The sequence below is a fragment of the Deinococcus marmoris DSM 12784 genome, assembly GCF_000701405.1.
Taxonomy (GTDB): domain Bacteria; phylum Deinococcota; class Deinococci; order Deinococcales; family Deinococcaceae; genus Deinococcus; species Deinococcus marmoris.
In genome coordinates, this window is the sequence record NZ_JNIV01000023.1 from 1 (window position 1) to 52,233 (window position 52,233).

General features: G+C 65.7%; 47 protein-coding genes, 2 tRNA genes and 2 pseudogenes. 34 read left to right on the forward strand and 17 right to left on the reverse strand.

Features of this window, described 5'->3' with window-relative positions; genetic code table 11:
• The 3 genes and pseudogenes from Q319_RS28195 to Q319_RS0107265 form a co-directional block, all read left to right on the forward strand.
• Positions 1-275: pseudogene (locus Q319_RS28195) on the forward strand (IS701 family transposase); the annotation flags it as partial.
• Positions 276-414: 139 nt separating this feature from the next.
• Positions 415-789, forward strand: a complete 375-nt coding sequence (locus Q319_RS28965; protein WP_051655188.1) for a twin-arginine translocase TatA/TatE family subunit — start codon at positions 415-417, stop codon at positions 787-789.
• 117 nt (positions 790-906) lie between these two features.
• A complete protein-coding gene (locus tag Q319_RS0107265; RefSeq protein WP_029481475.1) occupies positions 907-2,406 on the forward strand; it encodes a YifB family Mg chelatase-like AAA ATPase in 1,500 nt (499 codons plus the stop codon).
• A gap of 26 nt (positions 2,407-2,432) precedes the next feature.
• Here the strand turns inward: Q319_RS0107265 and Q319_RS0107270 are convergent, their stop codons facing one another.
• Both Q319_RS0107270 and Q319_RS0107275 read right to left on the reverse strand, forming a co-directional pair.
• Positions 2,433-2,771, reverse strand: a complete 339-nt coding sequence (locus tag Q319_RS0107270) for a hypothetical protein (RefSeq protein WP_156039216.1) — start codon at positions 2,769-2,771, stop codon at positions 2,433-2,435.
• Positions 2,772-2,861: 90 nt separating this feature from the next.
• A complete protein-coding gene (locus Q319_RS0107275; protein WP_029481477.1) occupies positions 2,862-3,152 on the reverse strand; it encodes a hypothetical protein in 291 nt (96 codons plus the stop codon).
• Between the two features lie 280 nt (positions 3,153-3,432).
• On the opposite strand from Q319_RS0107275, the gene Q319_RS0107280 reads away from it, so the two are divergent.
• The 3 genes from Q319_RS0107280 to mutL all read left to right on the forward strand — a co-directional run bounded on the left by Q319_RS0107280 (position 3,433) and on the right by mutL (position 7,685).
• On the forward strand, positions 3,433-4,827 hold the full coding sequence (locus Q319_RS0107280; RefSeq protein WP_156039217.1) for a hypothetical protein: 1,395 nt from the start codon (positions 3,433-3,435) through the stop codon (positions 4,825-4,827).
• Positions 4,817-5,935, forward strand: coding sequence for a [LysW]-lysine hydrolase (locus Q319_RS0107285; RefSeq protein ID WP_034414216.1), 1,119 nt, complete (start codon positions 4,817-4,819; stop codon positions 5,933-5,935). The genes Q319_RS0107280 and Q319_RS0107285 overlap by 11 nt, the downstream gene beginning before the upstream one ends.
• A gap of 76 nt (positions 5,936-6,011) precedes the next feature.
• Positions 6,012-7,685: a DNA mismatch repair endonuclease MutL gene (gene mutL / locus Q319_RS0107290; protein ID WP_029481480.1), complete on the forward strand. Its 1,674-nt coding sequence runs from the start codon at positions 6,012-6,014 to the stop codon at positions 7,683-7,685.
• 56 nt (positions 7,686-7,741) lie between these two features.
• Here the strand turns inward: mutL and Q319_RS0107295 are convergent, their stop codons facing one another.
• A complete protein-coding gene (locus Q319_RS0107295; RefSeq protein ID WP_029481481.1) occupies positions 7,742-8,935 on the reverse strand; it encodes a M20 family metallopeptidase in 1,194 nt (397 codons plus the stop codon).
• 85 nt (positions 8,936-9,020) lie between these two features.
• Positions 9,021-10,598, reverse strand: a complete 1,578-nt coding sequence (locus tag Q319_RS0107300; protein ID WP_029481482.1) for an ABC transporter substrate-binding protein — start codon at positions 10,596-10,598, stop codon at positions 9,021-9,023.
• 387 nt (positions 10,599-10,985) lie between these two features.
• Between Q319_RS0107300 and Q319_RS0107305 the strand changes: the two genes are divergently transcribed.
• Together Q319_RS0107305 and Q319_RS0107310 are read left to right on the forward strand one after the other, a co-directional pair.
• Positions 10,986-12,419, forward strand: coding sequence for a phosphoglucomutase/phosphomannomutase family protein (locus Q319_RS0107305; protein ID WP_029481483.1), 1,434 nt, complete (start codon positions 10,986-10,988; stop codon positions 12,417-12,419).
• Between the two features lie 146 nt (positions 12,420-12,565).
• On the forward strand, positions 12,566-13,882 hold the full coding sequence (locus tag Q319_RS0107310) for a hypothetical protein (RefSeq protein WP_029481484.1): 1,317 nt from the start codon (positions 12,566-12,568) through the stop codon (positions 13,880-13,882).
• 28 nt (positions 13,883-13,910) lie between these two features.
• Here the strand turns inward: Q319_RS0107310 and Q319_RS0107315 are convergent, their stop codons facing one another.
• The 3 genes from Q319_RS0107315 to lpdA form a co-directional block, all read right to left on the reverse strand.
• A complete protein-coding gene (locus tag Q319_RS0107315; RefSeq protein ID WP_211252337.1) occupies positions 13,911-14,831 on the reverse strand; it encodes an NADP-dependent oxidoreductase in 921 nt (306 codons plus the stop codon).
• 54 nt (positions 14,832-14,885) lie between these two features.
• Positions 14,886-15,833 carry a type I phosphomannose isomerase catalytic subunit gene (locus tag Q319_RS0107320; protein WP_029481486.1) on the reverse strand — a complete coding sequence of 316 codons (948 nt, stop codon included), beginning with the start codon at positions 15,831-15,833 and terminating at the stop codon, positions 14,886-14,888.
• 64 nt (positions 15,834-15,897) lie between these two features.
• Positions 15,898-17,304 carry a dihydrolipoyl dehydrogenase gene (gene lpdA / locus Q319_RS0107325; protein ID WP_029481487.1) on the reverse strand — a complete coding sequence of 469 codons (1,407 nt, stop codon included), beginning with the start codon at positions 17,302-17,304 and terminating at the stop codon, positions 15,898-15,900.
• Positions 17,305-17,410: 106 nt separating this feature from the next.
• Here lpdA and Q319_RS0107330 point away from each other — a divergent pair, with 106 nt between their 5' ends.
• The 5 genes from Q319_RS0107330 to accC all read left to right on the forward strand — a co-directional run bounded on the left by Q319_RS0107330 (position 17,411) and on the right by accC (position 21,833).
• Positions 17,411-18,451 carry a M42 family metallopeptidase gene (locus Q319_RS0107330; protein ID WP_029481489.1) on the forward strand — a complete coding sequence of 347 codons (1,041 nt, stop codon included), beginning with the start codon at positions 17,411-17,413 and terminating at the stop codon, positions 18,449-18,451.
• A gap of 59 nt (positions 18,452-18,510) precedes the next feature.
• Entirely contained in the window at positions 18,511-18,840 is a 330-nt protein-coding gene (locus Q319_RS29095) for a putative immunity protein (protein ID WP_425387982.1), read from the forward strand.
• A gap of 247 nt (positions 18,841-19,087) precedes the next feature.
• Entirely contained in the window at positions 19,088-19,792 is a 705-nt protein-coding gene (locus Q319_RS0107340) for an IclR family transcriptional regulator (protein WP_029481491.1), read from the forward strand.
• A 184-nt stretch (positions 19,793-19,976) separates the two neighbouring features.
• Positions 19,977-20,486: an acetyl-CoA carboxylase biotin carboxyl carrier protein gene (accB, locus tag Q319_RS0107345; protein ID WP_029481492.1), complete on the forward strand. Its 510-nt coding sequence runs from the start codon at positions 19,977-19,979 to the stop codon at positions 20,484-20,486.
• Positions 20,487-20,495: 9 nt separating this feature from the next.
• Positions 20,496-21,833 carry an acetyl-CoA carboxylase biotin carboxylase subunit gene (gene accC / locus Q319_RS0107350; protein WP_029481493.1) on the forward strand — a complete coding sequence of 446 codons (1,338 nt, stop codon included), beginning with the start codon at positions 20,496-20,498 and terminating at the stop codon, positions 21,831-21,833.
• 88 nt (positions 21,834-21,921) lie between these two features.
• Here accC and Q319_RS0107355 read toward each other — a convergent pair whose 3' ends face one another.
• The 4 genes from Q319_RS0107355 to panB all read right to left on the reverse strand — a co-directional run bounded on the left by Q319_RS0107355 (position 21,922) and on the right by panB (position 26,409).
• Complete coding sequence (locus tag Q319_RS0107355) at positions 21,922-23,304, reverse strand: S41 family peptidase (RefSeq protein ID WP_081845932.1); 1,383 nt, start codon at positions 23,302-23,304, stop codon at positions 21,922-21,924.
• 306 nt (positions 23,305-23,610) lie between these two features.
• A complete protein-coding gene (locus Q319_RS0107360; RefSeq protein ID WP_029481495.1) occupies positions 23,611-24,696 on the reverse strand; it encodes a M20/M25/M40 family metallo-hydrolase in 1,086 nt (361 codons plus the stop codon).
• Positions 24,697-24,795: 99 nt separating this feature from the next.
• Positions 24,796-25,536 carry a class I SAM-dependent methyltransferase gene (locus Q319_RS0107365; protein ID WP_029481497.1) on the reverse strand — a complete coding sequence of 247 codons (741 nt, stop codon included), beginning with the start codon at positions 25,534-25,536 and terminating at the stop codon, positions 24,796-24,798.
• Positions 25,537-25,587: 51 nt separating this feature from the next.
• Positions 25,588-26,409 carry a 3-methyl-2-oxobutanoate hydroxymethyltransferase gene (panB, locus tag Q319_RS0107370; protein ID WP_029481498.1) on the reverse strand — a complete coding sequence of 274 codons (822 nt, stop codon included), beginning with the start codon at positions 26,407-26,409 and terminating at the stop codon, positions 25,588-25,590.
• 118 nt (positions 26,410-26,527) lie between these two features.
• Between panB and Q319_RS0107375 the strand changes: the two genes are divergently transcribed.
• Both Q319_RS0107375 and Q319_RS0107380 read left to right on the forward strand, forming a co-directional pair.
• Complete coding sequence (locus Q319_RS0107375) at positions 26,528-27,463, forward strand: hypothetical protein (RefSeq protein WP_029481499.1); 936 nt, start codon at positions 26,528-26,530, stop codon at positions 27,461-27,463.
• Between the two features lie 280 nt (positions 27,464-27,743).
• Complete coding sequence (locus Q319_RS0107380; RefSeq protein ID WP_156039219.1) at positions 27,744-28,238, forward strand: hypothetical protein; 495 nt, start codon at positions 27,744-27,746, stop codon at positions 28,236-28,238.
• On the opposite strand, the gene Q319_RS0107385 is transcribed toward Q319_RS0107380, so the two are convergent.
• A complete protein-coding gene (locus Q319_RS0107385) occupies positions 28,229-29,161 on the reverse strand; it encodes an aminoglycoside phosphotransferase family protein (RefSeq protein WP_029481503.1) in 933 nt (310 codons plus the stop codon). The two genes, Q319_RS0107380 and Q319_RS0107385, sit on opposite strands and share 10 nt — an antisense overlap.
• A gap of 64 nt (positions 29,162-29,225) precedes the next feature.
• Here Q319_RS0107385 and xpt point away from each other — a divergent pair, with 64 nt between their 5' ends.
• From xpt to Q319_RS0107405, 4 genes are all read left to right on the forward strand, one after another.
• Complete coding sequence (xpt, locus tag Q319_RS0107390; protein ID WP_029481505.1) at positions 29,226-29,807, forward strand: xanthine phosphoribosyltransferase; 582 nt, start codon at positions 29,226-29,228, stop codon at positions 29,805-29,807.
• A 106-nt stretch (positions 29,808-29,913) separates the two neighbouring features.
• Positions 29,914-30,402 (forward strand): YflT domain-containing protein, encoded by a 489-nt coding sequence (locus Q319_RS0107395; protein ID WP_029481507.1) that lies wholly within the window; start codon positions 29,914-29,916, stop codon positions 30,400-30,402.
• A gap of 46 nt (positions 30,403-30,448) precedes the next feature.
• On the forward strand, positions 30,449-32,011 hold the full coding sequence (locus Q319_RS0107400) for an acyl-CoA carboxylase subunit beta (protein ID WP_029481509.1): 1,563 nt from the start codon (positions 30,449-30,451) through the stop codon (positions 32,009-32,011).
• A gap of 201 nt (positions 32,012-32,212) precedes the next feature.
• On the forward strand, positions 32,213-32,998 hold the full coding sequence (locus tag Q319_RS0107405; protein ID WP_051655189.1) for a type 1 glutamine amidotransferase domain-containing protein: 786 nt from the start codon (positions 32,213-32,215) through the stop codon (positions 32,996-32,998).
• Between the two features lie 66 nt (positions 32,999-33,064).
• Here Q319_RS0107405 and Q319_RS28970 read toward each other — a convergent pair.
• From Q319_RS28970 to Q319_RS0107425, 4 genes and pseudogenes are all read right to left on the reverse strand, one after another.
• Positions 33,065-33,364, reverse strand: a pseudogene (locus tag Q319_RS28970) (GNAT family N-acetyltransferase); the annotation flags it as partial.
• Between the two features lie 95 nt (positions 33,365-33,459).
• Positions 33,460-35,424, reverse strand: a complete 1,965-nt coding sequence (locus Q319_RS0107415; RefSeq protein WP_034414204.1) for a serine/threonine-protein kinase — start codon at positions 35,422-35,424, stop codon at positions 33,460-33,462.
• 66 nt (positions 35,425-35,490) lie between these two features.
• Positions 35,491-36,660, reverse strand: a complete 1,170-nt coding sequence (locus tag Q319_RS0107420; RefSeq protein ID WP_029481515.1) for a hypothetical protein — start codon at positions 36,658-36,660, stop codon at positions 35,491-35,493.
• Positions 36,661-36,731: 71 nt separating this feature from the next.
• Positions 36,732-36,998 carry a hypothetical protein gene (locus Q319_RS0107425; protein WP_029481516.1) on the reverse strand — a complete coding sequence of 89 codons (267 nt, stop codon included), beginning with the start codon at positions 36,996-36,998 and terminating at the stop codon, positions 36,732-36,734.
• Positions 36,999-37,062: 64 nt separating this feature from the next.
• On the opposite strand from Q319_RS0107425, the gene Q319_RS0107430 reads away from it, so the two are divergent.
• The 12 genes from Q319_RS0107430 (at position 37,063) to Q319_RS0107485 (ending at position 48,653) form a co-directional block, all read left to right on the forward strand.
• Positions 37,063-38,382 carry a replication-associated recombination protein A gene (locus Q319_RS0107430; RefSeq protein ID WP_034414207.1) on the forward strand — a complete coding sequence of 440 codons (1,320 nt, stop codon included), beginning with the start codon at positions 37,063-37,065 and terminating at the stop codon, positions 38,380-38,382.
• Between the two features lie 37 nt (positions 38,383-38,419).
• Positions 38,420-38,496, forward strand: a tRNA-His gene (locus Q319_RS0107435).
• A gap of 63 nt (positions 38,497-38,559) precedes the next feature.
• A tRNA-Leu gene (locus Q319_RS0107440) sits at positions 38,560-38,645 on the forward strand.
• Positions 38,646-38,957: 312 nt separating this feature from the next.
• Positions 38,958-40,364, forward strand: coding sequence for a trigger factor (gene tig, locus Q319_RS0107445; protein WP_029481518.1), 1,407 nt, complete (start codon positions 38,958-38,960; stop codon positions 40,362-40,364).
• Positions 40,365-40,495: 131 nt separating this feature from the next.
• Entirely contained in the window at positions 40,496-41,539 is a 1,044-nt protein-coding gene (locus Q319_RS0107450) for a beta-ketoacyl-ACP synthase III (protein WP_029481519.1), read from the forward strand.
• Positions 41,536-42,462, forward strand: coding sequence for an ACP S-malonyltransferase (gene fabD / locus Q319_RS0107455; protein ID WP_029481521.1), 927 nt, complete (start codon positions 41,536-41,538; stop codon positions 42,460-42,462). The genes Q319_RS0107450 and fabD overlap by 4 nt, the downstream gene beginning before the upstream one ends.
• A 52-nt stretch (positions 42,463-42,514) precedes the next feature.
• Positions 42,515-42,988: a hypothetical protein gene (locus tag Q319_RS0107460; protein WP_029481522.1), complete on the forward strand. Its 474-nt coding sequence runs from the start codon at positions 42,515-42,517 to the stop codon at positions 42,986-42,988.
• Complete coding sequence (gene fabG, locus Q319_RS0107465) at positions 42,985-43,746, forward strand: 3-oxoacyl-[acyl-carrier-protein] reductase (RefSeq protein ID WP_029481523.1); 762 nt, start codon at positions 42,985-42,987, stop codon at positions 43,744-43,746. Before Q319_RS0107460 ends, fabG begins: the two co-directional genes overlap by 4 nt.
• Positions 43,747-43,870: 124 nt before the next feature.
• Positions 43,871-44,101 carry an acyl carrier protein gene (gene acpP / locus Q319_RS0107470; RefSeq protein ID WP_029481524.1) on the forward strand — a complete coding sequence of 77 codons (231 nt, stop codon included), beginning with the start codon at positions 43,871-43,873 and terminating at the stop codon, positions 44,099-44,101.
• 102 nt (positions 44,102-44,203) lie between these two features.
• The gene (gene fabF / locus Q319_RS0107475; RefSeq protein WP_029481525.1) at positions 44,204-45,448 is read left to right on the forward strand and encodes a beta-ketoacyl-ACP synthase II; all 1,245 of its coding nucleotides are present in this window, start codon (positions 44,204-44,206) and stop codon (positions 45,446-45,448) included.
• A gap of 283 nt (positions 45,449-45,731) precedes the next feature.
• Complete coding sequence (ppk1, locus tag Q319_RS0107480; RefSeq protein ID WP_081845934.1) at positions 45,732-47,858, forward strand: polyphosphate kinase 1; 2,127 nt, start codon at positions 45,732-45,734, stop codon at positions 47,856-47,858.
• A 159-nt stretch (positions 47,859-48,017) separates the two neighbouring features.
• On the forward strand, positions 48,018-48,653 hold the full coding sequence (locus Q319_RS0107485; RefSeq protein ID WP_029481527.1) for a phospholipase A2: 636 nt from the start codon (positions 48,018-48,020) through the stop codon (positions 48,651-48,653).
• 91 nt (positions 48,654-48,744) lie between these two features.
• Here Q319_RS0107485 and Q319_RS0107490 read toward each other — a convergent pair whose 3' ends face one another.
• Positions 48,745-49,590, reverse strand: coding sequence for a MerR family transcriptional regulator (locus tag Q319_RS0107490; protein ID WP_029481529.1), 846 nt, complete (start codon positions 49,588-49,590; stop codon positions 48,745-48,747).
• Positions 49,591-49,675: 85 nt separating this feature from the next.
• On the opposite strand from Q319_RS0107490, the gene Q319_RS0107495 reads away from it, so the two are divergent.
• The 3 genes from Q319_RS0107495 to Q319_RS26140 all read left to right on the forward strand — a co-directional run.
• A complete protein-coding gene (locus Q319_RS0107495) occupies positions 49,676-50,356 on the forward strand; it encodes a glycerophosphodiester phosphodiesterase (protein ID WP_029481532.1) in 681 nt (226 codons plus the stop codon).
• Positions 50,357-50,429: 73 nt separating this feature from the next.
• Entirely contained in the window at positions 50,430-51,728 is a 1,299-nt protein-coding gene (locus tag Q319_RS0107500) for an ABC transporter substrate-binding protein (protein WP_029481533.1), read from the forward strand.
• A 208-nt stretch (positions 51,729-51,936) separates the two neighbouring features.
• Positions 51,937-52,233, forward strand: a 297-nt coding sequence (locus tag Q319_RS26140) for a transposase (protein ID WP_029481535.1), incomplete at its 3' end; no start/stop codon positions are given.

Genomic DNA, 52,233 nt, shown 5'->3' on the forward strand with positions numbered 1-52,233 from the left:
CCCTCACCATTGCCAGAACCACGCCACTTCTTTTGGGGCTGTTCTCTATCGTGACGCTGCTTGCCCAGCGTCTCTGGTCGCAGGGTGATGTGGAAATCAGGACTTGCGCCTGGTATAGCAAAACCCTGCCGACGTTCTCAGATGCCCTGGCGACAGTCAGGCGGGCGTTGTGGCGTCTACCGACTTTTACGATGTCCCGGTCATGCCGGGACATCGTAAAAGTCCCGCGACAGGTTTTTGAGCGCATGTCAGACGCGTTGTGTTACGCAGCTTGATTCCCAAAATGGACAAAGTCGAACTAAGGCTTCATCAGATTCAGACTGTGCTTCCGGGTCTAACCCCCCGTTCACCTCCGGGGCTAGACTGCGGGCCAAGACGCCGCTCCGAATCCACGCGCCCACAAGGAGACTTCCCATGCCCAACATCGGCCCCGCAGAACTGATCGTGATTTTACTGGTGGCCCTGGTGGTCTTCGGCCCCCGCAAACTCCCTGAGCTGGGCAAGAGCCTGGGCGCGGGACTGCGCGAATTTCGCAAGAGTACCCAGAGCCTCAAGGACGAGCTGGATGTCGGTCTGAACGATAAGGGCGCGCAGGCGGCCCCGATTCAGACCATTCACGCCTCTGTTCCGGCCCAGGCTGTATCGGCGCAGCCCGTGAGCGCCGCCGCCGTGACCCCGCAGGCCCAGGCTACCGCGCCCGCCGCCGATGTCGTGGTCGAACCCGTGGCCGCCGAACCTGTGACCGAAGCAGTCAATCTGGAGAAAGAGAAAGAAACCGTCCAGGGCTGAACCTGCCCCTCTCCAGAATTCGCCGTCCCCAGGGGCGGCTTTTTTTGCTGGGCCGCCGGTCATTTCTGCTACGCTGACCGCCGTGTCGTTTTCTCCCTTTTCTGGCGGTCAGCCCTGATGCTGGCCCGCGCCCGCAGCGTGGCCCTGATCGGTGTGGACGCCGTCGCCGTGGAAGTCGAGGTGGACGTGTCGCCCGGTCTGCCCGCGTTTACCGTGGTCGGCCTGCCCGATCAGGCGGTCAGTGAAGCGCGTGAGCGGGTGCGGGCGGCAATTCGCAACGCGGGGCTGCCGTTTCCGGCGGCGCGGATCACGGTCAATCTGGCCCCGGCGGACCTGCGCAAAGAGGGACCGCTGTATGACCTCCCTATCGCGCTGGGCGTGCTGGCGGCCCAGGACCTGCTGCCCGCGCGGGCGCTGGACGGCCTGCTCTGTGCGGGAGAACTGGCGCTGGACGGCAGCCTGCGTCCTATCGCCGGGGCCGTTAATCTGGCGCTGCTGGCCTCGTCGCTGAGTCTGCCCGCCCTGCTCCCCGAAGGCAATGCGCGAGAGGCGGCCCTCATCGACGGCCTGACCGTCTATGGCGCACGCACCCTGCTGGAGGCGGTGGCCCACCTGAGCGGACGCACCGAACTCCCGGTCACGCCTGCTCCGGAGGCGGAAGACGACAGCGGCCTGCACCTCGATCTGGCCGACTTGAAGGGACAGGCGGCGGCGCGGCGGGCGCTGGAAGTCTCGCTGGCCGGGGGGCACAACCTGCTGCTCGTCGGCTCTCCGGGCAGTGGCAAGACCATGCTGGCCCGCCGCGCACCGGGGCTGCTGCCGCCGCTGACCCGCGCCGAGGCGCTGGAGGTCACGCGCATCCACTCGGCGGCGGGCATTCTGAATCTGCGCGGTGGCCTGAGCCTGGGTGCGCCGTACCGTTCGCCCCATCACACCGTCTCGGACGCAGGATTGATCGGCGGGGGCAGCATTCCCCGGCCCGGAGAGGTCAGTCTGGCCCACCGGGGCATCTTATTTTTAGACGAGTTCCCTGAATTCAGCCGCAAGGCACTGGAAACCCTGCGCCAGCCGCTGGAAGACGGCACGGTCACGATCAGCCGGGCGCGGGCCACGGTGGAGTATCCGGCGCGCTTCCAACTGATTGCCGCCATGAATCCGTGTCCCTGTGGGCATCTCGGTGACCCGGAAAAGGGGTGCGCCTGCACGGCCTCCGAGCGGACGCGTTACGCGGCCAGAATCAGCGGGCCGCTGCTGGACCGTCTGGACATCGTCTGCCGTGTTCCTCGTTTGACGGTAGATGAGCTGACGCGTGCGCCGGAGCCGGAAGCATCTGCGCCAGTTCGCACGCGGATCACGGCGGCACGTAGCCGGATGGTGGAGCGCCAGGGCGTCCGCAACGCCGATCTGGCCGGGCAGGCACTCAGAAAACACGTTCCATTGGCCCCTGGACCCGAGAACTTCGTGCGCGCGGCGGCGCGGCAACTGGGCCTGACCGGGCGCGGCTTTGACCGCGTGCTGCGCGTGGCCCGCACGGTAGCGGACCTGTCGGGTGAGTCGGACGTGCGCGAGACCCATCTGGCCGAAGCGGTGACCTACCGCCCCCGCGAGCTGACCTGATGGGTCTCCAGTTTGGCGCACAGCGCTCAGCTCTCGCTGGTGCCCCGGTCCCGGTCCGGCATGGGGGTGTTGACCCCGTCATTCTGGCTGAGGCCGCCTTCTCCGGCATCGCCCACGCGGGTTTCGTTGGTGGGGTCTACCGGGCCGCTGCCCTTCTCGATCAGGGCGTCGGGGTTGACCACGGCGGGAAAGCCAGCCGAGCCACCTGTGCCGCCGCTCACGACGACGGGGATAAAGTCCGCCTCGTCTGCCAGATCCCGTCTGGCCTCGCCCGGCAGCGAGGAGTTGGTACGGTTGCCTGCCTCGCTCTCGACTTCCTCGACGCTCTTGCCCAGCGGTTTGTCGCCGTATCGGTTATCCGTCATGTCCGCAGTCTGGGCGATGCCGGCAGGGTCCGGGTGAAGCGGGCCTGCACCTTTTCTTATGCTGGTTTTCCTGCTGAATGGCGGTCCCGTTCAGCTCTCGCTGTTTTTGCTGCTCTGCCCAGCGTCGGGGCCACGGCGCTCCCCGGCCACCACGCTGTCGGTCAGCAGGGTGTCGGTCAGCAGGGCGTCCGGCGCAATCACGCCAGGGGTGGTGCTGGTGTTGCTGTTGGAGACGGCGGGAACCACCGCCACCGTTTCCTCGTCGTGGCGAATCTGCTCTCCCGGCACCGGGGAGTTGACCCGGTTGCCCGCTTCACTCTCGATTTCCTCGGCGCTCCTGCCCAGGGGTTTGCTGCCGTAGCGGTCAGAGGAATCGGTCATGTGCCCAGTGTGTTGGCCGGGCCGCCAGGGCGGGTGAGGTGGGGGGTGGCCTCTTCTTCACGCGGCCCCTGTTCCGTCCTCTGTTCCGTCCTCTGTTCCGCTGTCAGTCCCGCCGCCTGCTGCGCCGCACCACGGGTCCGCCGGACCGCGAGTTGTTCAGGACAACGGTCCACGGCGGGCACGCCAAATCGGTATGCTGGGCGTCAAGAACGCAGCCGAGAACCCGCAAGACAGGGCGGTTCAGCCCGGACCCACCGCCCCCCATTCCCGAGGAGAGAACATGACCCAGAGTGCCCCCAGTGAACGCGCCCAGACGGCCCTGAAAACAAGTGGAATCAATTCCGTGTCCCTGATGTCGCTGGAGCGGGAGGACGCGCTGTTCGTCCTGACGGGCGACATGCTGGTCTATCAGGACGGCGGCGGCACGCGGCGCGTGACCCTGCGCGACCTGACCCGGATTCACAGCGATCAGGCCGGGCTGCTGCGGGTGGAAACCCCCGCCGGAACCGCCCTGACCGCCAGCCTGCTGGGCTTCGACGTGGCCCAGGTCCAGACCTTTTTCAAGGGTGTTCGTAGCGCCACCGCCCGCGCCAAGGACCTGCCGGATTCGCCCACGCCGACCCCCGGCGGGGCCAAGACCTTCGGGTCCGCGCCCGCAGCGGCACCCGCAGTGGTGCCCACAATCGCGAACGGGGAGGGCAAGAACCAGACCGCCCAGTCGGAGGACAACCGGTCACACGCCACGCCCGAGGTGGCGGTCCCTGAAGTGGCCGGGATGCCCGAGCCGGCCAGCACCCCAGAGGCGACACCCCGGACCGCTGAAACGGCGTCGCCCAATCCAGCGCCCAGCGTCAGCGGTCCGGGGCCTGAGCAGGACAGGGTTCCAGAGACCGCCGGGTCCAACCTGACTGCCCAGCCCGTGACGGGTGCAAAGCCCCCCGCAGCCGCACCTCCCGAGTCCAGGAAGGCCGGGGGCAGCGCCGAGAACCCGGTGGTCATCTCGTCGTCGAGCTTCTCGCCGAATGTCAGCAAGCCGGGGCTGGGCGCAGTGGTCGCGGCGGCAAAAGCCGAGGCCGTCAAGCCCGACAGCACCCAACCCGGTCCTGCCAGGTCCGACACCACTAAATCCAACACAGCTAAATCCAACACAGCTCAATCCAACACAGCTCAACCCAACACAGCTCAACCCGAACTCCGCAAGGGCCAGACCGCAGCGCCCCTCTCTGACCTCCCGGCAGACCAGGCGGCCCCCAGAATCGAGCTGCCCAGCCGCCCCACCCCGCGCAGCGCCGTGGCGGTTCCCGGCAACAGCGCCCCGGACAGTTCAGAGCCTGAACTCCAGGCTGTCCCGGATCCCATGCCCAGTACGCCGCCCGTCACGGCACTCTCGAAGGTGGCGGCGGCCACGGCGCTGGCCCGGCAGGCCGAAACGGTCGAGACCCTGGCCGGGCGGCTGAAACTGCTGGGCGCGGTGCTGTTCGTGGGCGCGCTGGCGCTGGCCTTCTTCCAGTTCACGGGCGATCAGGCGCTGGCCGGAATCTGGACCCTGCTGTCGGGCGGCGTGGGCGCTATCGCGCTGCTGGCGCTGGGCGAGCTGTCGGCCTTGCTGGCGCTGCTGGCCCGCGTGCCCGGCCCAGTGCGGACCACTGCCCATGACGGCGGGCATGACGGCTGAAACCCACAGCACCGGACCCCACACCGACGCCCAGCGGGCCGCCCGCGAACTGCTGATCGGGGCCGTCTCCATCCCTTCCCTGTCCGGGCACGAGGGCGAGGTGGCCGAATTTCTGCGCGACTGGATGGAAGCGCGCGGCTTCGCGGCCCAGGTGGACGGGGCGGGCAACGCCGTGGGAGCGCGCGGCAACGGTCCCTACACCGTGGCGCTGCTGGGCCACATGGATACCGTGCCGGGCGACATTCCAGTGGGCGTGGACAGCGACGGTGTGCTGCATGGGCGCGGCAGCGTGGACGCCAAGGGTCCGCTCTGCACCTTCATGGCGGCGGTGGCGGCGCTGCCTCCGCAGGCCCTGGATCACGTCCGTTTCGTGGTGATCGGCGCAACCGAGGAAGAGGCCCCCAGCAGCCGGGGCGCGCGGCACATCCGGGAAGTGCTGCACCCGGACGCCGTATTGATCGGCGAACCCAGCGGCTGGGAAGGGCTGACCCTGGGCTACAAGGGCCGTCTGGTGGCGCAGGTCCGCGCCGAGAAGGACAACTTCCACACGGCAGGTGAGGGCAGCAGCGCCGCCGACGATCTGACCGAGGCGTGGTTCCGGGTGCGCGCCTGGGCCGCAGCGGGCGCAGAGGGTAAGGGCATCTTCGATTCCGTGCAGGCCACCATCCAGGGTATCGGGGCCACGGGCGACGGCCTGACCCAGCGCGCCGAGTCCACCTTTGGCCTGCGCCTGCCGCCGCGCCTCTCGCCGCAGGAGGCGCAGGCACAGATTCTGGAGCTGCTGGGCGATCTTCCCAGCGTTTCCGTGAGCTTTGTCGGCCATGAAACCGCTGTGCGTCACCCCAAGGACAACCTTCTCACGCGAGCCATGCGCGTCGCCATTCGCGCCCACGGCGGCACCCCCGTCTTCAAGATCAAGACGGGCACCAGCGACATGAACGTGGTGGCCGCCCACTGGCCGGTGCCCACGCTGGCCTATGGCCCCGGCGACAGCGCGCTGGACCACACCCCGGACGAACGGCTGAATCTGGCCGAATATGACCGCGCCGTGCTGATCCTGACCGACGCGCTCACACGGCTGGCGGCTTCGGTTTCGCAGCACGACTGAGGTACGAAGGGGAGCAACCCCTCAAGCGCGAAATGCGCCGCAATGGCCCTCCCAGCGGTGCGCTACGCTTGCCCGTATGATTCGCGTGCTGCCCCCCGAAGTCGCCCGGCTGATTGCGGCGGGCGAGGTGGTGTCGCGCCCGCTGGACGTGGTGCGCGAACTGGTGGACAACGCGCTGGACGCCGGGGCCAGCCGCATTGAGATTGAGCTGGAGGGCGGCGGCCTGTCCCTGGTGCGTGTGCGCGACAACGGGGGCGGCATCGGCGCAGGCAGCGTGGAACTGGCCGCCGTGCGCCACGCCACCAGCAAACTGGAACCCGTGGCCGGGGCTGTGGAGCGCGTGACCACCCTGGGCTTCCGGGGCGAGGCGCTGTGGGCGGCGGCGCAGGCCGGAGAGCTGCACCTGATCACTCGCCCGGCGGGTCAGGTAGGCGCGTCCGAGGTCTGGGCGCAGGGCGAGGACGTGCGCGTGGGCCGCGCCGCCGCCCCGGCAGGCACCACGGTCACGGTGCGCGGCCTCTTTTCCCGTCTGCCCGCCCGCCTGCGGACCCAGGCCACCCCCGCCGCCGAGGTGCGCGAGGTGACCGCGCTGGTGGGCCGTTACGTGCTGCATCATCCGGGCCTGCACTGGCGCTTGAGCGTGGACGGCGATCCCAAACTGACCCACGCCCCCGCCGATCACCGGGGCGCGGTGGCGAGCGTGTACGGCCCGCTGAATGCCAACCGGGTCCTGAAGGTGGAATCGGCTGGAGACGGGGTGGGTGTGCTGGGCGTCGTCTCGCGCCCGGAATTGACGCGCGCCAGAAGGGACCGGATGCATTTCAGCGTCAACGGGCGGCCCATCCTCGCGCCGCCGGAGCTGGAAAAGGCGGTGATAGACGGGTACGCCGAGTTGCTGCCCGCCGGGGCCGCGCCGCTTTGCGTGCTGGATATCACGGTTGCGCCGGGGGACCATAACCCCAATGTCCACCCGGCCAAGCAGGTGGTGGCCCTGGCCGATCTGGGCGGCGTGGCCGCGCGGGTGCGGGAAGCGGTAGCGGCAGCCCTGGCACAGCACCCGCTGGCCCGCGCCGCGCCTGCCCTGATCGCCCCGCCCGAACCCTCCGAGTCGCCCCGCAACGGCTCTTTCCCCGAACTGACGCTGGTGGGCATCTACCAGGAGCTGTACCTGCTGGCCCAGGGCGAGGGTGACCTGTGGGTGGTGGATGCCCACGCCGCCCACGAACGCGCGCTGTACGAGCGGCTCACGCGCGAACTCCTGACCGCCCCGCCCGTGGAGCTGCCCGAGCCGGAGCTGCTGCACCTGAGTGCCCAGCAACGGGCCGCCCTGAATGAGCGCGCCGCCGAATTGCGGGGCTGGGGCCTGGAAATCGAGGACTTCGGCGCGGGTCTGGCGCGGCTGCGGACCCTGCCCGCCGCGCTGGCCGCCCTGCACATTCCCAGATTGCACGAGCAGATCGTGGAGGGCGCGCTGGGGGGTGGTCCCGATCCGCGCCGTGACGTGCTGGCGAATCTGGCCTGCGCGCCTGCCCTCAAGGCGGGGATGCTGGACCACGGACGCGGCGCGCTGGTGCTGGCTGCCCTGGCCGACTGCGAACACCCCTGGGCCTGCCCCCACGGACGCCCCACCACGTTGCGTCTCTCGGAGCGCGATCTGGTGCACGCGTTTGGGCGGCGAGGAGTACGGGACGTGGCGCGGGGACGGGACGCCGAGAAGAAAGTGATGCCGAAAGAGACCCAGCGGAATTGAATAGAAGAGACGGAGCGCAATGAAGAATTACGCGCCCCGTCCAGTATCCCTGACGTTTAGACCGGCTGCGTCAGCCGCTGGGCCGCCCCGATATACATCCGGGTGCCGTGGTCCAGAGCGCGTTCGTCGATGTCAAATTTGGGGTGATGGTGAGGGGCGTACTCCGGGCCGCCCGCACCGATCAGCACGAAGGTTCCGGGGGCCACCGTCATGTAGGCGCTGAAATCCTCGCTGCCCATCAGCGGCTGGCCCTCGATGACCGTGACTGTGTCACCAAACGTTTCCTGCGCCACCTCGCGCAGAATCGCGGTGGTGGCCGCGTCGTTGACGGTGGCGCGGTAGCCGTTCTGGTAGCTGAAGGTGTAGGTGGCCCCGAACGCCTCGGTGATGCCCTGCACGATCTTTTCCATGCGCTGCGGCATCAGCTTTCGCAGTTCGGGGTCAAAGGTCCGCACGGTGCCGTTCAGGGTGGCGGTGTCGGGAATGATGTTGTGCGCGGTGCCGGAGTGAATCTGGGTGACGCTCAGGACGGCGGGCACAATCGGATCGAGCTGGCGCGAGATCACGCTCTGGAAGGCCAGCACGATCTGCGCGGCGATCACCACCGGGTCCACTGTCTGGTGCGGCTGCGCGCCGTGACCGCCCTTGCCCTGGATCACGATGTCGAAGCCGTCCGGCGAGGCCATCAGCGGCCCCTCGCGCAACATGATCACGCCCGCAGGAATGGGACTCATGACGTGTTCGCCCATCACCACGTCCACCCCGGCCAGCGCGCCGCTGTCCACGATCTGCTGCGCGCCGCCCGGAAAATGTTCCTCGGCGTGCTGGAAGATGAAACGCACCTCGCCGCAGAGCTTCTCCGGCTGGGCCGACAGCACCTTGGCCGCCCCGAGCAGCATCGCCGTGTGCGCGTCGTGACCGCAGGCGTGCATGACGCCCCCCCGCTTGCTGGCAAAGGGCAGTCCGGTTTCCTCGGTGATGGGCAGCGCGTCCATGTCGGCGCGCAGCAGGACGGTGCGCCCCGGCCCGGCCCCGCCCTTCAGGGTGGCCAGCACGCTGGTGGGCGTGGGCCGCGTGACCGTCAGGTTAGGGAGTTTCTGAAGCTGACCTTCCACGAAATCGGCGGTCTCGTTCTCGTGAAACGACAGTTCCGGGTTCTCGTGCAGGTAGCGCCGCCACTGGATCACCTGCTGCTGCAACGCGTAATCCTCGATGCTGGCCTGGGCGGGCTGACGGATGCTCTGGGTCATGGGAAACCTCGTGGGTGTTGAAAGAGAGGGGGGTGACGCGAAAGCTTTTCCACGCCACCCCACAGGACTTCAGACGGCGTGAACCTTACTTCTTGCCGTCAATGGTGATGTCTTCAAACGGCAGCAGGCTGGACGGCCCCGGCTGCCAGCCCTTGACATAGGTGCGGATGGCCGCCAGCGGGCGCGAATGCACGATGGGCAAGCGCACATTGGCGTCGTAGGTGATCTGGTGGATCTGGGCGTACGCTTTGGCCTGCGCCGCGCGGGTGGTGGCAGCGGCGGCAATACGCATCTGGTCAAAGATTTTCTGGCTGCCGTAATTGCTGTCTTTCGTGGCTTCCTCGCCGTAGTAGGTGTTGTAGAAGTTGTACGGACTGGCGTACGGCCCGGTCCAGCCGATCATGTACATGTCGAAGCCGGGGGACTTGTTGCGGTCATCCAGGTACTTGGCCCAGTCCTCGGTCTTCAGGGTGGCCTTGATCCCGATGGCGGCCAGATCGGCGGCCATCGCCTCGGCAATCGGTTTGGGGGTGGGGAAGTACGGGCGGCTGACGGGCATGTACCACAGGTCCAGACTGAACCCGTTGGGGTAGCCCGCGTCCGCGAGGAGCTTCTTGGCCGCAGCGGGGTCAAACTTGTAATCGGCGGGGACGCTGGGGCTGTTGGCCCACTTCAGCGCCGGGGGCACGAAGCTGGCGTCGGTGACGCCCAGGTCGCCCCAGAAAGCTTCCACGATGGCCTTCTTGTTGATCGCCATAGAAATGGCCTGCCGCACCTTGTCGTTCTTGAGGTACTTGTTGCCCAGGTTCAGGCTGAGCATCCCCACGTTAAAGGACGGCACCAGCACCGCCGACAGGTTCTTGTCGGCCTTGACCGCCCCCAGTTGTTCCGGATTCAGGTCCGTGGTGAAGTCAATCGTTCCGGCCTTGAGTTCGTTCAGGCGGGCGCTGGGGTCTTTAAGGAAACGCAGCACCAGCGCGTCGTATTTGGCCTTGTTGCCCCAGTACGCCTTGTTGGGGATCAGATTGATGCGGTCCCCGGTCTTCCAGTCCTGCATGATGAACGGCCCGGTTCCCACGGGCAGTCCGGCGGGCGTGCCGTATCTGGCCCCGGCTTTCTTGATGGCTGCCGGGCTGGCAATGCCAAAGAAACTGGTAGCCATCGTTTCGGGAAGCTGCGCGTAGCCGCGCGTCATGGTGAAAATGACCTTGTTCTGGCCGTCGGCGCGGACGCTTTTGAGGATGGTTCCGGGATCGCCCTTGAAGCCGCCGAAGATGAACTGCCAGGAGGTAAAGGTCTTGCTCTGTTCCTTTGCGCCGCCGGGAGCAGCGGGGTCCCACCAGCGGTTGACGTTGTACACCACGGCGTCCGCGTTGAACGGCGTGCCGTCGGTGAACTTGACGCCGGGCCGCAGGTAGAACGTCCATTCCGTGGCGCTGGCATTGGAGGTCCACCGGAGCGCCAGACTGGGCGAGATGTCGCTGGTTCCGTTCTTGAAACGCACCAGACCGTCGTAGACCATCATCTGTGGGGTGGCCGAGTTGCCGTCGGTGATGGTGCCGGAATCCAGCGAGACGGGTTCGCCGCCCGCGCCGTAGACCAGCGTGACCGCGCCTGCCGATGTCCCCAGCAGAGCCAGGGAAAGAAAGAGGGAACGCCGCATAGGAGCCTCCTGAAGTTGAAAAAGGGGAAGGGCGAGATCGGAGCCGGGTTGAATTGTCGAAGCTGCTGTGAGGCTAGGGATTTCGGGGCATAAAGTCAAACCTGATTTGCTCATCTGGACCCCGTCGGTAGCGCGGCAGAAATCGGAACAGCGCAGGGTGCCTGCACTCCAGGCCCGCAGGGATGCCGTTCTCCTGCCCACCGGTCCTGTCCAGAACAGCGCCAATGACCCGTACAGCCCGCAGAGGGGACGCGTGGACGCCCGTTCGGATTTCCAGGTGTTCCAAGCACCTTTCCACCGGAGTCCGTCTCAGCCCGCGTTTTTGCCCGCCCCCTGCTGGAGTCCTGTCAGGCGCTTCTTGCTACGCTATGGGCCGGAGAACCCTGCATGCCCATCAAATTCGGAACGGACGGCTGGCGCGACATCATCGCGGACGAATTTACCTACGACAACGTGCGCCGTGTCGCTCAGGCCCACGCCCAGGTCCTCCGGCAGGGGGGCGGAGGCGCGGTGGTGGTGGGCTTCGACACCCGTTTCCAGGGTGCTGGTTTTGCCCGCGTGGTGGCCGAGACGATGGCCGGGCAGGGGCTGGACGTGTGGCTGGCCACCGAGTATCTGCCCACCCCGGCCCTGTCCTTCGCCGTCGTCCACCACGGCGCGGCAGGGGGCGTGATGGTCACGGCCAGCCACAACCCGCCCGCCTACAGCGGCTACAAGCTCAAGGGGCATTACGGCGGCAGCGCCACCCCGGCCCTGGTGGCCCAGGTGGAGGCTGCCCTGGACGCACCCGAAGCCTACAGCGGGCCGCGCGGCACGGTGCGCCCCCTCGATATCCGGCAGGCGTACTACGGGCAACTGGACCGGCAGCTCGATCTGGAGGTGCTGCGCTCCTACCGGGGCCGCGTCATTCACGATCCGATGGGCGGCGCGGCCTGCGGCTGGCTGACCGGCTACGCCGAACACGCGGGCTTGCAGCTTGGTCTGACGGAACTACACGGACGCCCCGATCCGCTGTTCCACGGTGTCAACCCCGAACCCGTTCCGCAGAGTCTGGGCGAGCTGATGGCCCTGCTGGCGGGGGAATCCGGGCAGACGCTGGGCGTCGTGACCGACGGCGATGCGGACCGGGTGGGCGCGGTCACAGCGGGCGGGCAGTTCTTCAACAGCCACCAGATCTTCGCCGTGCTGACCGCTCACCTGTACCGTGTGCGCGGTCTGCGCGGGCGTGTGGTCAAAACCGTGTCGGGCAGCCGCGTGATCGAGTTGCTGGCCCGCAAGCTGGGGCTGGAGGTGCTGGAAACCCCGGTGGGTTTCAAGTACATCACCGATGCCTTCCTGGAGGGGCAGGACGACGAGAGCAGGGCCGTGCTGATCGGCGGCGAGGAATCCGGCGGGCTGTCCTCGCGCGGGCACATCCCGGAGCGCGACGGCCTGCTGAACAGCCTGCTGATGATCGAGGCGATGGCGGCCAGTGGCAAAAGTCTGTCCGAACTGTTTGCCGACATCGAGGCCGAGGTGGACTTCCGGCACCACTATGACCGCGCGGACCTGCACCTGAGCAATCAGTTCGATAAAGCCGCGCTGCTGACCGCTGCCCAGAACTTTAAGGAGGTGGCGGGCCATGCCGTGGAGGGCATCAACACCCGCGACGGCGTGAAGCTGACGCTGGCGGGCGGAGCCTCGGCCATGTTCCGGGCTTCCGGCACCGAACCCGTGGTCCGCGTGTACGTGGAGGCCCAGAGCGAATCGGACCTGCGCGCCATTCTGGACGAGGCCACCCGGCGCGTGTATGACCACGATCCGGGGCATCAGCCCGGCTGAAGCGTCCCGTTCCTGGAACACCACTGTCAGCGGCACTTGAGGCCAGCAGTGGTGTTCTCATTCTCAGAGCCGTTACAAAGGGAGGTCAACCGCGCCTTTCTGGAAACCCCGCCTCCCACCCCGCGTAACCTCAGGAGGACAGACCCATGCCAACCCTGAACCGACGCCTCACCCGCACCCTTCTGCTTGCCGCGCTGACGCTGCCCGTCTGGGCGGGGGCAGCCACGCCCAGATTCGCGGGGGTGAGCTGGAAAGACCCCGCCGACCTGAAGGTTTCGGACCGCTCCGGCAGGTGCCCCAGCAGGTGTGTGGTCTACGAGGGCAAGAAAAACGGCTTCCCGCTGCTGCGTGTGCATGAGGCCGTGATCGGCAGCGGCCCGCAGACCCTCAAAACGTTGATGGCCTGGATGCAGGGCAGCGAGGGCGAGACGGTCAGGGTGGTTAAGGACGCCTTCAAGGCCGAATCGGTCAGGGACGGAGCCGTCACGGCGTATTTCTTCATGCTGGAACGGGGAGACAGGCCAGACGACCGCAGCCCGGACTATTCCACCTTGCTGCTGCTGGAACAGGGTGGCGTGACCCTGCCGCTGGAGCTGTACGGCCTGAGCCGCAGGCAGGTGGAAGGCAGTCCTCAGGGGATGCAGGACCTGCTCGATTCCGTCAAGCTGGACCCGGCGGCCATCAGGAAAGACCTGACGGCCCGCGCGCAGGCGTTTACCCAGGCGGCCCAGGCCATCACCAACGGGTACGCACGCGGCGAGAAGGTCAGGCTGTACACCTGGTCCAGATCCACCATGAGAAACGTCTACACGCCCAGTGGGATGCAGCTTCAGGCGTTCAACGACTCGGGACAACTGGCCTTTTTGCCCGGTGGCGTCTTTCTGGAAGATTCCCGCGCGAATTACCGCGCCCCGGACCTGAAGGCGGACGGACGGGGGGAATTGCCCGCCCGCTGGAAAAGCGTCGGTGGCAACTTTCAGGTGACCACGCCGGGCGGCAAAACCACCGTGTACACCGTCACGAAGCTCAGCGGCGGCCAGACCCGCATTGACGTGGGCAGTCAGGCGTATTACGAAATCCCCGCGCTGACGGCCAGAGACGTGACCGGCATCTTCAGCACCAAGTACGCCAGAACGTCCGGGACAGGCGATACGGCGGTCAATTCCAGCGGCAGCAAGGACCTTGAACTGCTGCCGAACGGGCGTTACGAGGACAGGGGCCAGAGCTTTACCTCGCTGACCGGCCCCGGCATCACGGCGGGTTCGGGGGGCAGCAAGGCGACGGGCGGCACCTGGAGTTACGACGCGGCCTCGTACGTGCTGACCCTGAAACCGGAGGGCGGAGGCAGCCGCAGCGGTCCCACCTACACCCAGGTCTTTAGCCCGGCGAACCGGCAGATCAAGGGGTCCAAGAGTGTGGACTGGCTGCTGCTGGGGGCCGACGGCTGGTGGAAGAGCAGGTAGGGCGGGTGCGTCACTGTGTCCCGTCCAGCTACCCCAGCACCACCACGGATTTCCCCCGTGCATGGCGGGTCTCGGTCTTTTTCAGGGCGTCCAGCGCCTCTGCAAACGGGTACTCGTTTTCAATGATCAGTTGAACCTGCCCCTTCGCTATTTCCGCCACCAGTCCGGCAACCTTGATCTGCGTGGCGTGGCTGTGGCTGATCTGCTGCACGGTGATTCCCCGCTCCGGGCGGATCTGGGCACTGTCTCCCGAAACCGTGATGAGTCTGCCGCCGTCCCTGACCACCGACTGGCTGGCCATTCCCGTTCCGGGCTGAATCGCCAGCGCGGCGCTGACCCCGCCCCCGGCCCAGACGCGCACCCCCTCCGGCCAGTCGGCCTGCTGATAATCGGCGGCGTGTTCCAGCCCCAGCGCCCGCATATGCGCGTGATTGCCCGCAGAGGCCGAGCCAGCCACGCGAATGCCCTGGGCCGCCGCCAGTTGAATCACCAGACTGCCAATCGCCCCTGAAGCTCCGGCAATAAACAGGGAATCGCCGCCTTGCAGCCCCAGCGCGTTCAGGCTCTCCAGCGCCGCTTTGCCCGCAATGGGAACCGCCGCGCCCTGGGCAAAGGTCAGACCGTCTGGCAGGGGGATCAGGGTGTGCTGGTTCGCGGCGGCATATTCCGCCCACGCGCCGCCCTGCGGTTGCAGGCTGGTGGTGAAGATGACCCGGTCACCGACTGAAACCCCGGCCACCTGATCGCCCGTCTCCACCACCGTCCCCGCGCCTTCCGTGCCGATGGTGTAGGGGAAGGCCACGCCCCGTGGGATGAAGGAGCGGTCATGAAGGCCGACGCCGAAGGCCCCCACCCGCACCAGCACCTCATCACCGCCGATCTGTGGAACTGGCGCGTCCACCATGCTGACCTCGCCGCTGTCTGCCGCGAGTCGTGCAAAAACTTTCATGGTCTCCATCACGTCCCTCCTCATTGGGTCTGGTGGCTGCTTTAGCCCTGCGCGTTACTCCGGCAGGCTGGACCTCAGCATCTGAAAGTCGCCGGAGAGCTGATACCCACCCACGGCGGCGGGCAGCAGCAGGGACTCAAACTGGCCCAGTCGCGTGGTTTCCCCGCCTGCCTCTACCGTTGCCTCACCCACCGTGACGGTCAGGACGTGAAAGGTCTGCCCAGCAGTGTCGTCCGCCAGCGTGCTGCCTGCGCTGCTCAGGCGTTCCAGCACGAAGTAATCGCAGCGGGTCAGCTCCTGAACGGCGTCCCGGGCGGGGGGCAGGGGAGAGGCAGGTGCGGGCCAGGGCCGCGAAACCTCGGCGCTTTTTTCGAGGTGCAGGGTGCGGCCAGCGGCGGCGGGGCGGTCCCAGTCGTGGATGCGGTAGGTCAGGTCACTGGTCTGCTGGACCTCGTACAGGAAGACCCCTGGCCCCAGCGCGTGAACGGTCCCGGCGGGAATCATGAAGGTGTCCCCGGTCTGAACGGGCGTGTACGCCACATGATCCATGACCTTCCCGGCCAGAATCGCCTCGCTCAACTTGTCCTGGGCCGTGTCTGGCTTGATTCCGGCAATGATCTGTGCGCCCGCGTCGGCGTCCAGCACCTGCCACGCCTCGGTCTTGCCCAAGTGGCCCTCGCCTTCCAGCATGCGGGCCTGCGCGTCGTCCGGGTGGACCTGCACGCTCAGCCAGTCGGCGCAGTCCAGCAGCTTGATCAGCAGCGGAAAGCGGATGCCGGAAGCGCGGCTGCCCAGCAGCTCCTGTGGAAACTGTTTTGACAGGGCGGCCAGCGTCTGCCCGGCATAAGGGCCACCCGAAACGTGGTTGTCCTCGCCGATGACCCACGCCTCGCCAATGGGTTTGCTGGTGTCGCCGCCTTCCGGGATCAGCCGGGTGCCGCCCCAGACACGTTCAACCAGTTTGGATTCCAGCGGCAGGGGAGAGGAGAGGGTGTGGGTCATGCCCACATCATAAAAGAGGGACAGACCGTGATCTGGTCTGCCCCTCTTCTGGTATTGCCACGCTTTACATATGCAGCGCGCGTCCGCCTGCCGCCAGCGCCGCTTCCTTGACCACTTCGCTGAGGGTGGGATGCGCGTGGATGGTGCGAGCCAGGTCCTCGGAGGAGCCGCCGAATTCCATGATCGCCACCGTCTCACCAATCAGTTCGGACACGTTGGGGCCAACCATATGCACGCCCAGCAGCTTGTCGGTGTCGGCGTCGGCCACCACTTTGACAAATCCGCGCGGATCGCCGTGACCCAGCGCGCGTCCGTTGGCGCTGAAGGGGAACTGCCCGGTCTTGACGTTGTGGCCCGCTTCTTTCGCGGCTTTCTCAGTCAGGCCCGCCCAGGCGATTTCGGGCGAGGTGTAGATCACCCAGGGAATCACGTCGTAATTGACGTGTCCGGCCTGCCCCGCCAGTTGCTCGGCCAGCGCCACGCCCTCTTCCTCGGCCTTGTGCGCCAGCATCGCGCCGCCGATCACGTCACCGATGGCGTAAATGCCCTTCAGATTGGTGCGGTAGTGGCTGTCCACCTTGACATAGCCGCGCTCGTCCAGCCCCAGCCCCACGGCGTCCGCGCCCATGCCCGAGGTGTGCGGAACGCGCCCAATGGACACGATCAACTTGTCGAACTGCGCCGTGACTTCCTTGTCTTTCTCGGTGTAGGTCACGCTGACGCCCGCGTCGGTCTGCTCCACTCTGGTGATATTGACGCTGAAGTGGAAGTCCAGCCCCTGCTTCTTGAACTGCTTCAGGGATTCCTTGGCAATCGCGTCGTCGGCGGCCAGCAGGAAACCAGGGAGGGCTTCCAGAATGGTGACCTCCGCGCCCAGGCGACGCCACACGCTGCCCAGCTCCACGCCAATGACGCCCGCGCCGATCACGCCCAGTTTCTGAGGAACCTCGCTGAAGGTCAGCGCGCCGCTGTTCTCCACCACATGTCCACCAAACGGGGCCAGCGGCAGTTCGCGGGGGCTGCTGCCCGTCGCCACGATCACGTTTTTGGCCTTGACCTCGGTTCCGGCGGCGTCCACGATCCACTCGTCGCCGTCGGCGCGGACCAGCTTGCCCAGGCCCGAGATGGAGGTGATCTTGTTCTTCTTGAACAGGTAGGCGATGCCCCCGGTCAGCTTGTCCACCACGCCCGTCTTGCGCGACAGCATCTTGCCCAGGTCCATCTTCAGACCGCCCACCGTGATGCCGTGATCGGCCACGTCGTGCGCGATCATCTCAAACTTCTCGGAGGAATCCAGTAGCGCCTTGCTGGGAATGCAGCCCACGTTCAGGCAGGTGCCGCCCAGACTGGGCTTGCCGTCCCGCGTAAAATCGTCCACGCAGGCGGTCTTGAAGCCCAACTGGGCGGCGCGAATGGCGGCCACGTACCCCGCCGGGCCGCCGCCAATGACCAACACATCATAGGAATCCATATCGCCCCTGAGCGTATCACCGCGCGCCAAAACCGAAGGTGCCGCGTCCTCCGTACTGGAGTCTCTGGGCTGGAGACAGAGACGCTGATCCGCCATATTGGGGGCCATGAACCCTGCCTTTGATCTGGACTACACGCTGGATGTCCTCGTGCGCCTGCTGGACACCCCCAGCCCCACCGGATTTACGGAAGCCGCCGTTGCGCTGATTGAAAAGGAGGTGGCGGCGCTGGGCATCACGCCCACGCGCACCCGTAAAGGCGCACTGACCTGGGAAGTTCCTGGCAGCAGTGAGGGCCACGTCACCTTCAGCGGCCACACCGACACGCTGGGGGCGATGGTCAAGGGCATTAAAACCAACGGGCGGCTGCGGCTGTCCATGCTGGGCGGCTACGACTGGGCCACTGTGGAGGGCGAGGACGTGCGCGTGCATACCCAGAGCGGACGCGTGGTCACCGGCACCGTGGTCAACATCCGCCAGAGTACCCACGTCCACGGCGCGGCCCTGCGTGACCTCAAGCGCGAGGCGTCCGTGATGGAAGTCCGGCTGGACGAGCAGACCGCCAGTGCCGCCGAGACCCGCACGCTGGGCATAGGCGTGGGCGATTTCGTCAGCTATGACGCGCGGCCCCGCGTGACCGCCGCCGGATACATCAAATCGCGCCATCTGGACAACAAGGCGGCGGTGGCGATTTTCCTGGCCGTCACGAAGGAATTGATCAACACTCCGCCCGCAAAAACGGTGGCCTTTCATGTCACCACCTACGAGGAAGTCGGCCACGGCGCGGCCACGGGCATTCCGCCCCACACCGACGAGTTGATCGCGGTGGATATGGCGGCAGTGGGCGAGGGCCAGACCAGCAACGAACACTGCGTCACCCTATGCGTGGCCGACAGCAGCGGTCCCTACGATCACGCGCTGGGCAACCGCCTGCGGGCGGCGGCGGTGCGGGCAGACCTGGACCTGCGGGTGGACATGTACCCTTTTTACGGCTCGGACGGTTCGGCGGCGTGGCGGGCAGGGGGCGATTACCCGGTGGCCCTCATCGGCCCCGGCGTGGATGCCAGCCACGCCTACGAGCGGATGCACACCGACGCCCTGCGCGACACGGCGGCGCTGATCCTGACTTATCTGGGTGTGGAGTCGTAAAGCCGGACCAGGGGGATCACCGCCTGCTGGCCCTCTGGGCTGCTGACTGCGCCGCGCATGTGTTGGCCTGCTTTGAGGCCCACCGTCCTGACGATGACCGTCCCCGGAAAGCCGTTGAGGCGGCGCGGGCCTGGGCGCGTGGTGATCTGAGAATGGTGGAGGCGCGGGCTGCCGCGTTTGCCTGCCATGCGGCAGCCCGCGAAGCTTCTGACCCCGCTGCCATCGCCGCCGCCCGTGCTGCCGGACATGCCGCCGCCACCGCGCATGTCGCCACCCACGCGCCACACGCGGCCAGATATGCGCGGGCTGCGGCTGCGGCTGAAGATGCAGAACGCGAATGGCAACGGCAACAGCTTCCAGAGCGGCTGTGGGCCTTCGCTTTCGGCTGAGTTGAAAGGAAACCCCTCAGTCGGCTTCGCCGCCAGCTCCCCTTAAAAGGGAGCCAGGGAGCGCAGAAGGTCGTGTAGGTTGAGAAATACCCCGCCTCCCTTCTAGGGGGAGGTCCCCGGAGGGGGGGAGGGGTCAAACCGCTGGCAGCCACCCCACGACTGGGTCAACAAGCCCCTCTCTTCCTCAAGCCACAATGAAGCCACACACACACTTACATTCTCCTCCTCGTCCGCGTAAGCTGGACGGGTGCTGTCCCTTCAAAAAGCGGCGAACATCCTGTCGGCCTTCAGTGCCGAGCAGCCCGAGTGGGGTGTGCGCGCACTGGCCGCGCATCTGGGCATTCCACGGGCCACCGCCCACGCCTATCTGGCAGGGCTGACCGGAGCAGGCTTTCTGCGCCGGACCCCCGCCGGAAAATACCGACTGTCCTGGCATCTGGCCGAGATGGGCGCGCAGCTCACGGCCTCGTTGCCGTGGTTTCCCGACGCCCGCTCATTGATCACCCGGCTGGCGCTGGAGGTGCGCTGCGTGGCCTTTCTGTGCATCCTGGAGGGCGAGGAAGTGGTGGCAGCGATCCGCGAACGCCACCCGGATGCCGACATCGATCTGCCGCTGGATATCTATCTACCCGCCACCTCCACTGCCAGCGGCAAGATCCTGTACGCGCACGCCGATATCACACCCAGAACGTTTTCCACCTGCACCCAGAGCAGCATCACCACGCTGGATGAGTGGCATACCGAGGTGGGGCGTGTTCAGCGTCTGGGCTACGCCTACAGCATCGAGGAATGGATTCCGGGGCAATGCACCCTGGGCGTGCCCTACCACTACGCGGGCGCGCTGGTGGCGGCCATCGGCGTGCAGATGAGCGCCGAACGCTACCTGCGCGAGGAACGCGCTGTGCGCGAGCGGGTGCTGGACATCGTGCGCGAGGCCGAGGGATTGAACTGAATTGAACAGCGCGGAACTGGACCGAGTTTCAAACTTCGACCATCCATCTGCGGAAGCCGCTAAACTCGGCAGGCAGCCAAACGGGCGTTAGGGACGGGGGAAGACTCCCCACGCCTGACCCGTCATGATGAACAGGCGCAACCCATCTCAGCAGACCCGATTGTCACGATCATAAGGAGGGGCCATGAACCCAGACGACCTGAAACAGATGCTCGATGCCCTCAAAGCCGCCGATGTCCGCGAATTCAGCCTCCAGACCGGCAGCTTTTCGCTGGACCTCAAGCGTGGCCCGCAGGCTGGGGGCAACGCCGCGCCCAGCGCCCCCGCCGCGCCCCAGCCCGCCTTTGAGGCCGCTTTTGACAGTGCGCCCACCCCTCCGGCCCCGGTCTCTGCCCCAGCTTCAGAGGCCGCTCCGGCTGCGCCCGCTGCCAGCGCGCCTGCGGCCCCGGCTGCCGCCAGCGGCGCGCCAGTCAAAGCGCCCATCGTCGGCACCTTCTACGCCAGCAGCAGCCCGGACGCCGCGCCCTACGTCAAGGTGGGCGACACCGTGACGGCGGGACAGATCCTGTGCATCATCGAGGCCATGAAGCTGATGAACGAGATCGAGGCCGAAATGGGCGGCGTGGTGCGCGAGATTCTGGTCAAGAACGCCGAGCCGGTGGAATACGGCCAGACCCTGTTCCTGATCGAGTGAGGCGGCGTCATGTTTAAGAAAATTTTGATTGCCAACCGGGGCGAGATCGCCCTGCGGATCATTCGCACGGCCCGTGAACTGGGCGTCAAGACCGTGGTGGTGTACTCCACCGCCGACGAGAAGAGCCTGCCCGTGCTGCTGGCCGATGAGTCGGTGTGCGTGGGACCGCCCGCCAGCAACGCCTCTTACCTGAACATCCCCAACATCCTCCAGGCGGCCCTCATGACCGGTGCGGAGGGCATTCACCCCGGCTACGGTTTCATGGCCGAGAACCCCGATTTCGCCGAGATGTGCCGCGAACACGGACTGGTCTTCATCGGCCCCACCCCGGAAAGTATGCGGGCGCTGGGCAGTAAGGCGGGCGGGCGTGAAATCGCCGCCAACTCCAACGTGCCCGTGGTGCCCGGAACCGGGATTCTGCCTGATCTGGACGCGGCTGTGCTGGCCGCCAAGCAGATCGGGTATCCGGTGCTGCTCAAGGCCAGCGCGGGCGGCGGCGGACGCGGCCAGAAGATCATCCGCACGCAGGACGAGCTGAAAAAGGGCTTTGCGCAGGCACAGGAGGAAGCGCGGCTGTATTTCAGCGATCCCGACCTGATCATGGAAAAGTTTCTGGAAGAATTCCGGCATGTGGAAGTGCAGGTCATGGGCGACGGCACCGGCCACGTCATCCACATCGGGGAGCGCGATTGCAGCATCCAGCGGCGCAACCAGAAGCTGATCGAGGAAGCGCCTAGCACCCTGCCCGACAGTCTGCGGCAGGAGATTCTGGCGGCGGGCGTGCGTCTGGCGCAGCACGTCAACTACGCCGGGGCGGGCACGCTGGAATTCATCGTGGACCGCGACGGCAACTACTACTTCATGGAGATGAACACCCGCATTCAGGTGGAACACTGCGTCTCCGAGATGATCAGCGGCCTGGATCTGGTCCGCATGCAACTGGAAATCGCCAGCGGCCACGGCCTGAACCTCAAGCAGGAGGACGTGGTGCTGCGCGGACACGCCATCGAGTGCCGCCTGAACGCAGAGGACCCCGACAAGGATTTCCGCCCGGCGGCGGGCCGGATCGACGACGTGCATTTCGCAGGTGGCCCCGGCGTGCGCGTGGACAGCCACGTCTACACCGGCTACGTCATTCCGCCGCACTACGACAGCCTGATCGGCAAGCTGATCGTGCATCACGACAACCGCGCCGAGGCGATTGCCCGCATGAAACGCGCCCTGGAAGAAACCGTGATCCAGGGGCCGAAAACCACCATCCCGCTGTACATCAAGATCATGGACAACCCGTTTTATAAGCGCGGCGCGGTCATGACCAACTTCCTGAAGACGCGCATGGACATGTAGGGTCCAGTTTCAGAGCATTTCGACAACAGAAAAGCACCCGTGTTGAGGCGGGTGCTTTTCCTGTTTCAACGACGTCCGCAGCCCGTACTCAGGGCCGGTCACGCACGGGGTCCAGCGTCAGCACCGGGGCCTTGGCCAGCGCCCTCAGGCCGTCGTCGAGCAGATCGTCCTTGCCCTGGGTCAGGGCGCGAATCTGTTCCTCTCCCTGGGCGAAGGTCTGATCGGGGGTGATGCGGGTGGGATACGGCGTGCCGTCGGGCTTGGCGTAATTCAGGATGGTCAGTTGCAGCGCGCCGTCTCCTACCGCGAAGTTGCGCGTGGCGGTGTTGCCCACCCCGGCGGTGGTCTCGCCGATGACCGGGCCGCGCGCGGCGTACTGGACTTCATAGGCGAAGAACTCGCTGCACGAGGCGCTGCCGCCGTCCACCAGCACGGCCAGCGGCCCGGTCCACAGTTGCGGATTCTGCACGCTGGAGGCGACGCGCCCGTCGTCCAGAATGGTTCCCCGGCTGACCAGCGTGCGGCGGTTGCCTTCCACGCTGCGGGCCACGCGGGTCACGCTGGGCACGAAGGCGCTGACGCCGCTGTCGCACTCGTACAGGCTGCCGCCGCCGTTGCCGCGCAGGTCCACGATCACGCCGGAGACCCCGCGTTTTTGCGCCTGTCCCACCAGATCATGCACCGCCTGCGCCACGCCCCCGCCGGACAGGAAGGTGGGAATCCGCAGCACGGCCACCTCGCCCGCCGTGGTGGTGTTTGCTGCGCCCGCTGGCGTGCTGGCGGGGACGTAAGCGATGCGCGGCAGATCACGCGTGCTGCTCTCGCGGGCAGTCAGCGTGAGCGTCAGGCCCACGCCCCGGCGGGTCAGGCCCAGAGTGGTGGGCTTGCCGCCCTCTTTGGCCGTCCTGAGGCCATCGAAGGTGTAGGGCGCACCGTCGATGCTCAGCAGCAGATCGCCGCGCATCAGGCCGCCCTGCTCGGCGGCGCTGCCGGGTACCACCTCGGTGACCACGCGGTTCTCGCCGTCCAGCCGGGCCATCTTGACGCCAAATTGCAGGCGGTTGCCTCCGCTGACGGTGGCCGTGAACTCCTTGAAATCCTCGGGCGTCTGGAAGAAGGTATGTTCGTCGCCCAGCGCCGTGACCTCGGCCTGAATCACCGGATACGCCTTGCTCTCGGCGCAGTCGGCAGGCGAGGAACTGCACACGGCGTCCAGCCGTTTCTGGTACTCGGCGGTCAGCGCCACCCGGTCCACGGTGGACAGTCCACCGTAATTGGTCTCGATCAGGCGGTTGACCCGGTTGAAGACCAGTTGCGCCGGAGAGGATACCGCCTGCGCCCCGGTGCCGCTCAGCAGCAGGGCGCTGCCCAGCATCAGCGCACGGCCCGCGTGGGCCAGCAGAGGACGGCCAGACTGGAGGCTGCCGGAAGTGACACGGCGCGGGGCGGAGGAGCGCGCGTTGGGTTTCATAACTGACCCCCATTCTGCTCCGAACAGATGGGAAAATGGTGGGCCGGAATTGATGCAGAAGTCACGAAAGCCTGCGCCTGCACGTCAAAAAGCAGGAATGGCTACAGTGGCGTCGGGGGAAGGTGGGGGGTGTCCCAGCAGAGCTGGCCTCCCGCCTTCAGATGACTCACGCCAATCATTGAAAACCAGGCTCAATAAAGCCTGATTTTCCGAGCGGAGCGAGGAGTGAAAAAGACCAGTCACCGAAATGGAGGCGAAACTCTCGGCGCTTTTCTGAGAGTTCAGTCGGAATTTTGGTGACTGGTATCACGCCACGGGCTGCCCCTGGTACAGCTCCACCACGCGGCGCAGGAATTTCAGGCCCGGTTCCAGGCTGCTGGTCTGCACCCATTCGTCCAGCCGGTGCGCGTTGCCGCCCCGATACACGCCGATGGCGACGGCAGGCAGACCGTGGGGTGCGGCGGCGTTGGCGTCGGTGCTGCTGGCCGCCGTCCGAAGGTCCGTACGGTTCTCGCGGGCGGCCTCGCGGATCAGGGGCAGCAGGGCCGCGCTGTGCAGGTCGCCGCCGGGGCGGTCCCCCACCTGCTCGATCCGCACGGTCACCCCGGCCTCGCGCGCCGCCGCGTGCAGGGCCGAAACTGCGCGGCGGTCCAGTTTGCCCAGCACCTCGGGGTCCAGCGAGCGCAGGTCCAGCAGCAGTTCGGCGCTGGCCGCGATGGAGTTGACGCTGGTGCCGCCCGAGGCCACCCCCACATTCAGCGTGGTGCGCGGCGTGGGCGGCAGCGGCAGGGCATACAGCGCGCTGATGGCCCGTCCCAGCGCGTGCAGGGTGCTGGGGGCCTGATCGCCCCAGGAGTGCCCGCCCGGTCCCAGGAAGGTGGCCCGGTAGCGCCGCACCCCTACTCCGCGCGTGACCGCGATGCCCAGGTAACCGTCCACCGCAATGAATGCGCCCAACTGCTCGCGGTGCTGCGAGATCAGGTACTTGCTGCCGCGCAGGTCGCCCAGCCCTTCCTCGCCCACGTTGGCCGCCAGCCACAGCGGACGGCGCAGCACGCCCACCTGTCCGCGCAGGTCACGCAGCAGCGCGGTCAGCACGGCCAGACTGGCGCTGTTGTCACCCACCCCCGGCCCGATCAGCCGCCCACCTTCCTCGCGCACGGTCACGTCGGTTGCGGCCTCGAATACGGTGTCCAGGTGCGAGGCCAGCAGCAGCGCCGGGCGGCCCTCGGTGCCGGGGGGGACGATACGGGTCAGCACGTTGCCCACCGCGTCGATGTCGCAGGGGTAGCCCAGTTCCCGCCACAACTCCGCGATCAACTCGGCCCTTCGCCCTTCCTCGAATGTGGGTGCAGGCGTCTGCGCGATCCGCGCCAGATAAGCAAGAGGCATCAGGCGTGATTCTAACGGCTGACAGGGCGGGCAATAGCACGGCATCCGACAGGGATTTAGTCACGGCTAATAATTTCCGCCGTGGACATCCCGACGCCGCTAGAGTGCCCGCGTCTGGAAGACCATCACCTCGCTGCCTTTTTCCAGCGGTCCGCCCTGAAAGCTGCCCGTCACGCGCGGCGACTCGAAGCCCGCGAAGCGCAGCAGCCACTCCACCTCGTAGCGGGTGTAATAGCGCTGGGTCAGGGTGTAATGCCGCCGGGTCAGCCGCCCATCTGGGTGCGTGGTGTCCGCGGAATATTCGGTGGTGATGTGCTGCCGCAGCTTGTCGTGGCGCTGCACCAGAAAGATGTCGGTGCGGCCCCCGTCCGGCGCGTGCAGGGTCTCCCCCTCGTGGCGCACGGTGTTGGGTTTGCCAAAGCGCGGCAGGTACAGGTCAAAAGCAAACTGGCCCCCCGGCTCCAGGTGTGCGCGCAGGTTTTGCAGTGCCCCGAGCTGCTCGTTCGGGGTATACAGGTGCATCAGCGCGTTGAAGGGCGCGATCACCAGCCCGAACTTCTGCTCCAACCGGAAGGTCTGCATGTCGCCCTGCACCAGCTTCAGCTCCAGTCCGCCGCCCGCCGCCCGCTCCTGCGCCCGCTCAATCATGCGGGCGCTGGGTTCCAGTCCGGTCACGTCCACGCCGCGCCGTGCCAGATACGCGGTCACGCGCCCGGTTCCGGCTCCCACCTCCAGTACTGACCCCGCCATCCGCTCGGCCACGCCCGCATAGAAATGCAGATCATCGCGGTACAGCTCGTACTGGTGGTCATACAGGTCCGCGAAATCGTCGTAGTTCATGGGGAAGAGGGTAGTGGGTTTTGGAAAGTCAGGCTGTCCAGCCTCCAACCCTCAATACAGCTTGTCCAACACCTCGTCTTTCATCACGAAGCTGTTGTCCTTCGCCGGAAATTCGCGGGCGCGGACCTCGGCGGCGTACTTCTCAATCGCCTCGCGGGAAATCTGGCCCACCTCGGCATACCGTTTGGCGATCTTCTTTTCCTCGCCCTCGTAGACGCCCAGCAAGTCGTGGGTGACCAGCACTTGCCCATCGCACCCCATGCCTGCGCCGATGCCGATGGTGGGGATGGTCAGTTTCTCACTGATCAGCCTGGCGAGGCGGGCGGGAATCACTTCCAGCACCAGGGCAAAAGCCCCCGCCGCCTCCAGCGCCTGTGCGCCTTCCAGGGTGGCGCGGGCGCTGGCGTCGTCCTTGCCCTGCACCTTCAGGCCGCCCTGCGCGGTGGCGGTCTGGGGCATCAGGCCCACATGGCCCATCACGGGGATGCCGTTGCGGGTCAGCGTCTGCACCACGGCCAGGATTTCGGGCGAGGCTCCCTCCATCTTGATCGCGTCCGCCCCCGTTTCCTGGATCACGCGCACGGCGTTTCGCATGGCGTCCTGCACCCCGGTGTGGTACGTGCCGAAGGGCAGATCCACCACCATGAACGTCTCCGGCGCACCCCGGCGCACGGCGCGGGCGTGGTGGATCATGTCGGCCAGCGTGACCGGGGCGGTGGAGTCGTAGCCCAGCACCACGTTGCCCAGGCTGTCGCCCACCAGAATCAGGTCCACCCCGGCGGCCTCGGCGTGCTGCCCGCCGGGGTAATCGTAGGCGGTGACCATCACCAGCGGCTGGGGCGAGGTCTGAAGTTCGGGCAGGCTGCGCTTCATGGGGGCAGGGTAGCAGTCTGGGCCGTGCAGAAGGCTGGATGCGGGGCGGGGTTCTCTCGTGCCAGACCTTCAGACCCCTTGACCCTCAGACGCGGCGCAGCCGCCTACAATGCCCCCCATGAGTGATCTTCTGAGCGGCTGGACCCCGGCTCCCCCTGGCTACAAACATGTCGTCAGCGTCAGCCTGGGCAGCAGCAAGCGCAACGCCCGCGAGGAAGTCAACCTGCTGGGTCAGCCGTTCATTCTGGAACGCATCGGCACCGACGCCGACGCGAAAAAGGCTGCCGATCTGTTCGGGGCGCTGGACGGCAAGATAGACGCCTTCGGGCTGGGCGGCGCGGACCTGTATGTCATCGCGGATGGCAAGCGCTACCTGTTCAACAATGTCAAGAAGCTGATAGCGAACGCCAAACAGACCCCTGTACTGGACGGCAGCGGCCTGAAGAATACGCTGGAGCGCGACGCGATTGCCCAGCTTGATCCGTTGCTGAACTGGCGCACCCAGAAGGTGTTGATGGTCTCTGCCGTGGACCGTTTCGGCATGGCCGAGGCGCTGGCGCAGCACGGCGCGGACATCGTGTTCGGGGACGTGGTGTTCGGGCTGGGCATTGACCGCCCGTTGCGCTCGCTGGCGGCTTTGCGGAACGTGGCGAAGCTGGTGCTGCCGGTGATCACCAAGCTGCCGCAGGACTGGTTTTACCCCACAGGGGCTAAGCAGGAAAGCAGCGTGGAGGGCAAGGGCACCAAGTACTACGCTTGGGCCGACGTGATCGCCGGGGACACCCATTACGCCAAGCGCTACGCCCCGAAACATCTGGAAGGCAAGACCATTCTGACGCAGACGATTACCGAGGCGGACCGGGGCTGGATGAAGGAGCGCGGCGTGGCGCGGTTGATCACCACGACGCCGCGCATGGGCAGCCGCAACTTTGCCACCAACGTGCTGGAAGCGTTCTTTGTTGCCCTGAGCGGGAAGAAAGAGGCGCTGAGTGAGGATGAGTATCTGAAGTACATCCGGGAGGTTGGGTTCAAGCCGGAAGTCAACGAACTTTAGGCTTGTTTGAGGCTGGGGCTTCAGCTATTTGCCCCACCCCCCAGCCCCCTACCCCAGGGGGGCAGGGGGAGCTAGCGTTGCACTGGGCAGGAGGATTGGAAGTTCTGGGCGGGCGTGGGCGGCGGCCTCCGGGTCTGATGCCCTGCTCCGTCACGCTGAATGCGGCCCGTGCGCTGCGCGCCCGACGGCCTTCGGTTGCCTTTTGCGGTGAGATGGACTGGCACGGAGTTGTGATTTTTGAGGCACACGTCTTTCATTTTCCGCGTTTAGGATGGCGGGCATGATTCATGGTGAGCGGTTGAACTGGAAAGCTGGCATGCTGGCCGCTGCTCTGGCACTGTCTGCCAGTCCGGTCATAGCGCAGACGATGCCTGTCCCGCTGCCTAAGCCTCTGCTGAGCGGCACCACCTCCGGGGTGGGCTGGGGCATCTACGCGGGTGGATTGACCAATGCTGGGTTGCAGGAGGAAGGCCAGGGCCTGCGCGTCGGCGTTCCGGCAGGGGCCGGTGTGCTGGGTACGCGCTACGACACGGCAAAAAGGACGGCGCTGCTGACCTACCGCCTGCCGAAAGGACTGGACGCCCGCAGCGCCCTGGCCTTCGCCACCAACCAGCTTCAGCTCCAGGGCTTCGACATCGGGGAACGCACCTTTCCAGATGCCCGCAGTGCCCACGCCACCCTCAGCCGCGACGGGCAGAGCATTGAAGTACAGACCACACGGCAGGCCAATGGGGATATGCAGGTGCTGTACGTGTTCGGCGGCCCTCAGCCCTGATGGCCCAGCCAGTCCCGCCACTCTGGGAATTGCACCGACACGCGTAAAAGCTGCATCAGCGCGGTGCCGGGGTGGGTGTACCACAGGTCCGTCTCGTGGCTCTCAGGAACGTAGGCGAGGCGGCGGGTGGCGTCCTCAAGCAGATACGCGAGCAGGCGCAGCGTCGCGCCGCCGTCTAGCACGGCCTCCTCGCCGTAACCGCTTAGCAGTTCGGGGGCGGCCAGCGGCCCGGCGTAGGTCAGGTCCAGCACCGGGTCACCCCAGCCCGCGTCTCCCCAGTCGATCAGCGCCGTGACCGCGCCATCGTCCGTGACCATCAGGTTTCCGGCGTGCAGATCGTTGTGCAGGAAGACCGGGGCGGGAGGTGGGGCCGCAGCCAGCAGCCGGGAGACCGTTTCCGTGGCCCAGGTGGCGTCGGTCAGCCCCAACGTTTTGCTGTTGGTCACGCGGGCCAGGGTGCGGGGCAGGTTGGGCGGGGCGATAGGATTGAGCCTGCCCTGCGGATCGGGCGCGGTGGTCACGTTTCGGTGCAGCCGTGCCAGTTCACGCCCCGCCTCCTGGTAAGCGCGCAGCAGACGCGGGTCATTCTCGGTCCAGCCGTAACTTTCCAGACTGCGGCCCGGCGCGAAGGCGTAGAGGGTGACGGGTGCGTCCACCACATCCCGGTCATCGTCGAAGACCAGCAGTTCCGGCGTCCTCACCCCGGCGTAAAAGGCAGCGGGCGCGGCCACGCTCTCAGTCAGGGCGTCTTTGATGTCTCCCGGCATGGGAATGCGGAGAACTATGGGCTGGCCGTTCAGGGCCGCGCGGTAGACCCGGTTGACGATACCGACGCTGGGCAGCCGTTCCAGTCCATCCTCCACCCCATACTTCTGCGAGAAGGCGGCGAGTTCGGCAGGGGTCAGGTCAGGCAGGGCGGGCATCCCCCGCAGTCTGGTCTAAATCCCTCCGCGCCGCAGCGGCCACCCGGCGGATACACTTTCCCGCATGCAATCACTGGTGGACGCGATTCGTGAACAGGGCGTGATTCTGCCCGGCGGTTTTCTCAAGGTGGACGGTCTGGTCAACCATCAACTCCTGCCGGGCCTGACGCGTGAGATGGGCGTGCGCTTCGCGGAACTGTTTGCCCCTCTGAAACCCAACAAGGTCCTGACCATTGAGGTCAGTGGCATCGCCCCCGCTATTTCCGCCGCGATGGAACTGAACGTGCCGATGGTCTACGCCCGCAAGAAAAAGCCGCTGACCATGAAGGAACCCGCCTTCACGGCGTCGTCGGTCAGCCGCACCAAGGGCGGAAACGTGGACCTGTTTATCAGCAGCGAATTCCTGGGGCCAGAAGACCGCGTGGTCATCATCGACGACTTTCTGGCCTCTGGCGGCACCCTGCGCGCCCTGACCGGGATGATCGAACTCAGCGGCGCAACCCTGCTGGGCCTGGGCTGCGTGGTGGAAAAGCAGTTTGAACTGGGCCGCGAATTTCTGGCCGATCTGGGGGTTCCTATCCACACCCTCGCCAACATCGTCCGCATGAGCGAGGCCGAGGGAATTGTGGTGGAGGTGGGGCGGTAAACGCCAGAAAGCCAACGCTCTCTCTGGCAAAGGTAAAACCGGCTGAACACGGCGCTCAGATGGGCGGTGGTCCGGTTCTCTAGGCTGGGGCCAAGGAAGTGACCCCATGACCCAGCCCGATCCCCGTTCCGCCCTGATTCCAGACCAGAGTGCCCGCATCAACGTGGCAACATACAGCACATACCCAGAGGCCCAGCGCGCCGTCGATTACCTGAGCGACGAGAAATTTCCCGTGGAGCGCACTGCCATCATCGGTGAGGGCCTCAAAACCATCGAGCAGGTCACGGGCCGCCTGGACTGGGGCCGTGCGGCGGGCCTGGGCTTTGGGCAGGGGCTGTTTATCGGCCTGTTCGTGGGCCTGATCTTTAACCTTCTGGGCCTGGGCGGCGGCAACCTGCTGTTCTCGGTGGCCTACGGCATGGTGCTGGGCGCAATTTTCGGGCTGGTCTGGGGACTGGTGGGGTATGCCCTCAGCGGTGGGCGGCGTGATTTCACGTCCATTGGCGGGATGCGCGCTGACCATTACGTGATCGTGGCCGACGCCGAGGTGGCCGAAAAGGCCAGGGCGCTGCTGGCAAACCTGCCGACGCGCTGAGTGGGCCGAAGAACTTCCTAACGCCCGTTTGGATAGGATGCACCCCATGACACAACCCGGTATGGAGTTGCAGGAACTGATCGCCGAGATGGAGCAGCGGCGCGGCAAGGTGGAAGCGGGCGGCGGCAAAGCGCGTCAGCAAAAGCAGCGTGACGGCGGCAAGCTGACCGCTCGCGAACGCATTGACGCCCTGCTGGACCCCGGCAGCTTCTTAGAGATGGGAACCTTCGTGGAACACCGGGGTGGACGCCTGATGCAGGGGGTGGAAGCTCCGGGGGATGGCGTGGTCACCGGGAGCGGCACCATCGACGGGCGGCAGGTCTTCGTCTTCTCGCAGGATTTCACGGTGCTGGGCGGCAGCCTGGGCAAGATGAACGCCGCAAAAGTCACCAAGATCATGGATCTGGCTGCCAAGACGGGTTGCCCGGTCATTGGCCTCAACGATTCGGCGGGGGCGCGCATTCAGGAAGGGGTGGACTCGCTGAGCGGCTACGGCGAGATCTTCTACCGCAACGCCATTTATTCCGGCGCGGTGCCGCAGATCAGCGCCATCCTCGGCCCCTGCGCGGGCGGCGCGGTGTATTCCCCAGCGCTGACCGATTTTATTTTGATGAGCGGCGGCAGCAGCTACATGTTCATCACCGGGCCGGAAGTGATCAAGAGCGTGACACGCGAGGACGTGACCCTCGATCAGCTCGGCGGCGCGGACGTGCATACCCGCAAGAGCGGCGTGGCCCACCTGGAATATGACGGCGATGAGGCGGTACTGGCCGGGATACGTGACCTGCTGTGCTACTTGCCCCAGAATGCCCACGAACAGCCCCCAGTGCGCCAGACCGATGATCCAGTCACCCGTCGCAATGACAAACTGCTGGACATCGTTCTGCCCGATCAGCGCAAGCCCTACGCCATGCACGCGGTGATTCACGAACTGGTGGACGACGGCACCTTTCTGGAAATCCAGCCGAACTGGGCCAAGAATATTCTGGTGGGCTTCGCGCGGCTGGGTGGGCAGAGTGTGGGCATTGTCGCCAACAATCCGCGCGTGATGGCCGGAACGCTGAACATTGACGCGTCCGACAAAGCCGCCCGTTTTATCCGCACCTGCGACTGCTACAACGTCCCCATTCTGACCCTCGTGGACGTGACTGGCTTTCTACCGGGCGTGGCGCAGGAACATGCCGGAATCATCCGTCATGGCGCGAAGATGCTGTACGCCTACGCCGAGGCCACCGTCCCCAAGATCACCCTGATCACGCGCAAGAGTTATGGCGGCGCGTACCTCGCCATGAACAGCCGCGATATGGGCGCGGACGTCGTCTATGCGTGGCCCACCGCCGCCGTCGCCGTGATGGGCGCGGAGGGGGCCGCCAACATCGTCTACCGCCGCGAGATCAATGCCAGCGAGAACCCCGAAGCCACCCGCGCCGAGAAGATCGCCGATTACAAGGACGCCTTTGACAACCCGTATGTGGCTGCCAGCAAGGGCTACATAGACGACGTGATCCCGATGGAAGACACCCGCCAGCGCCTGATCCTGACCTTTGCCATGCTGCGCGACAAGGCCGAGGTCAGGCCGTACCGGAAGCATGGGAATATGCCGCTGTAGTAAACGGAGGCACTCAAAATCAGGACGCGGCCCCGAGTTCCAGAGCCGCGTCCTGTTCTCTGATTTGCCACAACTCTGCCAGATGCCCCGTCATAAACGAACGGCCAAGATCCCTCTTTCTTTCCACTGGCACGTTCTTTTCTAACTTCAGCGTGATCCGCCTGACAGAGCGTGATCTGGACTGGGTCTAGGTTAATCGGCATGACCTCATCCGACGCCAGCAAAAAAATCCTCGTCATCATGTCCAGCGACTCCGAATTGCCCTTGCAGAATGGCAAGACGCACGCCACTGGCTTCTACCTCAATGAATTTGGCGTCCCCGCGCACCGACTGGTGGAGGCGGGCCATCAGTTGACTATTGCCACACCGCGCGGCAACCGTCCCCCGCTGGACGCAGGCAGCGACAGCAAGGATTTCTTCAAGGACGAGGCGGAGTACACACAGATCAAGGCGTTCGTGGACGAAACCCTGTCCGGCGAGATCGTGCCGCTGGCCGACGCCGTGACCAATCTGGACGCCTTTGACGCCCTGTTCCTGCCCGGCGGCCACGCCCCCATGATTGAACTGATGCACAACCACGATCTGGGCCACGCGCTGAAGCACTTCCACGAGCGCTCGCTGCCCACCGCATTGATCTGTCACGCGCCCGTGGCTCTGCTGGCCGCGCAGCCTGCCGCAGGAGCGTATCAGCGGGCACTGGAAGCCGGAGAAACGCCCACAGCCGAGGACTTCACGTACAGCGGCTACAAGGTCACCGTCTTCAGCACACCGGAAGAAAAGGACGCCGAGGGCGGTTTTGAAGCCCCCATGCTGTACTACCCCGCCGACGCCCTGGCCGCCGCAGGCATGACCGTGCAGAACGGCGACAAGTGGACCAGCAACGTGGTCCGTGACCGCGAACTGATCACGGGGCAGAACCCCATGAGCGACGAGGAATTTGTGGGCGTGTTCCTGAAGGCGCTGGGGGAAACTTCCGCCAGGGCCTGAGCCTCTCCCCCTCACCAATCTTCCGCGTTGGACGGCCCAACGGAGGATGACTGTCATCTCTGAAGTGCTGGCCGTAAAACCCAGAGTTTCGTACAGGTGCCGGGCCTCTGAGGTGGTGCCCAGGCTCAGGCGGGTGATTCCACGTTCACGGGTGGCGTCCAGACAAAGCCCCACCAGTTCACGCGCCAGCCCACGCCGCCGATGGTCAGGATGCGTCCAGACGTTTACGATACGGCCCCGCCACGGCTGCGGATCGCCCTGACTCGGTCCCCAGTCCAGCAGGGTCAGACCGGCCCCGGCAATAATCTCCTCATGGTCGAGTGCGAGGAATCCAAGGTAGAGGCCGCGCTGTATGGCGTCCGTCAGCTATTGGGAATAGATAGGACGCTCGGCAATGTCAGCCTCTGACGGATAGCGGTGGTGGGCGATAACGGCAGCGTCACTGGGCTGAACCGGGCGAATCACGCGCTTCCCGGCGACTCCGGGTTGTGCTGGCGGTAGGCGCGCAAGGTGCCATCCATGAAGGCCACGTACAGCGTGCCGCCCGCTGCCAGTGGGGTGGCCTGCACGCCCGTCGTCTCCTGCTGGGTCCAGCGCACTGTGCCGTCCCGCACGTCCAGCGCGCACAACTGCCCGCTCTCGGAGGCCAGGAAGACCAGACCCGCGCTGATCACTGGACTGGCGGTCACGCGGCCCGACATGCGGTGCGCCCAGACGTCCTCGCCGTCGTGCAGGCGCAGGGCGCGAACGGTGCCGTCCCAGCCCGCCAGGATCGCCAGTCCAGAATCGCCGGTTCCGCTGTGGGTCACGGCAGGTGATGCCCAGACCTCGTCCTCCAGATCGTAGGTCCACAGGATCGCCTCGTCCTCGGCCAGTGCCACCCGGCCCGACGCCGCGCTCAGGGCCAGCGCGTGGACCTCGCCCTCCCAGGTGGCCACCACCAGCGTCGCCTCGCCGGAGGTACCCGGCAGCAGCGCGGGCGTGCCGTGGACCGTTCCCACCTCCACCTTCCACAGCGGGCTGCCGCTCAGGGCGTCCAGCGCGTGCAGCCAGCCGTTCTCGTCGCAGACCAGCGCCGCTCCGGCCCACACCAGCGGGCTGGCCGCCACCGGGCCGTCGGTGCGGTAGGCCCAGGCCAGTTCCCCGGTGCGGGCGTCCAGCGCATGCAGGTGGCCGTCGCGGCTGGAGGCCAGCACCCGTCCGGCCCACAGCGTCGGCGCGCCGGTCAGCTCGGCGCGGGCCTGATGCCGCCAGACCTCCGCGCCGCCCTGGAGTTCCACCCGGCGCAGGGTGCCGTCCCACGCGCCGAAGAAGATATGACCGCCCTGAAAAGCCGCTGGGGCCGTCACCTCGTCGCGGGCCGCGTAGGTGGCAAAGGGCCGCCCGGAGGCGTGGGTCAGCACCAGTTGGCCCCCGCGCGTGCCTACCGCCACCAAGTCGCCCTCGCCCACCACGGCGGCGGGCCAGGTGACCTCGCCGGGCAGCGGCACGCTCCAGACTTCTTTCAGGTTTGAAACGCGGGCCGGGCCGTCGGGATGCTCTCCCGTGCGGGTACGTCCGCCCCGGTACTGGCCGCGCGCGTGCCCGGTCCAGATGTCGCGGCGGGCCAGCGCCCACAGGTGCGCCAGCGCCTCACCGGATTCGGGGCGGTCCTCCGGCTTCTTGGAGAGCAGTGAGATCAGCACCCGCGCCACCGCGTCGGGGATGGCCGGATTCAGCTCACGCGGATCCGTGATCTTCTCGTAGACATGCTGGAACAGCACGCTCTGATCGCTGTCGCCCACGAAGGGCGGGCTGCCGCAGGCCACGCGGTACAGCACCGCTCCCAGCGCGTAAAGGTCGCTCAGCGGTCCCACACCTATTCCCTTGGCCTGCTCCGGGGCCATGTATGCCGGGGTTCCCAATGTCAGCCCGCTGCGGGTGAGCTGCCGGGTGTGTTCCGACAGCGCCACCAGCCCGAAATCCATGATGCGCGGCAGCCACGCTTCGTCCAGCAGCACGTTTCCGGGAGTCAGATCGCGGTGGATAATGCCGCGCGAGTGGATGAAATGCAGCGCCCGCGAGGCGAACGAGGCCGCCGTCAGGTAGCGGGCCAGCGAGGTGGGCGCATCTTCCAGCGGTCCCAGCACGGTGATCGGTCCCCCCGTCATCAGCGGCATGGTGAAAAAGGGGCGTCCGTCGCTGGGGTCAAGGCCCAGATCCAGCACGGGGATCACGCCGGGGTGCGTCAGGCGGGCCAGCGTGCGGACCTCGCGCAGAAAACGCTGTTTATCTGATTCCGGCACATGGGCGTGCATCATCTTGACGGCCACGTCGCGGTCCAGCAGCGAATCGTGCGCCCGGAACACCAGCGCGCTGCCGCCCTCGCCCAGCGGGGAACGCAGGTCATAGCGGCCCGCCAGGCGTGTTCCTACCTCCAGTGGCATATCGGGAGCAGTCTAGCGTGTGGGGGGTCAGTTCAAAGGGACTGGGCGTTAAACAGGGCCTCTGCTTTAGCCCGCCGCCAGTTGGCCCGGCGTCAGCGGCTCGCGCAGCAGGCGGCCAAAGCCCTCTGGGCCGTGCTTCCTGGTCCAGCCCTGCACCAGATCGCTGCCCACGGCGTAGGTGAAGATGTAAGCCCGGAACTGCGGCTGCCCGATAAACCGCAGCGTCTGGCGGGCACGCTCGGGGGTGGCCAGGGCGTATCGGCCCAGGAAGTCCAGCACCTCGGCCTCGGGGCGTTTCTCGCCGTGCAGCATCAGCGCCGCCGTGCCGCTCACGTTCTTCAGCCCTTTCTGCACCCCGGTCACGTCCAGAAAGACCCGCACGTCTTTGCCGTCCAATCCTGCCTGCGCCGCCAGTTCGCCGCACAGCCAGTCATGCACCTCGTCCTCGTCCATCACGGCGTCCAAGGCGTTGGTGGCAATCCCCTCCGAGACGGCGCATTCGGGAGCGTTCATCAGTTGGATGCTGTGTTCCAGCCAGCCTTTCTCACGGACCAGCAGGGCCTCTTTCGTTGAATGCTCGGTGTGGTGGCCGGGGTAGCCCTCGTGGGCCAGCAGATCGGGCAGGCCAGTCAGCGGCATGGGCAGATCGGTGTTGATGTCAATCCGGCTTTTCAGGTTGCCCAGCGGCCAGTTGTACCCGCCCCACGGCTTATCGGACACCAGCGAGATGCTGAAATCCTCGCCTTCCGGCAGGCCGAAGCGCTGCTGCGTGCGCTGCCGGAGTTCGGCCAGAATGGGGGCGGCCAGCCGCAACAGATCGTCTTTGGGGACCACCACCTTCTGACGCAACTTTTCAATACGTTCGGAGAGTGGTCCGCTTCCCGGCACCGCCGTTTCCAGGGCGTCCAGGGCGGCGTCCAACTCATTCGGATCGGCACGCACCGGGTCAATGTCGTACAGCCCGCGCACCTCTTCCTCATACGGAATGGCCTCTCCACCGATGATCCTGGTCATGGTTTGCATGGCCGACACCTGCACGCGCAGAAATTCGCGGCGGGCGTCGTCGGTCACGCCCTGCACGTCTTCCAGCAATGCCCCGGCCTCGGCCTGAAGTTCGGTGGGTCCGCGTCGGGTGAGGTCTGCCCATTCCTGCGGGCCGCCGTAGCCGTCCACGAAACCCTCGGAATGCACGCCGATGGCGTGGGCCAGCCGGATGTAGCGCTCTGCGATGTCCATACGGGGCAGGATAATGGGAAGGCGCGCGAATGTCCCTTTCCATCAACCTTTAACCATCAACCCTCCCCGGCTCAGTCCCCCACGAACACCGCCCGCTGATAGTTGCCGTTCTCGCCGACGGTGGGCAGCCCGGCCTCCGCCGCTTTCTTCAGCCGCTCCAGCGCCAGCAGGAGCGTCGGCCCCTCGCCGTACATCTTGACGGCGTCGGTGGTGACCATGAGTTCCAGCCCGCGCCCGGATTGCACGGCCTGAAAGATGCGGCCTTCCGGGGTCTGGCGCACCGTCACCATCACCCCGGCGGGAAAACGGGCCAGTTCAACCTGTTTGGCAAAGTCCATACGCACAGCATAAATCGGGCTTCGGTCCACAAAGCGCGGGGCGCAACCCATTATTCTCGGCCCCATGACCCTGTTTGACCCTCCCGCCCCGCTGGCCGAACGCCTGCGCCCGCGCACCGTGGCCGAGGTGGTGGGCCAGACGCATTTGCTTGGGCCGGGCAAACCGCTGTCGCGCGTGCTGGCCTCGGGCCGCCTGGGTTCTTTAATTTTGTGGGGACCGCCCGGCGTGGGCAAAACCACCCTGGCGCGTCTGCTGGCCGGAGAGGTTGGCGCGCACTTCATCCCCCTATCCGCAGTCTCTGCCGGAGTCAAGGACGTGCGCGAGGCTACCGCCGAGGCCGAACGCCTGCGCGGGCGCGGTCAGAAAACCATCCTGTTTCTGGACGAGATTCACCGCTTTAACAAGGCCCAGCAGGACGCGCTGCTGCCGCATGTGGAATCGGGTTTGCTCACGCTGATCGGCGCGACGACTGAAAACCCGTCCTTCGAGGTCAACCCGGCGTTGCGCTCAAGGGCGCGGACATTGGTGCTGGAGGCGCTGAGTCAGGAAGAAGTGCGCGGGCTGCTGGAGCGGGCGTTGACTGACCCGCGCGGGCTGCCGGGAATTGAGGCGACGGACGAGGCGCTGGACCTCCTTTCCAGGCTTGCCGACGGGGACGCCCGCCGCGCTCTCAGCACGCTGGAAGTCGCCAGTTCACTTGCCAATCCAGTCACCCCCGAATCCGTCACCGAGGCGTTTGGCCGCCATCTGCCGCAGATGGACAAGAACGGTGAGGACTTCTACAACCTGATCTCCGCGCTGCACAAATCGGTGCGGGCCTCGCATGTGGACGGCGCGCTGTACTGGCTGGCCCGCATGCTGGAAGGCGGTGCGGACGGGTTGTACGTGGCCCGCCGGATTGTCCGCATGGCTGCCGAGGACATCGGGCTGGCGGACCCGCAGGCGTTGCGACTGGCGATTGCCGCCCGCGACACCGCCGAGTTTCTGGGCAGTCCCGAGGGCGATCTGGCACTGGCGCAGGCGGTGGTGTATCTGGCCCTCGCGCCCAAGAGCAACAGCGTGTACGTGGCGTGGAAGCGGGCGCTGGACGCGGTTCGGGACGGCGAGAATCTGCCTGTGCCCCTCCATCTCCGCAACGCCCCTACCGCCCTGATGCGGCAGCAGGGCTACGGCAAGGGCTACGCCTATTACTTCGACAATCCCCAGGGTTCCTTCGCGCAGAATTACCTGCCGGACGGCGTTCACTTGGGCCTGTATGCCCCCACGGGCGAGGGCTGGGAAGCGCGGGTGGCCGAGCGCTGGCGCAAGCTGCAACACGCCCACGGCGAGGATGAAGGCGGCGCGGAAGCTGGGGTCATTGACACCCCGCCCGCGCACGTTTAGGATGTGTGGGCCTGTGAGCGTGGTGACAGGACGTACGGTGGGTTTAGCTCAGTTGGTTAGAGCGCCGCTCTGTGGCAGCGGAGGCCGGGGGTTCAAGTCCCCTAATCCACCCCATACCATCCGGCTCTTGCCTTCACGGGCCAGGGCCGGATTTTTCTTTTAAGATGGTTGAGTCATGCGGGGATGGCGGAACTGGTAGACGCACTAGACTTAGGATCTAGTATCCGTAGGATGTGAGGGTTCAAGTCCCTTTCCTCGCACCAGCAAGACAGGTACAGCACCAAAATACACACAGCACCAAAACAGGCACAACACGGGCAGCGCGGCGGTTTTTTCCACACGGGAGGGCCGCCGCGCCGCTGTCTCTGCCATCAGATGAGGGAAGGGGCAACCGGGGTGGGTGTACGCACAGGGTCCAAACGCACTATGATGCTGAGCGGCTTGTCGCGTGCGTGCTGGTCCTGCACTTGCAGGGAGCGCAACCGACACGGCAAAAAATCAAAGCTGGAATGCGCCCCCGGCGGTGGTCCCCACTGGACCCCTGGCCGCGTGGGACAGCGAACGGGAGAAATGACGTGGCAGAACTGATCAGCAGAGAGGGCAACAAGGTGGAGTTCAGGGTTTCCGTTCCCGCCTCCGAAGTGAACCGGGCATATGACCAGGTGTGGTCCGGGCTGGCGCGCGACGTGCGCGTCCCCGGCTTCCGCCCCGGCAAGGCCCCCCGCAAGGTCATCGAGGGCCGCGTGGGCAAGGGTTACGTGGAACAGGAAGTGCGTGACCGCCTGCTCCAGGCCAACTACAGCAAGGCCGCTCAGGAGCTGAAGCTGAGCCTGGTGGACGCCAACATCGATCCCCAGGAAGTGGTGAGCGGTCAGGCCTTCGAGTTCACGGTCAAGGGCGAAACCTACCCCGAAGTGAAGCTGGCCGACTGGAGCAACCTGAGCCTGAGCGCCGAATCCCCCGAGATCACCGACGACGTGATGGAGCGCACCCTGGGCGATCTTCAGGAGCGCAACGCCACCTTCGAGGAAGCCGAGCGTGCCATCGAGGCCAGCGATCAGGTGACCGTGGAGGAACAGGGCGAGGACGGCGGCACCTACCCCATCTACCTGGACGTGGCCGAAGAGCATGTCCGTGAAGCGCTGCTGGGCAAGAGCAAGGGCGACACTGTGGAAATCACGGTTCCTGCGCACCAGCACGGCGATCACGAACACCCCGAACACGCCGTCACGGTGGTCATCAAGGACGTCAAGGTCAAGAAGACCCAGGAACTGGACGACGAGTTCGCCAAGAGCCTGAACTTCGATAGCCTGGACAAGCTGCGGACGGACCTGAAGGCCGAGCTGGAACGCCGCGCCGCGCAGGAGGGCGAAACCGCCCGCCGCGAGGAGTTCGTGTCGCACCTGACCGAGAACATGGACGCCGAGATTCCTGCCGCGCTGCTGGACCGCCGCCGTGACGCCATGCTCGAAGAGATCAAGGACGATCTGGGCCGTCAGGGCGTCAAGTGGGGCGAGTACGAGAGCTTCATGCAGGAACAGGGGAAGCTCGACGAGTTCATGGCCGATCTGTCCAGGAACGCCGAGAGCCGCGTCAAGCGCGATCTGGCCCTGGAAAAGCTGGCCGAGGACCTGAAAGTGCAGGTCAGCGACGCCGAGTTCAACCAGACCATGAACGCTCTGGCACAGGCCAACGGCATGAACCCGCAGGAACTGAGCAAGAACCTGGGGCCGGACGGCATCAACACCTACTACGCCAGCCTGATGCGTGAGAAGGGCCTCCAGCAGGCGATGGCACAGCTCAGCAAGCCCGCGCAGGGTGAGCAGGTAGGCCAGCAGGAAGAGGCCGCTCCGGCAGAAGCTGCTCCTGAAGCGACGCAAGAAGCCAAAGCCGAGGAAGCGCAGCCGGAAGCCGAGCAGCCCCAGACCGAGCAGGTTGAGGGCGAGCAGACCGAGGGCGAGGGCGAGAACAAGACCGAGTAAATCAGAATCAAGAGAGGGGCGCGTCCTGCGGGGTGCGCCCCTTTTCGTTGCTCCCCTATCACCGGATTGCGTCCTTCAACGCTGAACTTAATTGATTGAACGTCCGTTCAAAGAATGCTACCGTGACTGCCATGACCGCTTCCACCGCCCGCCCCAGCATCGGCATCACCGCCCTGGGAAGTTACGCACCCGAACGCATCGTGCCCAACGCGCATTTTGAGGCATACATGGACACCAACGCCGAGTGGATCGAGTCGCGCACCGGCATCCGCGAGCGGCGGTTCGCGGCCCCCGACGAGTACACCTCCGACGTGGGCGTGGGCGCGGTGCGCGACATGCTGGCGCGTGACCCGGACGCCCTGGGGGAAGTGGACGCGGTGATCTGCGCCACGGTCAGCCCCGACGCACTGATGCCCTCCACCGCCGCATTGATCGCCATGCAGGTGGGGCTGACGGGGGCCGCCGCCTTCGATCTGTCCACCGCCTGTAGCGGTTTCGTCTACGCCCTGAGCGTGGCGTCTGGCCTGATCCAGTCCGGCGTGGCGCGGCGCGTGCTGGTGGTGGGAGCCGAGGCCCTGAGCAAGATCGTGGACCAGCAGGACCGGGGAACGGCCATCCTGTTCGGTGACGGTGCAGGCGCGGCAGTGGTGGGGCCGGTGCCGGAGGGCCTGGGCTTTCAGGAGTTCATCATGGGTGCAGACGGCGCGGGCGGGTCCAGCCTGTACCTGCGCTGCGCCGCCCCGCAGTTGCCCGGCGGCTTTCAGATGGGCCAGTACGTCGGGATGAACGGGCGTGAGGTCTTCAAGTTCGCTGTGCGCGTGCTGGGTGACAGCGGCAACAAGGTGCTGCAAAAGAGCGGCCTGACCAGCGCGGACGTGGACTGGGTAATTCCGCATCAGGCCAACGTGCGGATCATCGAGACGGCTGTGGAGCGCTTCGGCATTCCCATGAGCAAAACCGTGGTCAATCTGGACCGCTACGGCAACACCTCCAGCGCCACAGTGCCGCTTGCGCTGGATGAGGCGGTGCAGGACGGGCGCGTCAAGGACGGTCAGCAACTGCTGCTGATCGCCTTCGGCGGCGGCCTGAGCTGGGTGGCCGGAACGATGAAATGGTGGGGCGGCGCACCCAGCCTGAAAGCAAAGGCACCCGCGCTGGCCGAGGTGGGCGCTTGAGTCCCCCCAGTAGCACCAACAGAATTGCCGCCCTGTTTCCCGGTCAGGGTTCGCACTCGGTGGGGATGGGCGCTGATCTGGCCGCCGCTTTTCCAGTGGCTGAGGCCGTGTATGCCGAGGCCGAGCAAACACTGCCGGGTCTGCGCGCCCTGATCGAAACTGGCCCCATTGAAGACCTGACCCTGACCGCCAACCAGCAGCCCGCTCTGGTGGCCGCCAGCATTGCCGCCTACCGTGTCTGGCACGAAAAGACGGGACTGACCCCGATGGTGGCCGCCGGACATTCGCTGGGTGAGTACAGCGCCCTGGTGGCTGCCGGGGTTTTGACATTGGCCAATGCTCTGCGCCTGACCCGCAAACGCGGCACGCTGATGCAGCAGGCCGTCGCACCCGGTGACGGGGCCATGAGCGCCATCATGGGCGATCCGGCGGTGGTGGCGGAAGTTTGCGAGGGGATCACGGGCGTGCAGCCCGCCAACTTCAACGCCCCCACGCAGACCGTCATCAGCGGAACGGCAGAAGCAGTGGCAACAGCCAGCGCTGAGCTGAAAGCGCGCGGCCTGAAAGCCATTCCATTGAAAGTCAGTGCCCCGTTCCACTGCGCCCTGATGGCCCCGGCTGCCGCTGGCCTCTCGCCCGATCTGAAGGCGGCGGCTTACGGCCCCTTCGCCTTTCCGGTGCTGGCGAACGTCACGGCTGAATTGAATGACGATCCCCAGCGCGTGCCGGAGCTGCTGGAACGCCAGATCACGGGCGCGGTGCGCTGGGTGGAGACGATCGAGGCGCTGGCGGGCATGGGCGTGGACACCTTTATCGAATTCGGCCCCGGCAAGGTGCTGAGCGGACTGGTGGGCCGTATCGTGCCGGGTGCAAAGACCATCCAGATGGGCACGGCGGCGGATGTGGAAGCGTTCGAGTTGTAAGGGTTGCGGGCGACTTGCTCCTAATGCCTACTGAAAGCGACAATGGTGAATCATGAAAAGACTTGCTCTTGCGTTTCTCGTCGCGGTGGTGGCCACATCCTGCGGCAGGGAAAGTGGGTTTAAACCTGAACCGATTGCCCTTGCCAACCATCCCAGCGTCCTGCGGGGAACCTGGGGCGGCGTTGTGAAGGGTGCGGAGATTTTGAGCCAGAGCTTGCGGCTTGAGTTGAACGCCACCTATGTCAGCCCCAACGAGTACCGTGTGTCGGGAAGTGGCACTCTGGGGGCCGACACTCTGAACGTGACGGGAACTGTACTTGGTGGCTCACGCTTCACCTACCTCAAACCCCAGCTCAGCCCCTTGCCGGAAGGGGCCAACTTGCTTCTTCAACGCTCAGGCAAAAAGGACCTGACCTTGACCTGCTATGTGATGGGTGGAGAGGCCGCTTCCCCTGTCTGGTCTTGGCAGTGTTTTGAAAAAGATAATCAAGCGGTCACCACCGTTTTGAAAAAAGAGGTCCAATGACTGCATCCGAGTCCATCCAACCCAACAAAGTCGCCCTCGTCACCGGTAGCAGCCGGGGCCTGGGCCGCGCGATGGCCCTGAAACTGGCCGCAGATGGCTTTGATCTTGCCGTCCATTACGGACGTAATGCCGCCGAGGCCGAGAAGGTAGCTGAAGAAGTCCGCTCCCACGGCGTCCGTGCCGAGGTGTTCGGCGCTGACCTCACCATGCCTGCCAACGCCGGGAAACTCGTCGAGGACGTGATCAAGCAGATGGGGCGTCTGGACGTGCTGGTCAACAATGCCGGAATTACCCGCGACGGCCTCGCCATCCGTATGAAGGACGAGGACTGGGACGCCGTGATCCAGACCAACCTGTCCAGCGCGTTTTCGGCGTGCCGGGCGGCCATCAAACACATGATGCGCGCCCGCAGTGGGCGGATTATCAACATTGCCAGTGTGGTGGGATTGACTGGCAATCCAGGGCAGGCCAACTACGTGGCCAGCAAGGCCGGGCTGATCGGGCTGACCAAGGCGCTGGCCAAGGAATACGGCGGGCGCGGCATCACGGTCAACGCGGTGGCCCCCGGTTTCATCGAATCCGATATGACGGCCACGCTGGCGGAAGATGTGAAGAACGGTTATCTGGCGGGCATTCCCCTGGCCCGCCTCGGCCAGCCGGAGGAAGTCGCCGCGCTGGTGGCGTTCCTGGCCTCTGATGGTGCCGGGTACATCACCGGGCAGACCATCGGTGTGGACGGCGGTTTGAATCCGCACTGAGAGGGTCTGGCTGAGAGCTTTCTTTGTCCCTGTTTGCACCCCGTTCAGGAACGTAGCCTCCCACACCCTGCCCGTGTAGACTGGGCCAGATTTCAAGGACACTTCAAGACAGGAGGAAAAAACTATGGCGACTTTTGATGACGTGAAAGATGTGATTGTGGACAAGCTGGGTGTGGACGCGGACAAGATCAACCCCGAGGCCCGCTTCGTGGAGGATCTGGGCGCAGACAGCCTGGAAACCGTCGAGCTGATCATGGGCCTGGAAGACAAGTTCGGCGTGACCATCAGCGATGAGGATGCCGAGAACATCCGTACCGTGCAGGCCGCCGTCGATTACATCGAGAGCAAGCAGTAGACGCGCCTGCCCCCGGCGGGGCTTGTAGCCGGGGCAGTGTAAAGGAGCGGGGCGCGGTGCAGACCGTGGCCCCGTTTTCCATCTCAAAAGGGAGGGGAAGACATGGGCGTTTCAGGACTAAAGCGGGTGGTGATCACGGGGCTGGGGCCGGTGACGCCCATCGGGATGGGGGCGGCAGCGTATGCCGAGGCGCAGCGCGCGGGTAAAAGTGGCATTGGTCCGATCACGCATTTCGACGCCACCAATACCGCCAGCAAGATCGCGGGCGAGGTCAGGGGCAGTCTGGATGAATTCATCGATCCGCGCGAGGCCCGGAAATTGGACCGCTACGTGCAACTGGCGCTGGTGGCCTCCGAACTCGCGGCGCGTGACAGCGGCCTGACCCCCGAGGAACTCAGTGGCGAGCGCGTCGGCACGGTGGTGGGCAGCGGCATCGGTGGGGTCAAGACCTTCGAGGATCAGGCCGCCGTGCTGCATGAGCGCGGGCCAGGGCGCATCAGCCCGATGTTCATTCCGATGATGATTGCCAACATGGCCACCGGACACGTCGCCATGAAATTTGGCGCGACGGGGCCGAGCAGCACTGTGGTCACCGCCTGCGCGACGGGCACGGGTTCCATCGGTGACGCGGCGCGCTACATTCAGCTCGATCTGGCCGACGTGATGATCGCCGGGGGCACCGAGGCCGCCGTGACCGCCATCGCCGTGGGCGGATTCTCCAACATGAAGGCGCTGTCGACCCGCAACGACTCGCCGGAAACGGCCAGCCGTCCCTTCAGCGCCACCCGCGACGGTTTCGTGCTGGGCGAGGGCGCAGGCATCGTGATTCTGGAAGAGTACGAGAAGGCCAAAAAGCGGGGAGCCACCATCTACGCCGAAGTCGTCGGCTACGGCACCAGCGCAGACGCCCACCACATCACCATGCCCGCCCCCGAGGGACGTGGCGCGCAGGTGGCGATGAGGATGGCCCTGAACACGGCGGGGGTCAACCCCGAACAGGTGGGCTACGTCAACGCGCACGGCACCAGCACGCACTTCAATGACCTGTACGAGACACAGGGAATCAAGCATGTGTTCGGAGATCATGCCAAGAAGCTGGCGATCAGCTCTACCAAGTCCATGACTGGACACCTGCTGGGCGCGGCGGGGGCCATCGAGGCGATTGCCGTGGCGCAGGCGCTGAAAGACGGTATCCTGCCGCCCACCATCAATCTGACTGATCCCGATCCCGCACTGGACCTGGATTACATCCCCGAAGGCGCACGCGAAAAGCAGGTGGAGTACGTCCTGAGCAACTCGTTTGCGTTTGGCGGGCAGAACGCAACGTTGCTGTTCAAGCGGGTATAAGCAGGGTTTGAAGGCGGTTTAAGGGTTGCTCTGCCCGTTCAACTCCTCTCCTGCAAAGCGGACTGGCTGGCACAGCTCCGCAGGAGAGGGGTTATCTTTTCGCCTTCCACCCAGCCGCCCATTCCCCCACGAACAATCAAGCTGAATACCGGGTCACTCACGCAAATCGGTGCTTTAATGCCCTGATAGTCGCCTGATAGACCCGGTTTATCTTTTTCCGACCGACTCAATCTCCGACTCACTCTAGATTTCCCCACCGTCCCGCTTAAAGGAGTTGTCCTCTGTGTCCCGCGCCAAAACGTCCGCCGTCCTGACTGAACCCGCCCCGGCCAGGGCCAAACGCCACCGCAAGAAGCCGGAGCCGGAAGGTCTGGGCGAAACGCGCACACACAGTACGGTGGCAAACACCGAGAGCCGCTACCTGAACCGTGAGCTGTCCTGGCTGGCCTTTAACGAACGGGTGCTGGCCGAGGCGCGTGACGTTCGCAACCCGCCGCTGGAACGGCTGAAGTACGCGGCCATCTGCGGCAGCAACCTCGACGAGTTCTTTATGGTGCGCGTGGCGGGCATTCACCGTCAGATCGCGGCGGGCGTGAACACGCCCGGTCTGGACGGCATAACGCCGCGCGAGACGCTGGCACTGGTCCGCGAACGCACCCAGGGGATGTTGCGCGAGATCGAGAAGACGACGCGCAAGGTGCTGAAGCTGCTGATGGACGAGGGCCTCAAGCTGGTGCGCGTGGCCGATCTGGGCAAACGCGCCCGCGCCAGCCTGCGCGAACACTATCTGGCCGAGATTCAGCCGGTGCTGACGCCGCTGGTGGTGGACCCCAGCCACCCCTTTCCGTACCTGAGCAACCTCAGCCTGAATCTGGCGGTGCTGCTGCGGGGCAGTTCCGAGGGCGACACCGATTTTGCGCGCGTGAAGGTGCCGGTGGGCGTGTTGCCGCGCGTGGTGGTGATCGGCGACGCCCTGCTGATGCTGGAAGACGTGATCGCCGCGCACATCGGCGAGCTGTTCAAGGGCCGCGAGGTGCTGGCCGCGCATGTGTTCCGCGTGACCCGCAACACCGATTACGAGTTCGAGGAAGAGGAGGCCGAGGACCTGCTGGCCACCATCGAGGACGGGCTGCGCCGCCGCCGTTTCGGCGCTGCTGTGCGGCTGGAAGTGGTGCGCGAGACCCCCATCAAACTTGTGACCTTCCTTCAGGAGCGCCTGAGACTGGCCGCCGAGGACATCTTCCTGCTGGAAGGCCCGCTGGGCACCGCCGATCTGATGGGCCTGCCCGTGAACCGCCCCGATCTGGCCTTTCCAGACTACGCCCCCGCCGTACCTGATCTGGACGGCGAGGAGGAAAACGGCATCTTCGATACCCTGCGCGGCGGTGACGTGCTGCTGCATCACCCCTATGACGGTTTTGCCAACATCCTGAATTTCATCGAGGAGGCCAGCCGCGATCCGCAGGTGCTGGCGATCAAGCAGACGCTGTACCGCACGGGGGATGACCCCCGGTTGCTGGCCGCGCTGCGAACCGCCGCCGAGAACGGCAAGCAGGTGGTGGCCCTGATCGAACTCAAGGCGCGGTTCGACGAGCAGCGCAATATCAGTTGGGCCAGGAAGCTGGAGCGGGCCGGGGCGCATGTGGTGTACGGCATGGCGGGCCTCAAGACCCACGCTAAGGTGACGCTGGTGGTGCGCCGGGAAGCGGAGGGGCTGCGCCGATACGCGCACATCGGCACGGGGAATTACAACCCGAAAACGGCCCGCCTCTACACCGATCTGAGTCTGCTGACCGCCGATCCCGAAATCGGCATGGACGTGGCCGAACTGTTCAACCACCTGACCGGCTACGCCGAGGCCGATTACACCCATCTGCTGGTGGCCCCCGACACCGCCCGCAGCGGTCTGGAAGCCCTGCTGGAGCGTGAGGCCGACAACGCCCGCGCGGGGCTTGATGCCTGGGCACAGATCAAGGTCAATTCACTGACCGATCCGGCCATGATCGAGGCGCTGTACGGGGCGGCGAGTGCGGGCGTCCGCATCGAACTGATCATCCGGGGCGTGTGCTGCCTGCGCCCCGGCGTGCCGGGTCTGTCCGAAACGGTGCGCGTCCGCAGTCTGCTGGGGCGCTACCTGGAACATGCCCGCGTCTACGTCTTCGGCAACGCCGGAAACGCCGAGGTCTACTTCGGCAGCGCGGACCTGATGAGCCGCAACCTGGACCGCCGGGTGGAGGTCATTGCCCCCGTGCTGATTGATGCCCACCGGGATCAGTTTCTGGACATCCTGAAGACCGAATGGACCGATCAGCGCGGCTCCTGGGAGCTGTGTCTGGACGGCGAATACGAGAAGCTGCCGGGCGACGCGAGCGCGCAGCAGACCTTCGCCTCGGCGCGGCATCCGGTCTAGCGGCGGGAGTCCACCCATTCGGGTGGGCAGCACACGAACTGGCCCCTTCCAAACGAGAGACGGAATGATTACCATACGGGCAACCAAAATTTGACCGCGCTCCAGGGACGGCAGCTTCTGTCTGTCCTCACTTCCTCTCTCTTTTCCTAGGAGATCCCCATGCGCCCACTGCTGCTGCCCGCCGCCCTGCTGTCCCTGACCCTGATGGCCTGTGGTCAGACCACGCCCCAGACTGTTTCCGGCGCAACCGACGCCTACGCCCAGCGCCCCGAACTCCAGGATGCAGGCAGTCAGGCGATTCTGGAGAAGTACGGCAACGATCCTGGCCTGCTCGAAGCCTTGCAGGAAGCGTACGGTGAGCGCGTGGCAGACCTGAGTCTGCCCTCTGTGCCTGCCATCACGGGTCTGGACCTCGCCAGTGATCGGCTGGCCTATGTCAAGCGCACCGGCTGGGGCAGCGTGGGCAACTACAACAACCAGTACGCGGCATATGCGGGCACCACCCGCCCCTACGCTGGCCTGAGCTGGGGCCGCGACGGTTGCAGCGCCCCCGACGGCCTGGGCCTGGGCTACCGCGAGGACTTCCGCCCGGCCTGCAACGTCCACGACTTCGGCTACCGCAACCTGAAGGTCTACCAGCGCACCGACAGCAACCGCAAGACCACCGACGAGGCGTTCCACACCAACATGAAGGCCATCTGCGCCGCCAAGAGCTGGTACAAGCGTCCGGCGTGCTACAGCGCCGCCTACGCGTACTATCAGGCCGTGCGGGTGGGGGGCGGCGACAGCTTCTAGCTTTTGACGGCAGGAGGAAAGACGCCGCCCGCAGATGTGCTGCCGGGCGGCGTTTTCGGTGTGGCGCTTCCAGTTCAGTGCGGCACGCGGCTCAGCCCGGCTGCGGCACGAACGGCCAGGCCACGTCGCCCGCCGGGTCCGTGTCGTTCAGGCCGTCCCAGGCGTGCGGGTAGACCTCGCGGGGGCTGAGTGCGCCGCACTGGCCGTGCGCCACGGCGTGGGCACAAGCGGCGTCGTAGGCGTCCAGAATGCCGGGGAAGTCGAACTGCGCTTTGGTCAGGGTGACATAGGCTTCATGGTGGGCAGGTTCTTCACGCAGGGTCAGATTGCCCGTGGGCGTCAGATGTCCGCTGTATGGCATACAGACCTCGACGGGGCCGTCATTGTCGTCGTTGACCTGACCGTGATAGACGACGAAGGGAGCGCCCGCGGCTGTTGCGCCCGCCGCTGTGAGCTGGCCGGACAGCTCCTCAAGTTGTTGTTCGATAAAGGCCGGCAGCTCATGCTCACGCAGGCGTCGGGACACGGCGGCGACCTGCTGTGCGGGGACAAAACGCTGCTGGACATCAAAGTGCTGGGTCATGGGGGGTTCTCCTTTGAGGGTACGCAGGACATAGCGGGCCAGTTCGCGCCGCTGGACGTGCTGGGCCTCGGCGGCTGTCCAGTGGCCCCAGATCATGTCGGGCTGCTGGTCTGCTGGGGCGTCCAGCACGGCGCGGATCCCACTGAGCGAGAGGTCGAGCTGGCGGAGCAGGCCGATCAACCGGGCCTGCGGTAATTGCCGGGGCGAGTAGTAGCGGTAGCCGCTGTCCGGGTCCACCCGTTCGGGGGGCAGCAGGCCCAGCTCGCCGTACAGGCGCAGGGCTTTGAGGCTCAGGCGCGAGGCCCCGGCAAAGGCGCTGATGGTCATGGAAGCGGTGGATTCGGTGGGGATCATGGCGGCTCCTCTAGAGGTGTCCTTAGCATGGGGGCTGCCCCAGGGGTCAGGTCAAGCGGGCGGTCAAGCGGCTAGTCTGTGCGGCATGACGCCGCTGCTTTTAGGTCACCGGGGAACGCCAAAGATGCATCAGGAAAACACCATGCGGGGCTTTCAGGCCGCGCTGGACGCCGGGCTGGACGGCGTGGAACTGGACGTGCGGCGCTTGAAAGACGGCACGCTGGTCATTCACCACGATGAACACCTGAAAGACGGGCGTGCCCTGCCGCAGATGGAGGCTGCCGATCTGCCCGACGACGTGCCGACGCTGGAAGAACTGCTGGAATGGGCGGCAACAACAGGCGCGTACCTGAACGTGGAAATCAAATACGAGCGGGCGCTGCCGGATGACCGCGTGGCCCGCACGCTGGACGCTATCCGCGCACACGGACTGACTCAGCGGGTGATCCTCAGCAGCTTTAATCCGCTGCTGCTGGCCGCCGCCCGCAGCCACGCACCGGAGATCGAGCGCGGCTTTCTGTATCACCGCAGCTACAAATTCGGCCCGCTGGACCTTGTGCCCCTCGTGCTGCGTGGGCTGAAGGCCAGTGCATCGCACCCGCACCACAGCATGATCGACGCCGCCCTGATGGCGCAGGCGCAGGCCGGGGGCTGGCGGGTCAACACCTGGACCGTCAACAATCCTGCCGAGGTGATCCGATTGGAAGCTCTGGGCGTGTCGGCACTGATCGGTGACCTGCCGGATGTGCTGCTCGTGTCGCGCTGAGCCGCAGTCCAGGGCCTGTGAATGTGCCCTGCGGCTTGACAAGCCCATGATGTGTAGCGCCTAATTTAGAAACATGAAAAAAATGATGTTGACGCTGGCCCTGATGGCAATGGCCACTGCACAGACCGCGCAGGCCCAGACCACCGTGGATTTCTGGCACTCTTTTGGGGATGCCAAGCGCACCGGCTGGATTCAGGCCCGCGCCGATGAGTTCAATAAGGCCAACCCCGGTGTCAAGGTGGTGCCCACCTATAAAGGCAGCTACAACGACAGCCTCCAGGCCACCATTCTCGCCGCGCGTCAGGGCAAGCCGCCCGCGCTGGTGCAGATCTTTGAAGTGGGCAGCCAGCTCGCCCTCGACAGCGGCGTGTTCCAGCCGGTCAGCAGCGTCAAGAACGTGGATTTTGGCGACTACATCAAGCCCGTCATCAACTACTACACGATCAACGGCAAGGTCAACAGCCTGCCCTTCAACTCCTCGTCACCCGTCCTGTACTACAACAAGGACCTGATGAAGAAGGCGGGGCTGGACCCCAAGAAGCCGCCCACCACCTTCGGCGGAATGCTGGACGCCTGTAAAAAGATCGAGGCCGCCAAGCTGGGCGTGACGTGCTTCGGCATGAGCCTGAACGGCTGGTTCATTGAGCAGTGGATGGCGCAGCAGGGCGTGACGCTGCTGAACAACGACAACGGACGCAAGGCCCGCGCCACCGCCACCAACCTGGACAGCGCCGCCGCCAAGAACATCTTCACCTTCTTCAAGACCCTCCAGGACAACAAGTACTACACCTACACCGGCAAGCTGGAAGACTGGGACGGCAGCGACGCCATCTTCAACAACCAGAAGGTCGTGTTCCACATCACCTCCACCGCCGACATCGGCAACAACGGCGAGGCCGCCAAGAAGGCCGGATTCCAGATGGGGATTGGCGCGCTGCCCATCGTGTCGGGGACCAAGCGCAACGGCGTGGTCATCGGTGGGGCCAGCGTGTGGATTCCCAAGGGCATCCCCAAGCCGCAGGCCGAGGGCGCGCTGGACTTCGCGCTGTACATGACCAACACCAAGAACATGGCCGACTGGCACAAGCTGACCGGCTACTACCCGGTACGCCAGAGCAGCATCGACCTGCTGCGCAAGCAGGGCTGGTTTACCCAGACTCCGCTGCAACTGGTGGCCTTTAACCAGCTCACCCAGACCGTCCCCAGCCCCGCCACCGCTGGCGGCCTGAACGGCGCGGCGATCCAGACCCGCAAGATCATCGAGGAAGGCGTTCAGAAGGTCCTGAGCGGCAGCTCGGTGGACGCCGCCCTGAAGGAAGCCAAGACCCGCGCAGACGCGGCACTGGCCGAGTACAACGCCAACTTCAAGTAAAGCCGAGCCACACAACTCCATCTGAAGCTTGAACCCACGGCCTGCCCCCGAATCTGGAGGCGGGCCGTGGGTTCGACTTTTGCTGAACATATCTTGGCCGCGCCCAAAGCTGGTCTTGAGCAGAGGCACACACACCAGTCCCGCTTACAAGTCTGTTGAGCTTCAGAGCGCGTTTATAAAGGATCAGACCCGGTGGCAAGCTTGAGGTGTGAAACGCAAGCCTTACTCGTCGGACCTGACCCAAGCCCAGTTTAAGCGGCTCGAACCACTCCTCCCCTCTGCCAAGCCAGGAGGGCGGCCACGCACGGTCGATCTCTACGAGGTGCTGTGCGCGATCATGTACGTCTTGCAGGGCGGCATTGCCTGGAGAAACCTGCCGCATGACTTTCCAGCGTGGCAGACGGTGTATTCGTACTTTCGCCGTTTTGAAGCTGACGGTTCATGGGAGGCGATCAATCGCGTCCTGGTGCGGGAAACTCGGCAGGCAGCAGGACGTGACCCAGAG

What these genes read in the sequence shown, in the direction of transcription:
- Q319_RS0107385 (WP_029481503.1), bottom strand. Translation starts at nt 29,161, where the DNA reads ATGCCCGCCCTGCCTGACCTGACCCCTGCCGAACTCGCCGCCTTCTCG.
- Q319_RS0107275 (WP_029481477.1), bottom strand. Translation starts at nt 3,152, where the DNA reads ATGACCGATTCCTCTGACCGCTACGGCAGCAAACCCCTGGGCAGGAGC.
- Q319_RS0107485 (WP_029481527.1), top strand. Translation starts at nt 48,018, where the DNA reads ATGCGCCCACTGCTGCTGCCCGCCGCCCTGCTGTCCCTGACCCTGATG.
- Q319_RS0107295 (WP_029481481.1), bottom strand. Translation starts at nt 8,935, where the DNA reads ATGACCCAGAGCATCCGTCAGCCCGCCCAGGCCAGCATCGAGGATTAC.
- accC (WP_029481493.1), top strand. Translation starts at nt 20,496, where the DNA reads ATGTTTAAGAAAATTTTGATTGCCAACCGGGGCGAGATCGCCCTGCGG.
- Q319_RS0107365 (WP_029481497.1), bottom strand. Translation starts at nt 25,536, where the DNA reads ATGAACTACGACGATTTCGCGGACCTGTATGACCACCAGTACGAGCTG.
- Q319_RS28965 (WP_051655188.1), top strand. Translation starts at nt 415, where the DNA reads ATGCCCAACATCGGCCCCGCAGAACTGATCGTGATTTTACTGGTGGCC.
- Q319_RS0107330 (WP_029481489.1), top strand. Translation starts at nt 17,411, where the DNA reads ATGAACCCTGCCTTTGATCTGGACTACACGCTGGATGTCCTCGTGCGC.
- Q319_RS0107495 (WP_029481532.1), top strand. Translation starts at nt 49,676, where the DNA reads ATGACGCCGCTGCTTTTAGGTCACCGGGGAACGCCAAAGATGCATCAG.
- Q319_RS0107280 (WP_156039217.1), top strand. Translation starts at nt 3,433, where the DNA reads ATGACCCAGAGTGCCCCCAGTGAACGCGCCCAGACGGCCCTGAAAACA.
- Q319_RS0107400 (WP_029481509.1), top strand. Translation starts at nt 30,449, where the DNA reads ATGACACAACCCGGTATGGAGTTGCAGGAACTGATCGCCGAGATGGAG.
- Q319_RS0107415 (WP_034414204.1), bottom strand. Translation starts at nt 35,424, where the DNA reads ATGCCACTGGAGGTAGGAACACGCCTGGCGGGCCGCTATGACCTGCGT.
- Q319_RS0107380 (WP_156039219.1), top strand. Translation starts at nt 27,744, where the DNA reads ATGATTCATGGTGAGCGGTTGAACTGGAAAGCTGGCATGCTGGCCGCT.
- Q319_RS0107320 (WP_029481486.1), bottom strand. Translation starts at nt 15,833, where the DNA reads ATGACCCACACCCTCTCCTCTCCCCTGCCGCTGGAATCCAAACTGGTT.
- accB (WP_029481492.1), top strand. Translation starts at nt 19,977, where the DNA reads ATGAACCCAGACGACCTGAAACAGATGCTCGATGCCCTCAAAGCCGCC.
- panB (WP_029481498.1), bottom strand. Translation starts at nt 26,409, where the DNA reads ATGAAGCGCAGCCTGCCCGAACTTCAGACCTCGCCCCAGCCGCTGGTG.
- Q319_RS0107360 (WP_029481495.1), bottom strand. Translation starts at nt 24,696, where the DNA reads ATGCCTCTTGCTTATCTGGCGCGGATCGCGCAGACGCCTGCACCCACA.
- Q319_RS0107375 (WP_029481499.1), top strand. Translation starts at nt 26,528, where the DNA reads ATGAGTGATCTTCTGAGCGGCTGGACCCCGGCTCCCCCTGGCTACAAA.
- Q319_RS0107490 (WP_029481529.1), bottom strand. Translation starts at nt 49,590, where the DNA reads ATGATCCCCACCGAATCCACCGCTTCCATGACCATCAGCGCCTTTGCC.
- Q319_RS0107300 (WP_029481482.1), bottom strand. Translation starts at nt 10,598, where the DNA reads ATGCGGCGTTCCCTCTTTCTTTCCCTGGCTCTGCTGGGGACATCGGCA.
- Q319_RS0107305 (WP_029481483.1), top strand. Translation starts at nt 10,986, where the DNA reads ATGCCCATCAAATTCGGAACGGACGGCTGGCGCGACATCATCGCGGAC.
- Q319_RS0107460 (WP_029481522.1), top strand. Translation starts at nt 42,515, where the DNA reads ATGAAAAGACTTGCTCTTGCGTTTCTCGTCGCGGTGGTGGCCACATCC.
- acpP (WP_029481524.1), top strand. Translation starts at nt 43,871, where the DNA reads ATGGCGACTTTTGATGACGTGAAAGATGTGATTGTGGACAAGCTGGGT.
- Q319_RS0107270 (WP_156039216.1), bottom strand. Translation starts at nt 2,771, where the DNA reads ATGACGGATAACCGATACGGCGACAAACCGCTGGGCAAGAGCGTCGAG.
- Q319_RS0107405 (WP_051655189.1), top strand. Translation starts at nt 32,213, where the DNA reads ATGACCTCATCCGACGCCAGCAAAAAAATCCTCGTCATCATGTCCAGC.
- Q319_RS0107425 (WP_029481516.1), bottom strand. Translation starts at nt 36,998, where the DNA reads ATGGACTTTGCCAAACAGGTTGAACTGGCCCGTTTTCCCGCCGGGGTG.
- fabG (WP_029481523.1), top strand. Translation starts at nt 42,985, where the DNA reads ATGACTGCATCCGAGTCCATCCAACCCAACAAAGTCGCCCTCGTCACC.
- Q319_RS0107265 (WP_029481475.1), top strand. Translation starts at nt 907, where the DNA reads ATGCTGGCCCGCGCCCGCAGCGTGGCCCTGATCGGTGTGGACGCCGTC.
- Q319_RS0107430 (WP_034414207.1), top strand. Translation starts at nt 37,063, where the DNA reads ATGACCCTGTTTGACCCTCCCGCCCCGCTGGCCGAACGCCTGCGCCCG.
- fabF (WP_029481525.1), top strand. Translation starts at nt 44,204, where the DNA reads ATGGGCGTTTCAGGACTAAAGCGGGTGGTGATCACGGGGCTGGGGCCG.
- Q319_RS0107310 (WP_029481484.1), top strand. Translation starts at nt 12,566, where the DNA reads ATGCCAACCCTGAACCGACGCCTCACCCGCACCCTTCTGCTTGCCGCG.
- Q319_RS0107285 (WP_034414216.1), top strand. Translation starts at nt 4,817, where the DNA reads ATGACGGCTGAAACCCACAGCACCGGACCCCACACCGACGCCCAGCGG.
- mutL (WP_029481480.1), top strand. Translation starts at nt 6,012, where the DNA reads ATGATTCGCGTGCTGCCCCCCGAAGTCGCCCGGCTGATTGCGGCGGGC.
- lpdA (WP_029481487.1), bottom strand. Translation starts at nt 17,304, where the DNA reads ATGGATTCCTATGATGTGTTGGTCATTGGCGGCGGCCCGGCGGGGTAC.
- Q319_RS0107355 (WP_081845932.1), bottom strand. Translation starts at nt 23,304, where the DNA reads ATGAAACCCAACGCGCGCTCCTCCGCCCCGCGCCGTGTCACTTCCGGC.
- Q319_RS0107395 (WP_029481507.1), top strand. Translation starts at nt 29,914, where the DNA reads ATGACCCAGCCCGATCCCCGTTCCGCCCTGATTCCAGACCAGAGTGCC.
- Q319_RS0107315 (WP_211252337.1), bottom strand. Translation starts at nt 14,831, where the DNA reads ATGAAAGTTTTTGCACGACTCGCGGCAGACAGCGGCGAGGTCAGCATG.
- xpt (WP_029481505.1), top strand. Translation starts at nt 29,226, where the DNA reads ATGCAATCACTGGTGGACGCGATTCGTGAACAGGGCGTGATTCTGCCC.
- Q319_RS0107500 (WP_029481533.1), top strand. Translation starts at nt 50,430, where the DNA reads ATGAAAAAAATGATGTTGACGCTGGCCCTGATGGCAATGGCCACTGCA.
- Q319_RS0107450 (WP_029481519.1), top strand. Translation starts at nt 40,496, where the DNA reads ATGACCGCTTCCACCGCCCGCCCCAGCATCGGCATCACCGCCCTGGGA.
- Q319_RS0107420 (WP_029481515.1), bottom strand. Translation starts at nt 36,660, where the DNA reads ATGGACATCGCAGAGCGCTACATCCGGCTGGCCCACGCCATCGGCGTG.